General features: G+C 69.7%; 53 protein-coding genes (2 of these 53 only partly in view). 22 read left to right on the forward strand and 31 right to left on the reverse strand.

The features are described 5' to 3' along the window. Together UA75_RS28375 and UA75_RS28380 are read right to left on the reverse strand one after the other, a co-directional pair. On the reverse strand, positions 1-67 hold the beginning of the coding sequence (locus UA75_RS28375; RefSeq protein WP_157434476.1) for a DUF6350 family protein. Its footprint begins 1754 nt before the window's first position; the window shows 67 of its 1821 coding nt (coding positions 1-67); the start codon lies at positions 65-67; the stop codon falls past the left edge of the window. Between the two features lie 462 nt (positions 68-529). After that, positions 530-1246, reverse strand: coding sequence for a DUF5336 domain-containing protein (locus UA75_RS28380; RefSeq protein ID WP_075742843.1), 717 nt, complete (start codon positions 1244-1246; stop codon positions 530-532). 167 nt (positions 1247-1413) lie between these two features. On the opposite strand from UA75_RS28380, the gene UA75_RS33525 reads away from it, so the two are divergent. Continuing rightward, positions 1414-1590: a hypothetical protein gene (locus UA75_RS33525; RefSeq protein ID WP_157434477.1), complete on the forward strand. Its 177-nt coding sequence runs from the start codon at positions 1414-1416 to the stop codon at positions 1588-1590. On the opposite strand, the gene sucD is transcribed toward UA75_RS33525, so the two are convergent. The 4 genes from sucD to UA75_RS28405 form a co-directional block, all read right to left on the reverse strand. Then, complete coding sequence (gene sucD / locus UA75_RS28385; protein WP_075742844.1) at positions 1572-2465, reverse strand: succinate--CoA ligase subunit alpha; 894 nt, start codon at positions 2463-2465, stop codon at positions 1572-1574. The genes UA75_RS33525 and sucD overlap by 19 nt on opposite strands. A gap of 6 nt (positions 2466-2471) precedes the next feature. Further along, entirely contained in the window at positions 2472-3650 is a 1179-nt protein-coding gene (gene sucC / locus UA75_RS28390) for an ADP-forming succinate--CoA ligase subunit beta (RefSeq protein WP_075742845.1), read from the reverse strand. A 299-nt stretch (positions 3651-3949) separates the two neighbouring features. Continuing rightward, a complete protein-coding gene (locus UA75_RS28400; RefSeq protein WP_075742847.1) occupies positions 3950-4357 on the reverse strand; it encodes a cobalamin B12-binding domain-containing protein in 408 nt (135 codons plus the stop codon). 161 nt (positions 4358-4518) lie between these two features. Further along, positions 4519-6474, reverse strand: coding sequence for a hypothetical protein (locus tag UA75_RS28405; protein ID WP_075742848.1), 1956 nt, complete (start codon positions 6472-6474; stop codon positions 4519-4521). A gap of 544 nt (positions 6475-7018) precedes the next feature. Between UA75_RS28405 and UA75_RS28410 the strand changes: the two genes are divergently transcribed. Together UA75_RS28410 and UA75_RS28415 are read left to right on the forward strand one after the other, a co-directional pair. Continuing rightward, on the forward strand, positions 7019-7834 hold the full coding sequence (locus UA75_RS28410) for a M23 family metallopeptidase (protein ID WP_075742849.1): 816 nt from the start codon (positions 7019-7021) through the stop codon (positions 7832-7834). Between the two features lie 176 nt (positions 7835-8010). Then, positions 8011-8820: a M23 family metallopeptidase gene (locus tag UA75_RS28415; protein ID WP_232237522.1), complete on the forward strand. Its 810-nt coding sequence runs from the start codon at positions 8011-8013 to the stop codon at positions 8818-8820. A 546-nt stretch (positions 8821-9366) separates the two neighbouring features. On the opposite strand, the gene UA75_RS28420 is transcribed toward UA75_RS28415, so the two are convergent. The 5 genes from UA75_RS28420 to tgmA all read right to left on the reverse strand — a co-directional run bounded on the left by UA75_RS28420 (position 9367) and on the right by tgmA (position 13545). Then, the gene (locus UA75_RS28420) at positions 9367-10812 is read right to left on the reverse strand and encodes an MFS transporter (protein WP_075742851.1); all 1446 of its coding nucleotides are present in this window, start codon (positions 10810-10812) and stop codon (positions 9367-9369) included. Positions 10813-11115: 303 nt separating this feature from the next. After that, the gene (locus tag UA75_RS28425) at positions 11116-12249 is read right to left on the reverse strand and encodes a methyltransferase domain-containing protein (protein WP_075742852.1); all 1134 of its coding nucleotides are present in this window, start codon (positions 12247-12249) and stop codon (positions 11116-11118) included. Next, the gene (locus UA75_RS32270; RefSeq protein WP_083683716.1) at positions 12246-12650 is read right to left on the reverse strand and encodes a hypothetical protein; all 405 of its coding nucleotides are present in this window, start codon (positions 12648-12650) and stop codon (positions 12246-12248) included. Before UA75_RS32270 ends, UA75_RS28425 begins: the two co-directional genes overlap by 4 nt. Next, positions 12647-13213 carry an MvdC/MvdD family ATP grasp protein gene (locus UA75_RS33530; protein WP_157434478.1) on the reverse strand — a complete coding sequence of 189 codons (567 nt, stop codon included), beginning with the start codon at positions 13211-13213 and terminating at the stop codon, positions 12647-12649. Before UA75_RS33530 ends, UA75_RS32270 begins: the two co-directional genes overlap by 4 nt. Before the next feature lie 14 nt (positions 13214-13227). Further along, a complete protein-coding gene (gene tgmA, locus UA75_RS28435) occupies positions 13228-13545 on the reverse strand; it encodes a putative ATP-grasp-modified RiPP (RefSeq protein WP_157434479.1) in 318 nt (105 codons plus the stop codon). A 170-nt stretch (positions 13546-13715) separates the two neighbouring features. On the opposite strand from tgmA, the gene UA75_RS28440 reads away from it, so the two are divergent. After that, positions 13716-14981, forward strand: a complete 1266-nt coding sequence (locus UA75_RS28440) for a helix-turn-helix domain-containing protein (protein WP_075742854.1) — start codon at positions 13716-13718, stop codon at positions 14979-14981. Between the two features lie 224 nt (positions 14982-15205). Here UA75_RS28440 and UA75_RS28445 read toward each other — a convergent pair whose 3' ends face one another. The 5 genes from UA75_RS28445 to pcrA all read right to left on the reverse strand — a co-directional run bounded on the left by UA75_RS28445 (position 15206) and on the right by pcrA (position 21923). Then, entirely contained in the window at positions 15206-16612 is a 1407-nt protein-coding gene (locus UA75_RS28445) for an MFS transporter (RefSeq protein WP_075742855.1), read from the reverse strand. Then, positions 16609-17310: a winged helix-turn-helix domain-containing protein gene (locus UA75_RS28450; RefSeq protein ID WP_083683723.1), complete on the reverse strand. Its 702-nt coding sequence runs from the start codon at positions 17308-17310 to the stop codon at positions 16609-16611. The genes UA75_RS28445 and UA75_RS28450 overlap by 4 nt, the downstream gene beginning before the upstream one ends. A gap of 88 nt (positions 17311-17398) precedes the next feature. Continuing rightward, on the reverse strand, positions 17399-18019 hold the full coding sequence (locus UA75_RS28455; protein WP_075742856.1) for an RloB family protein: 621 nt from the start codon (positions 18017-18019) through the stop codon (positions 17399-17401). Between the two features lie 4 nt (positions 18020-18023). Further along, positions 18024-19331: an AAA family ATPase gene (locus UA75_RS28460; protein ID WP_075742857.1), complete on the reverse strand. Its 1308-nt coding sequence runs from the start codon at positions 19329-19331 to the stop codon at positions 18024-18026. Positions 19332-19433: 102 nt separating this feature from the next. Continuing rightward, the gene (pcrA, locus tag UA75_RS28465) at positions 19434-21923 is read right to left on the reverse strand and encodes a DNA helicase PcrA (RefSeq protein ID WP_075742858.1); all 2490 of its coding nucleotides are present in this window, start codon (positions 21921-21923) and stop codon (positions 19434-19436) included. Positions 21924-22328: 405 nt separating this feature from the next. On the opposite strand from pcrA, the gene UA75_RS28470 reads away from it, so the two are divergent. From UA75_RS28470 to UA75_RS28505, 7 genes are all read left to right on the forward strand, one after another. Then, complete coding sequence (locus UA75_RS28470) at positions 22329-22976, forward strand: DedA family protein (RefSeq protein ID WP_075742859.1); 648 nt, start codon at positions 22329-22331, stop codon at positions 22974-22976. 192 nt (positions 22977-23168) lie between these two features. Continuing rightward, positions 23169-23474 carry a chorismate mutase gene (locus UA75_RS28475; protein ID WP_075742860.1) on the forward strand — a complete coding sequence of 102 codons (306 nt, stop codon included), beginning with the start codon at positions 23169-23171 and terminating at the stop codon, positions 23472-23474. Positions 23475-23911: 437 nt separating this feature from the next. Continuing rightward, positions 23912-24220, forward strand: coding sequence for a hypothetical protein (locus tag UA75_RS28485; RefSeq protein ID WP_075742862.1), 309 nt, complete (start codon positions 23912-23914; stop codon positions 24218-24220). A 121-nt stretch (positions 24221-24341) separates the two neighbouring features. Further along, positions 24342-25091, forward strand: a complete 750-nt coding sequence (locus UA75_RS28490; protein WP_232237524.1) for a PIG-L deacetylase family protein — start codon at positions 24342-24344, stop codon at positions 25089-25091. Next, on the forward strand, positions 25088-26185 hold the full coding sequence (locus tag UA75_RS28495) for a hypothetical protein (RefSeq protein ID WP_157434480.1): 1098 nt from the start codon (positions 25088-25090) through the stop codon (positions 26183-26185). The genes UA75_RS28490 and UA75_RS28495 overlap by 4 nt, the downstream gene beginning before the upstream one ends. 165 nt (positions 26186-26350) lie before the next feature. Continuing rightward, positions 26351-27175: a hypothetical protein gene (locus tag UA75_RS28500; RefSeq protein WP_075742864.1), complete on the forward strand. Its 825-nt coding sequence runs from the start codon at positions 26351-26353 to the stop codon at positions 27173-27175. A gap of 265 nt (positions 27176-27440) precedes the next feature. Then, entirely contained in the window at positions 27441-29084 is a 1644-nt protein-coding gene (locus UA75_RS28505; RefSeq protein WP_075742865.1) for a serine/threonine-protein kinase, read from the forward strand. A gap of 491 nt (positions 29085-29575) precedes the next feature. Here UA75_RS28505 and UA75_RS28515 read toward each other — a convergent pair whose 3' ends face one another. Next, positions 29576-30478 carry a LysR family transcriptional regulator gene (locus UA75_RS28515; RefSeq protein ID WP_075742867.1) on the reverse strand — a complete coding sequence of 301 codons (903 nt, stop codon included), beginning with the start codon at positions 30476-30478 and terminating at the stop codon, positions 29576-29578. Between the two features lie 124 nt (positions 30479-30602). Between UA75_RS28515 and UA75_RS28520 the strand changes: the two genes are divergently transcribed. Further along, positions 30603-31751 (forward strand): DMT family transporter, encoded by a 1149-nt coding sequence (locus tag UA75_RS28520; protein WP_083683728.1) that lies wholly within the window; start codon positions 30603-30605, stop codon positions 31749-31751. 130 nt (positions 31752-31881) lie between these two features. Here UA75_RS28520 and UA75_RS28525 read toward each other — a convergent pair whose 3' ends face one another. Together UA75_RS28525 and UA75_RS28530 are read right to left on the reverse strand one after the other, a co-directional pair. Continuing rightward, positions 31882-32565, reverse strand: a complete 684-nt coding sequence (locus UA75_RS28525; RefSeq protein ID WP_075742869.1) for a response regulator — start codon at positions 32563-32565, stop codon at positions 31882-31884. Positions 32566-32599: 34 nt separating this feature from the next. Then, on the reverse strand, positions 32600-34003 hold the full coding sequence (locus UA75_RS28530) for a PspC domain-containing protein (protein ID WP_075742870.1): 1404 nt from the start codon (positions 34001-34003) through the stop codon (positions 32600-32602). 303 nt (positions 34004-34306) lie between these two features. Here UA75_RS28530 and UA75_RS28535 point away from each other — a divergent pair, with 303 nt between their 5' ends. Genes UA75_RS28535 through UA75_RS28545 form a run of 3 tightly spaced genes read left to right on the forward strand, consistent with a single transcriptional unit; the run spans position 34307 to position 37131 of the window. Continuing rightward, the gene (locus UA75_RS28535; RefSeq protein ID WP_075742871.1) at positions 34307-35764 is read left to right on the forward strand and encodes a PspC domain-containing protein; all 1458 of its coding nucleotides are present in this window, start codon (positions 34307-34309) and stop codon (positions 35762-35764) included. Next, a complete protein-coding gene (locus UA75_RS28540; RefSeq protein WP_075742872.1) occupies positions 35757-35981 on the forward strand; it encodes a hypothetical protein in 225 nt (74 codons plus the stop codon). Before UA75_RS28535 ends, UA75_RS28540 begins: the two co-directional genes overlap by 8 nt. A 28-nt stretch (positions 35982-36009) precedes the next feature. Next, a complete protein-coding gene (locus UA75_RS28545) occupies positions 36010-37131 on the forward strand; it encodes a LacI family DNA-binding transcriptional regulator (RefSeq protein WP_083683732.1) in 1122 nt (373 codons plus the stop codon). A gap of 123 nt (positions 37132-37254) precedes the next feature. Here UA75_RS28545 and guaA read toward each other — a convergent pair whose 3' ends face one another. Further along, on the reverse strand, positions 37255-38829 hold the full coding sequence (guaA, locus tag UA75_RS28550; RefSeq protein WP_075742873.1) for a glutamine-hydrolyzing GMP synthase: 1575 nt from the start codon (positions 38827-38829) through the stop codon (positions 37255-37257). 166 nt (positions 38830-38995) lie between these two features. Between guaA and UA75_RS28555 the strand changes: the two genes are divergently transcribed. Further along, the gene (locus UA75_RS28555; RefSeq protein ID WP_157434481.1) at positions 38996-40453 is read left to right on the forward strand and encodes an aldehyde dehydrogenase family protein; all 1458 of its coding nucleotides are present in this window, start codon (positions 38996-38998) and stop codon (positions 40451-40453) included. Positions 40454-40652: 199 nt separating this feature from the next. On the opposite strand, the gene UA75_RS28560 is transcribed toward UA75_RS28555, so the two are convergent. Next, the gene (locus tag UA75_RS28560; protein ID WP_075742874.1) at positions 40653-41294 is read right to left on the reverse strand and encodes a DUF6518 family protein; all 642 of its coding nucleotides are present in this window, start codon (positions 41292-41294) and stop codon (positions 40653-40655) included. Here UA75_RS28560 and UA75_RS33535 point away from each other — a divergent pair. Together UA75_RS33535 and UA75_RS28565 are read left to right on the forward strand one after the other, a co-directional pair. Continuing rightward, on the forward strand, positions 41271-41690 hold the full coding sequence (locus UA75_RS33535) for a hypothetical protein (RefSeq protein WP_157434482.1): 420 nt from the start codon (positions 41271-41273) through the stop codon (positions 41688-41690). The two genes, UA75_RS28560 and UA75_RS33535, sit on opposite strands and share 24 nt — an antisense overlap. Positions 41691-41732: 42 nt before the next feature. Beyond that, positions 41733-43139 (forward strand): hypothetical protein, encoded by a 1407-nt coding sequence (locus tag UA75_RS28565; protein ID WP_075742875.1) that lies wholly within the window; start codon positions 41733-41735, stop codon positions 43137-43139. Between the two features lie 582 nt (positions 43140-43721). Here the strand turns inward: UA75_RS28565 and UA75_RS28575 are convergent. Further along, the gene (locus UA75_RS28575) at positions 43722-44726 is read right to left on the reverse strand and encodes a helix-turn-helix transcriptional regulator (RefSeq protein WP_075744322.1); all 1005 of its coding nucleotides are present in this window, start codon (positions 44724-44726) and stop codon (positions 43722-43724) included. A 114-nt stretch (positions 44727-44840) separates the two neighbouring features. Here UA75_RS28575 and UA75_RS28580 point away from each other — a divergent pair, with 114 nt between their 5' ends. Beyond that, on the forward strand, positions 44841-45308 hold the full coding sequence (locus UA75_RS28580) for a VOC family protein (RefSeq protein ID WP_075744323.1): 468 nt from the start codon (positions 44841-44843) through the stop codon (positions 45306-45308). 93 nt (positions 45309-45401) lie between these two features. Further along, complete coding sequence (locus UA75_RS28585; protein ID WP_083684176.1) at positions 45402-45965, forward strand: YdeI/OmpD-associated family protein; 564 nt, start codon at positions 45402-45404, stop codon at positions 45963-45965. A 531-nt stretch (positions 45966-46496) separates the two neighbouring features. On the opposite strand, the gene UA75_RS28590 is transcribed toward UA75_RS28585, so the two are convergent. Further along, positions 46497-47627 carry a GuaB3 family IMP dehydrogenase-related protein gene (locus tag UA75_RS28590; protein ID WP_075742877.1) on the reverse strand — a complete coding sequence of 377 codons (1131 nt, stop codon included), beginning with the start codon at positions 47625-47627 and terminating at the stop codon, positions 46497-46499. Positions 47628-47923: 296 nt separating this feature from the next. After that, positions 47924-49432: an IMP dehydrogenase gene (gene guaB, locus UA75_RS28595; RefSeq protein ID WP_075742878.1), complete on the reverse strand. Its 1509-nt coding sequence runs from the start codon at positions 49430-49432 to the stop codon at positions 47924-47926. Between the two features lie 219 nt (positions 49433-49651). Between guaB and UA75_RS28600 the strand changes: the two genes are divergently transcribed. Continuing rightward, complete coding sequence (locus tag UA75_RS28600; RefSeq protein WP_075742879.1) at positions 49652-50050, forward strand: DUF5319 domain-containing protein; 399 nt, start codon at positions 49652-49654, stop codon at positions 50048-50050. Positions 50051-50168: 118 nt separating this feature from the next. Here the strand turns inward: UA75_RS28600 and UA75_RS28605 are convergent, their stop codons facing one another. From UA75_RS28605 to UA75_RS34810, 4 genes are all read right to left on the reverse strand, one after another. Beyond that, the gene (locus tag UA75_RS28605; RefSeq protein ID WP_075742880.1) at positions 50169-51173 is read right to left on the reverse strand and encodes an anti-sigma-D factor RsdA; all 1005 of its coding nucleotides are present in this window, start codon (positions 51171-51173) and stop codon (positions 50169-50171) included. 1 nt (position 51174) lies between these two features. Continuing rightward, complete coding sequence (locus UA75_RS28610; protein ID WP_075742881.1) at positions 51175-51747, reverse strand: sigma-70 family RNA polymerase sigma factor; 573 nt, start codon at positions 51745-51747, stop codon at positions 51175-51177. Between the two features lie 353 nt (positions 51748-52100). Further along, a complete protein-coding gene (locus UA75_RS28615) occupies positions 52101-52697 on the reverse strand; it encodes a response regulator transcription factor (protein ID WP_069852471.1) in 597 nt (198 codons plus the stop codon). 224 nt (positions 52698-52921) lie between these two features. Then, complete coding sequence (locus UA75_RS34810) at positions 52922-54115, reverse strand: MerR family transcriptional regulator (protein WP_232237883.1); 1194 nt, start codon at positions 54113-54115, stop codon at positions 52922-52924. 303 nt (positions 54116-54418) lie between these two features. Here UA75_RS34810 and UA75_RS28625 point away from each other — a divergent pair, with 303 nt between their 5' ends. Continuing rightward, positions 54419-54721 (forward strand): WhiB family transcriptional regulator, encoded by a 303-nt coding sequence (locus tag UA75_RS28625; RefSeq protein ID WP_069852475.1) that lies wholly within the window; start codon positions 54419-54421, stop codon positions 54719-54721. Between the two features lie 106 nt (positions 54722-54827). On the opposite strand, the gene groL is transcribed toward UA75_RS28625, so the two are convergent. From groL to UA75_RS28640, 3 genes are all read right to left on the reverse strand, one after another. Further along, on the reverse strand, positions 54828-56444 hold the full coding sequence (groL, locus tag UA75_RS28630; protein ID WP_075742882.1) for a chaperonin GroEL: 1617 nt from the start codon (positions 56442-56444) through the stop codon (positions 54828-54830). 238 nt (positions 56445-56682) lie between these two features. After that, positions 56683-56979: a co-chaperone GroES gene (gene groES / locus UA75_RS28635; RefSeq protein WP_075742883.1), complete on the reverse strand. Its 297-nt coding sequence runs from the start codon at positions 56977-56979 to the stop codon at positions 56683-56685. A gap of 499 nt (positions 56980-57478) precedes the next feature. Continuing rightward, positions 57479-57671, reverse strand: partial view of a methyltransferase domain-containing protein gene (locus tag UA75_RS28640; RefSeq protein ID WP_075742884.1) — the final stretch only. 971 nt of this gene lie beyond the right edge of the window; only the last 193 of its 1164 coding nucleotides appear in the window; its start codon lies off the right edge, out of view — the gene reads right to left on this strand; its stop codon occupies positions 57479-57481.

The following is a 57671-nucleotide window of genomic DNA, read 5'->3' on the forward strand; positions in this document are numbered from 1 at the left end:
GTTGGCCTGCCTCCGGGATCGCAGCGCGATCCGCGCCCTCGTCGACGGCCGCTCGGAGCGTGATCACGCGGGCAGGGTCGCACCGCCACCACGCCGTTCCGGCTTGCCGCGCCGTTCCCGAACGGGTGAGGGCGACGGGAGACGGGCGGGGCTCGAACCGCCTGCCGTCACCCGCGCAGCCTGCCGCCGAATCGTCCTGCCGGTCGACGTCGGAGGGGCGACTCGGACCGATGTCGGTCGCATCGGCGACTACGCACGTCACGGCCGCGCACAAGACGGCCGCGCACCGCGCGGCGAGACAACCGCGCGACAGCGGCGCCGAACAGGTGAGCGCCAGGCAGGTGCGCTCGGCACCCGCGAGCGCACCCGGGCAGAACCGAAGCACCTCGGAGATCGCCGAGCAGAGACGACGATGCCGTGACTCGACGGGTCGAGTCACGGCATCGTCAGAACCTGTACTGCGCTCGGTGTCGGCTGCTCAAGCGCCGACGGGCTCCACCGCGCAGGGGGCGGGAAGCCCGGCGAACGCTCAGCTCTGGCCGTAGCCGCCGGGCGGCGGCGTGGTGCCGGGCTGCTGGCCGTACTGGCCGGGCTGCTGCGTGCCGCCGAACACCTCGGTGCCCTGGGCATACGGCGTCGGCTGGGCGGGCTGTCCCCCGGTACCGGGGTTCTGCTGTCCGTACTGCTGCTCGGCCTGGCCGAACTGGGCCTGCTGGCCGAACTGTCCCTGCGGGGCCTGGCCGTACTGGCCGGGCTGTCCCGCCTGCGGGATGCCGCCGCTCTGCGGGTTCCAGTTGCCCTGCGGGTAGGCCGGCTTGGGGGTGACCTTGAGGATCTCCGCGTTGAACAGCCACGCCGTGACCAGCACGCCTGCCTCGACCAGCCCGACGATCAGGGCCACGATCGTCATGGGGGGCAGGTCACCCGACCAGTGGACCACCACCTGGAGGAGCCCGAGCACACCCAGCACCGCGAGCACCGCGAACAGCAGGTGCAGTTGCGGTCCCTTGGGCAGCAGCGAGATGCCCGCGAGCAGGCCTGCGATCAGCAACAGTGAGGTGGCGGTGCCGGGGCCGCCGCCGATGCCGAGGGACGGGGCGATGCCCGCCTCGCCGAAGGCGAGCAGATAGACGATGAGGCCGAGCCCGGCTCCGACGAGGGCAAGGATGGACGGAAGGCTGAAACCTCCCGCAGGCTGCGCTGGACTGCCAGCCTGCTGTTGAGGTGCGCCGTAGGGCACGGACATGGCGGGGTCTCCTCCTCCACCGGATGCAACATTGCCGTTATCGGGCAGTCGGAACGCTAGCCGATCGCCCGGATAGGACGAATCTCGGTCTCACGAGGTTCCGTCGATCACCCTCGGTTTCCTTTTCCCCGGACCACAGTGCACCACCCTCACCCGATCAAGTAGGGATGGCCGCACTTTTCGTGACGACGAACTCATCAGGTGGACGTGTCGGCGTCGGTCCGCCCGCCGAGCAGTGCGCAGCACCCGTCGCCCAGGCCCGAGACGACAGCAGGCCGGACATCCGCAAGGAATGTCCGGCCCTGCTGTACGGAGTGGCCTGGTATCAGCCGACGAGTGCCTGAACGGCCTCGCGGGCCAGTGCCGCCGTCTCGCTGGGGGTCTTGCCGACCTTGACGCCGACTGCCTCCAACGCCTCTTTCTTGGCCGCTGCGGTACCCGACGAGCCCGACACGATGGCGCCTGCGTGGCCCATCGTCTTGCCCTCGGGAGCGGTGAAGCCCGCGACGTAGCCCACCACCGGCTTGGTGACGTTCTCCGCGATGTAGGCCGCCGCGCGCTCCTCGGCGTCGCCGCCGATCTCGCCGATCAGGACGATGACCTCGGTGTCCGGGTCGTCCTGGAAGGCCTGCAGCGCATCGATGTGCGTGGTGCCGATCACCGGGTCGCCGCCGATGCCGACTGCGCTGGAGAAGCCGATGTCCCGCAGCTCGTACATGAGCTGGTAGGTCAACGTGCCCGACTTCGAGACCAGGCCGATCCGACCGGCCCCGGTGATGTCCGCCGGGATGATGCCTGCGTTGGACTTGCCGGGAGAGATCACGCCGGGGCAGTTCGGCCCGATGATCCGGGTCTTGTTGCCCGTGGCGCCCGCGTGCGCCCAGAAGGCCGCGGTGTCGTGCACCGGGATGCCCTCGGTGATCACCACCGCGAGGCCGATGCCCGCGTCGATCGCCTCGAAGACGGCCGCCTTGGCGAACTTCGGGGGAACGAAGATCACCGACACGTCCGCGCCGGTCGCCTCCATGGCCTCGGCGACGGTGGCGAACACCGGAAGCACGGTGCCGTCGAAGTCGACCTTCTGGCCCGCCTTGCGCGGGTTGACCCCGCCCACGACCTGCGTCCCGGCCTTGAGCATCCGGCGCGTGTGCTTAGTGCCCTCCGCGCCGGTGATGCCCTGGACGATGACCTTGCTGTTCTCGGTGAGGAAGATAGCCATCTGGTGTCACGCCCCCTGCGCGGCGAGTTCGGCGGCCTTGGTGGCCGCGTCGTCCATGGTGTCGACCTGGACCAGCCCCGGCAGGGCCGCCTCGGTGAGGATGCGCCGCCCCTCCTGGGCGTTGTTCCCGTCGAGCCGCACGACGATCGGCCTGGTCACGGCCTCGCCCCGACTGTCGAGGAGCGCGAAGGCCGCGACGATGCCGTTGGCGACCGCGTCACAGGCGGTGATGCCGCCGAAGACGTTGACGAAGACGGACGTGACGTCGGGGTCGGAGAGGATGATCTCCAACCCGTTGGCCATGACCTCCGCGGAGGCGCCGCCGCCGATGTCGAGGAAGTTGGCAGGCTTGACGCCCCCGTGCTGCTCCCCCGCGTAGGCGACCACGTCCAGCGTCGACATCACCAGGCCCGCACCGTTGCCGATGATGCCGACCTGGCCGTCGAGCTTCACGTAGTTGAGGTCCTTGGCCTTGGCCGCAGCCTCCAACGGGTCCTCGGCGCCCTTGTCGACCAGCTCGGCGTGGTCGGCGTGCCGGAACGCGGCGTTCTCGTCCAGCGTGACCTTGCCGTCGAGAGCGATGATCTTGCCCTCGGGGTCGCGGACCAGCGGGTTCACCTCGACGAGCGTGGCGTCCTCGCCGACGAACGAGGCCCAGAGCTTGACGATCGCGTCGGCCACCTGATCGGCGACCTCGGCCGGGAACTTCGCGGCCTCGACGATCTCGCGAGCCTTGGCGGAGTCGACGCCTGCGATCGGGTCCACCGGAACCTTGGCGAGCGCCTCAGGCTTGGTGGCCGCGACCTCCTCGATGTCCATGCCGCCCTCGACCGAGGCCATCGCCAGGAACGTGCGATTGGTGCGGTCGAGAAGGAAGGAGAAGTAGTACTCCTCGGCGATGTCCGAGGCGGGGGTCACCAGCACGCGATGCACCGTGTGGCCCTTGATGTCCAGGCCCAGGATGGCTTCCGCCTTCTCCTGGGTCTCTGCGGGGTTCTCGGCGAGTTTCACGCCGCCCGCCTTGCCTCGCCCGCCGGTCTTCACCTGGGCTTTGACCACGACCGGGACGCCGAGTTCCTCGGCGGCACCGCGAGCCTGGTCTGGGGTAGTGGCGACCGTGCCCGGGAGCACCGGAACGCCGTATTTGGCGAAGAGGTCCTTCGCTTGGTATTCGTACAGGTCCACTCGAGTCTCCTGCGACGTCGGTGTCGGACTCCGCAGACCTTAACGACCTGCGATGACGGCAGGCACGTCGCATCCGGTGAGGTCAATCACCGCGTGACCTGCGTCGCAGAGATTCGGCATCGCGACTCGGGCCGTCTTCGGCGCCGACTCGCCGCGCGTCGCAGCCGACTCGCCGTCGGACCTCGTCGATTCAGCGGCGAGCGGCCGGACTCTTCGATCGGTGAGCGGCGACGCGACGGACCAGGCGGACGACTGTGACGACCGACTCATCGGCGTGGGCCGCTCACGTCAGGAGCGGTTCAGGTACCGGCAGTCTGGGCCACGTTGCTGCGGACCCAGTCGACGATCTCGTGTGTCGGCGCACCAGGAGTGAAGACCTTGGCCACGCCGAGTTCGGCGAGTCTGGGGAGGTCTTCCTCGGGGATGATGCCGCCGCCGAAGACGACGACGTCGTCGGCATCCCGCTCCTTGAGCAGGGCGACGACCTTCGCGAACAACGTCATGTGGGCGCCGGAGAGCACGGACAGCCCGACGGCGTCGGCGTCCTCCTGAAGGACGGTCTCGACCACCTGCTCCGGGGTCTGGTGCAGGCCCGTGTAGATGACCTCCATGCCGGCGTCGCGCAGTGCCCTGGCGACGACCTTGGCCCCTCGGTCATGACCATCGAGTCCCGGTTTCGCCACGACCACCCGGATACGACCGCTCACGGCTTCCTCCCACCTGGGCGTCGCGGCCCTTCGAGACCTGGATCGACAGGCTCGCGCGGCACCTATGACGACCCGTCAGACGACCACGTTGTCGATGTCCCGCCTTCACACGGAACACGAAGGCCGCTCGCGGGTTCGCGGGCGGACTCGCTGATCGCAGACTAGCGCCTCGGAGTCGGGTCAGCGGTGCGCCGGGTGACGCGGAACACCACACCCGCGCCCGCCACCAACACGATCACTCCGCAGAGTCCCAGCCACAGGCCGGGACCGGGTTGCGCGTCGGCGGCGCGGGCCGCGGTCAAGGGGTACTCCAGCACGCGTAGCAGGAGCAGGCCGGCTGCGCCGAGGAACAGTCCGACAGCCTGCGCGGGTCGGGAGCGGGGAGCCAGCGCTGCGGCGACGACCACGCCGAGGACGCCGAGCACCTGGCTCCAGGACGCGATCTGGAAGTTCGAGAAGATGCCCGCCGAGGCGGACCCGGTGAGCGCCGTGAGTTCTTCGGACTCCAGCACCGGCAGGGTGAACGCACCGAGCGCCCACAGCGCGCCCATCGCCGAGGGGACCACGGCGGGCCAGTCGGTCGGCCATTCGGAGAGGTCCACCTCCTCGCGCTCGACCGCGCCCGCCGTCCAGGCGAGGAAGCCGCCCGTCGCGGCCAGCGGCACGGCGGCCATCACCAGCCAGGCACCGGCGCCGAGGCCCGCCCCGACGAGTTGGTTGGCGGCGAAGACGACGTCGAGGGAGACGGCGGCGACCATCGGAGCGGCCAGCCACCCCACGACGAGCGCCGGGCGGGCGACGGTGGAGCTGACGGGCAGCAGCAGCCCGAGGCCGAGCAGGACCAGCAGCAGCCCGGCAGGCACGAGCAGGCCCGCCTGGTGATTGACCGGCTCGGAGATCAGCTGATCGGTCGGGGCCAGGCTTGGCAGGACGACACCGGCCGACAGGGCGATTCCGGCGAGCAACGCGGGCACGCCCGCCGCACGTCGCAACCGCGCAGCACCGGGCAGCCGGACCTCGTCGGTGCCCTCCGCAGCGGCTCGGCCTGCCGAGCGCGGCGCGGTCCGCAGCGCGAGCAGCACGAGGACGAGGGCAGCGATGAGCGCGAACACCGGTCCGGCCGTCAGACCGAGGTCGTCGGCGAACAGCCCGGCGGCCGAGAACGGCGCGGCGAGCGCGATCACCATCAGCGCGGTGCCCAGCAGCCCGCCCAGCGCACGATCGGCGTCGCGAGCAGCCGTGGCCAGCAGCGTCGAGGCGACGAGGCCGAGGAAGGTCACCACCCAGCCCACAAGCACGAGCCCGTCGGCGTCCAGCACCGCACGCGGCAGCAGGTAGGGATCGTCGGAGGAGAAGGGGGCGCCTGCCAGGCCGAGACAGGCGGCCACGACCACGAACAACGCCGCGATCGCCAGACCTTGTCGCCTGCCGCTCTGCGCGGGCCGGGCTCGCCCGGCCGGAATACCGGACAGTCGTTCCAGGGGGTCCGAGGCGACGGACCGATCCCTCTCGGCCGGTTCCGTGCCGAAGCCTGCGCCGAGCCCCTGATCCGGCGTCGCACCGAAGGCGGCGCCCTGGTCCCGGCCGAAGTCCTCCCCGCCGCTGCGGTAGGCGAGGACGCCTGCGATCACTGCGGCGAGGTGCGCGGCGACGAGCAGGAAGGCGCCGAGTCCTGCCCCGGCCGATGCGAGGCTGTCGAAACGGACCAGCTCCGGGCGCACCACCGAGGCGGCGTCGACGAGCAGCACGCCGTCGAGCAGCGCCCGACCCGGCGCGACCAGAGCCGAGGCGATCAGGATGCCGACGGCGGCGCCGGACCTGCCCCGTGCGGCGAACAACCCGGCGAGCGCCACGGGCAGGAGGTGGATCAGTGCCAGCAGCGGCCAGGACCCGTACCCGGGCGCCGTGGTCGGCTCGGTGAAGCCCACGAGCGGGGCGAGCACCGCGAGCAGCGCGCCACCGCCCGCCACCGCGATCGCGATCCACAGCCCGGCGGCGTCGGAGTCGAGGGGAGGAGTCGTCGAACTCGATCCGCCGTCTCGCGGCGTCCGCCTGCCGACAGGCCGAGCCCGTTCACCGGGGGAACGGCCCGCGATCGATCCAGTCCGCGCATTCACCGCGCCGACGCTAGCAAGGGGTGGGTCATCCCCGAGGGATGTCATCGGGATCGCGGGTCGAGGGGCGGGCGGGCGTCCCAGGCCCGCAGGCCGTCGTGATCAGCACAACGCCCCCTACCGATGAGTACGACATTCGTGGCGGCGACCATTCCCGAGGTTGCGGTGACATATATCACACCAAATCACCGTTTAATCGGCCTCGGACTGAGGACGGAGTAGATCGGTTGAGCCAGCCGGCCCAATGATCATTGCAACCCGACTGCCGCACTGACCAGGAAGCCCGCTTCTCAAACCTCTTCGGCCGAAAAAGTCAACAACACAGACGGTCACACTTCTCCGACCAGGCCCGGAAGCCACCCCCCATTCGGCAGAGCGTGATCTCAGGGAGTTGCCCTTAAGGGTCTCGCCCCGTTACTGTCCCCCGGTCCGTTGTCACGGTCTGATCACGAACACATCGCTGCCGGCGAAGGCCGGTCAGCGGCACCGGGATCCCCCGCCCGGACGTTCGTTTCAGACTCCCCGAGGCTGAACGGAAGGGCAGGCTTTGTCTCAACACCGCTCACCCGGCGGCCAGAGCTCCCCCGAGGCACGTGATGCTGCGCGCAAGCGCGCGGCGACGCGGAATCGTGGCGCTCACAGGCTCAGTACGCCTTCTCCTGCACTACGTGGTCGCTTCGTCATCGCAGCCGTCGCGGCAGGCGCCTTCGTCGCTGCCGGCCAGTCTACCCAGTTCGGTCTTGACTCCGACGGCGGACAGGCGTATGGCGCCGAGACGACCAATCTCGCCGCAGGCTCCGACGCGGCCCCCTCCGCATCCGCAGGCGGCTATTCCGGCGTCGGCGGAACGATGATCGCCCCCGAGGTGCTGCCGATCGCGCAGGCCGCCGAGCCCGGCGCCGCCGTCGGTCAGATCGTCAAGGGCCAGCAGATGGAGGTCGAGACCGCCGCCGCCGAGGCGGAGGCCGCTCGACCCAAGTTCTGGGCACCGGCCCAGGGCACCTACACCTCCGGCTACGGCGCCCGGTGGGGCACGACCCACTACGGCATGGACATCGCCAACGCCATCGGCACGCCGATTCTCGCCGCACACGACGGAGTCGTCATCGAGACCGGTCCCGCCAGCGGCTTCGGCCTCTGGGTCCGGGTGCAGGCCGCGGACGGCACAGTCACCGTCTACGGCCACATCGACTCCTACTCGGTCCGCCCCGGCCAGCAGGTCCAGGCAGGCGAGCAGATCGCCCAGATGGGCAATCGAGGCTTCTCCACCGGACCGCACCTCCACTTCGAGGTGTGGGCGCCGGGCGACGGTAAGAAGATCAACCCCGCAGCCTGGTTGCAGGAGCGCGGCGTCCAGACGTGATCGATCGTGAGCGGCCCGGTGCCCTCGGCGTCCTGCCGAGCGTCGACGAGCCGCGAGCAGCAGCAGGAGAGAAGGCCCGGGAGGGCCGAGACCGCAGTGCAGACAGGACATCTCGTCGGCACCCCCGACCGGCGAGCCGGAACCCCCGTCCGGAGTCCTCGAAGAAAGGTCAGGCGTTGTCTCGACATCGCACCGCAGGCGGCGCCAACCCGTCGTCTCCCGTCATCGACAAGGCACTGGAAGAACGCTCCCCGCGCCCCCGAGGTTCGCACCGTCTGCCACCGCCGCCCTCGATGCGAGGCAAGCTGGTCGTGGCCGCCGTCGCCGCCGGAGCCTTCGTCACGGCAGGCCAGTCCGCGATGCTCGGCAGCGAGCGCTCCGAGCATCAGACGGTCGACGAGGTGGCCCCGCTCGCCGCAGGCGGCGCGAGCGCGTCGTTCACCGGTGTCGGTGGCACGATGCCCGCTCCCGAGGTGCTTCCCATCGTCCAGGACGTCGCCCCCGACGCGGCCGTCGGACAGATGGTCAAGAGCACCCAGATGGAGGTGGAGGTCGTCGCCGCCGAGGAGGAGGCGGCCCGCCCCAAGTTCTGGGTTCCCTCGGTCGGCAGCTTCACCTCCGGTTACGGCCTCCGCTCCTTCGGGAGCCGCTTCAACGAGAACCACCTCGGCATCGACATCGCCAACGCGATCGGCACGCCCATCTACGCCGCCCACGACGGAGTCGTCACCACGGCGGGCTCCGCGAGCGGCTTCGGTCTGTGGGTCAAGGTGCAGGCTGCGGACGGCACGACGACCGTCTACGGCCACATCGACTCCTTCTCCGTGCGTCCGGGCCAGATCGTCCAGGCAGGCGAGCAGATCGCCCAGATGGGCAATCGAGGCGACTCCACGGGGCCGCACCTGCACTTCGAGGTGTGGGCGCCGGGCAGCAACCAGAAGATCGACCCCCAGGCTTGGCTGGCCGAGCGCGGCGTCTACCTCTGATCGCGAGCGGACCGAGCGAGGGCGCAACCGCCCCGCGACTCCCGTGGCCTCGGTCTCGTCGATCATGTGGCCCAGTCAACACCAGCCCACCGACAGATTCGAACATCGGTTCGAGGGACGATGGTGGTCTGCCGGTTTACCAGCGCAGGCCGCCACACCGCGATCTCCCGTGTCCGACGGTGCAGGCGTGCGTCGGGTGTCGGGCAACACGACGTGGTGCCGAGCATCGAGTCTCGAGAAGAGCCGAGTCCTACGCGGGGGACGTCGGGACGCAGGCAGGCCTAGGACCGCCGAGCCGTTCCGGCCGCAGGCGAGGGCCGCCTCCCGCCGCGGCCGGGACTGCCGGGCTGAGATCAACGACTCCGATCCGCGATGTCGAGCACCCACCCTCCGGTTAGGACGGTCGCGGCCGCGCCCCATCGGCGCGGGAGAGGCTGTGGTGTCCAGAATCGAGGGTCGAGGTGGTGCCGTCCGAACTCGGCCCGTCGCCGCATCGGGACGGCGGGCAGGGCGATCCCCTCGCGACTCGCGGGGCGGCTCGTCCCGTCATGATCTCCGCTCTGCCGGCTGCCCTCCCGAGTCCGCCCCGTCGCCCGCGACGCCCTCCGCTGTCTCGTCCTGTCCGCCGCCGGTTCGAACGCTCGCAGGCCCCGGCTCCGTCGGCGAGTGCAGGTTCTCCAGATCGATGTCGGGCCTGCGGACCAGGACCCAGAACGCCGCCGCGATCAGCAGCTGGGCGATGCCGCTCACCAGGTACACCGCCCGGAGCCCGGCCATCGCGGCCACCAGACCACCCAGCAGCCCGCCGAAGGGCATCAGCCCCCAGACCACGGTCCGCCAGGCGCCCTGGACGCGGCCGAACAGGTGCGCGGGAATGATCGCCTGTCGCAGCGACATCGTGATCACGTTGAACAGCACGATGGACAGCGCGCTGACCGCCAGCATGACGGCGGCCCAGACCGGCACGGGGAACACACCGACCAACAGCAGACTCAGACCCGTCACGGCCACGCTGGCCACCAGGATGACGGCCCTAGGCAGTCGACTGGTGACCGCCCCGGCCAGCAGACCTGCCAGCAGGCCGCCGAGGCCCATCGCCAGCGCGAAGAGTCCGAAGACGGCCTCGCTCAGATTCAGCTCGTCGACGACGAGCAGCACCACCATCGCCATCGACGCCTCCAGGGCGACGGTGACCAGCCCCGTCAACAGCATCAGGGTGCGGAGCAGGCGATGGCTCCAGAGCCACCGCAGACCCTCGCCGATCTCCTTGCGCAGACTCCTGGTCGCGCCCTGGACCTGCCCGTCCGTCTGAGCGGGCTGTTCCCGCGCAGCAGCGGTCTCCGAGGCAGGACCGGTCCCGGCGGCGGCCTCGATGCCGGCCACGGGTTGGGGCTTCGAGACGGGCTCGGGCTTGGCCCGATAGGAACCCGGCAGCGCGACGAGCAGCAGCGCGGCGAGGAGGAAGCCCGCCGAGTTGGCCAAGAACGGCCCGGCGGCGACCAGCACGAACAGCACGCTGCCCAGCGGCGCGCCGACGAACTCCTGGCTGACGACTTCGGAGGCCTCCATCCGGCCGTTCCCGGTCTCCAGCTGATCGCGATCGATGACGGCCGGGAGCATGGCTCTGGCCGCGCTGTCGTAGAGGGTCTCGGCGGCACCGAGCAGGAAGGCGGCGATGTACAGCATCCAGATGGCCGCCGAGCCGGTGAGCACCACCAGGCCGAGCCCGCCGACGATCAGCGCGCGGACCAGGTTGGCACCGATCATCGCCTTCCGGCGATCCATCCGGTCGACCAGAGCGCCGCTGAGCAGCGCGAACAACAGCCACGGGACGAAGCTGAACGACACGAGGCTGCCGACCAGCACCGGATCGCGGGTCAAGGTGGCCGCCAACAACGGCAGTGCCACCCGCCCGATGCCGTCACCGAGATTGGAGATCGTGGTCGCGCTGAACAGTGTCCAGAACCGCGACCCGAGCCGAGCCGCGCTCACCGACGATCTCCGCCACATCGGTGCGGGCTCGATCGGGGCGACGGGAAGGCAGACACCATGCGGGACAAGTTACCGTGCGCTATCTGGCGATTACAGGGGCCGGAGTGAATCGGCGGCGCGACGACACGGTGTCGAGGATCTCGGCATCCATGCGGCCGAGGGCAGGCCCTCGGTGGGCCTGCGGTCCGACGGGGCTGGTTCCCGGAACATTCGGCCGACGACCAGCGCACACCATGAGACGCCCGCCGACGCCGGAGGCATGGCCGTCGTCGATCGCATCGCCGGTCGGAGACTCACCTCCGGTCAGTCCAGCTCGCAGAACAGCTCATCCGGTCGATCAAGCCACAACGTGTGGCTGCCGTCGGCGGCGACGGTCAACCCGAACCGCGTCGGCTCGGGCCGGCCGGCCCCCTCCCACAGTTCGGCGACGGCGAGCAGCTCGCGCCACAGACTCCTCGGGCCGTGTTCGAGTATCTCGGCGCGCCCCGCGTCGGTCGACCCTGCACGCACCCAGGAACCACTGCCCGGCTCGACGAAGACGTGAACCCGCGGGTCGAGAATGGTCACCCACTCGACGGTGGGCAGTACCCAGCACACGATCACCTGGAACGATCGGTCGGCCAACGCGGCAGGGAGGTCCGTCACCCTCGAATCGCCTTGCCCGGTGGTGGTCATCGAGAGAATCTCGCGAGTGGTGACGGCCGGTGCGGAGACGTCGTGACGGAGGCGCATGAAGGCTGCTTCACTGATGAACGGTCCGGTGACGCTGCCATCGGATCGGAGGACCAGCCTCGCGAGGCCGAGCCCGACGTTCACCAGGATCGCCCCGTGCGGGGCGAGCTGCCGCTGCCAGGCCTGCGGAACACGGAGGACACCACACGTGGCGATTATTCGGTCGAACGGCGCCCGCTCAGGAACACCTCCCGCGCCGTCACCGCACACGACGACCGGATGGTGCCCCGCTTCGGCGAGCGCCGGGACGGCCTTGTCGACCAGCTCGGGGTGGATATCGATGCTGGTCACCGACTCGTCGCCGAGTGCGTGGCAGAGCAGCGCCGTGTTGTAGCCGGTCCCGGTGCCGATCTCCAGGACCCGATGGCCTGGGCTGATGTCCAGCCGATCGAGCATGAGGGCCATCAGCGTGACCTCGGTCGATGAGCTGGTGGGGGTGCCGCCAGCATCCTGTTGAGTCAACAATGTCTCGTTGGAATAGCAGGCGTCGAGCGCGGCGCGGCGCTGGTCTGAACGTGCGATGTCGAACACCGTCTGGGTGCCGTACGCGGTGAATCGGGCGACGAACCGATGGCGCGGTATCGCCCGAAACGCATCCTGCCAGCGCGGATCGGGAATCGCCCCGGCGTCGATGAGGCTCGCGATGAAGCGGTTGCGCAGGCAGGCGGCCAGACTCTCGGTGTCGACGTCGTCAGCTGTGTTCATCTGGTGCGAGTCCCTTCTTCAAGCACGTCCGCGACGGCCTCGGCGATGGCGTCACGTTGCGGATGCGGCCATGCCCACTGTCCATTGGGGTTGATCTCCAAGAACACCCACTCGTCGGCGGGAGTGACCACGAAGTCGAGCGCACCGAACACCAGATCCAGCCGACTCATCAATCGCTGCACGCCGACCGCGACACACTCGGGAACCTTGATCACGCTGTAGTTCAGACGTCGGTGGTCGGACCGCCAATCCTGCTTGCCACGCTCGGTCTCAGCGTCGATTCGCAAGCCGAACATCCGGTCTCCCACAACGGTGACCCGCACCTCGAAAGCCTTCGGCACGCGGGCTTGGAACAGGTGGGCCGTGTGCCGAACGGCGTCGGTGATCTCGTCGGCACTCACCGACGTCGTGTACAGCGCCACCGGCCTGCCCCCTCAGACCGCGGCCCGCCGCGCAGTGACTTGTAGACGGCGCCTGTCGCTTGCCCTGCAACGAAGGAACGAGCCTGGACCGGGTCGTTCGTGATGATCGTCTCCGGAATCGCCAACCCGACCTCGTCTGCGGTGACCAGTTGAAGCGGTTTCTGATCGGCGATCACATTTCGATGCGGATGGTTGATCCAGGTGCAGCGCAGGGTGGCCAGTATGCCTCCCATCCCCGCTCTGGCCTCCCGGATCGACCACGTCTCTTCAGTACGGCTCATCGCATCCAGCACATGAAACTGCGATGGCTTGCGATACCAGACAGCACCCACCTCGGTCAGGCTGACCCCACGCCGGGTCCCGCTGACTCTGCCTGACCACCCGGAACATCCCGAAGCGATACGTCCGGACAACCGGAACTCCCTTGGGAAATCGGCAAGGTCGAGACGAAGAATGGGAACGTCTCGAGCGGACAGGCGGACGATCACGTCGTCCGCCGTCGGGTCGAACCTCCTGGTGATCACCAGGACGGAACCGCTCACGTCATACTCCTGACTCAGTCGTCGGGGTCATAGTCAGGCCATTCCTGCATGTCCTGAATCGTCTGACGGGCACTGGTGGTCACGGCGGCAAGCGGATGATCACACAATGGTGTGCCGTCGGCGGTGACGCTCACCTGACGCTGCTCGTCGTAGGCGACGGTGGCGAGTCGCGTCAGATCATCACCAGCCAAAGGTGTGGTCATCGTCAGACCGAACGGGCGGGCTGCCGACGGCATGTCGGATGAAATTCCTACTCGGAAGGGTCCGGCAGGAAACAAGGTCGGAACCAGGACATCAGTAGGCATGTCTTTCTTCTCTCTTTCTGTGGTCACTCGCTCCCGACTGTCTGAGCTGCGGCAGATGGGCCGCAGCCACCCACTAAGAATCAGCCACCACGCGAAGCGTGGGAACACCCTCTCGTTGACAGCCGTTGGCAGCGCTGGTCAACGAGAATTACTTCCTGTGATCGATTCACTACGATTGGACGCCGGGGGGTGATCACGTGGCACACCACATCGCAGCAGACCCGTTCGGCGTGGTCCTGCGTCAAACAAGGCAGTCCGCCAAGATCTCGGTCACCGCATTGGCCAAGCGGACGGGCTATCACCCGTCCACCCTCTCCAAGGTCGAGACCGGGCATCGACGGGCCAGCCGCGAACTGGCCGAGGACCTGGACACCGCCCTGGACGCACGGGGCACATTGATCGAGCTCTGGCACACGGCCCGGCAGACGACGGATACTGACGTCAGCCTCGTCTGGGTGCTGGTCCCTACCACTGAGGGGGTAACCCCGATGGCCCTGTCTCGCCGCGACCTCATCACCGCGATACTTGCGGCCGCAGGCGGCGCCACCGCCGGCTCGACCACACCGGCTCACGCCGCCACGGGAAACCCGTCGCCGGAGACGATCACCGGGTTGCGGAGCGTCCTCGAAGAATTCTGGCGCCTGGGTCGGATCACCGACCCCGCCGTACTCATCTCCGGACTGTCCGGTCAGGTGTCGACGATCGGCACGCTCACCCCGATTGCCAGCGGCTCGGTCCGATCCGACCTTCTCGCTCTCGGCGCGCGTTACGCCGAGTATCTGGCCTACATGCTCGAGGAGGTCGACGACCACGCATCGGCCGAACACTGGATCAGCCAGGGGGAACGGATGGCCGAAGCAGGCGGTGACGTTGAGATGGCGGCATACATGTGGGTGCGCAGATCAAGGGTGTTCGCCTCGACCGGTGACCCCGCAGGAGCGGTCGAAGCGGCTGTGAAGGCTCGACACTCTCGAGTCGGACCGTCACTCCGAACCGCCTCCTACCTGCGCGAAGCCGAAGGGCACGCCCGGCGAGGCGAGCGCACACAGGCACACCGTTCGCTCGAAGCCGCCGATGAATGGCATGCCAGAGACGACGACGCCCCGGGAAACTGGTGCAGTCGCACCGTCCCTGGTGTCGTCGAGGTGGTGCGGGCTCGGGTGCTCTTCGACCTCGACGAACCACGATCTGCCGCCGAGATCCTCGCCGTGGAACTCCCGGCGATCCCGGCCTCGTCGAAGCGGCAGCGGCTGCGGTACGGGCTGCTTCTCGCGTTGGCCCGTTCTCGACACGGCGAGCAGGGTGAAGCCGTCGCCGTCGCTCGGCAGTCGCTTGGTGAGGCGGCAGGCTGTCGATCGGCGGAGGCCCGAGGACTGGCCGTCGAACTCAGGCGATCGCTGGCCTGGTCCGACGCACCCGGCGCCCGGACACTGCGACGGGATCTCACCGCGTTCTGCGTCTGATGAATCGCGGACGATGCCAGGTCAACGCGATGTCTCGCAGCAGGGATGTTCCCGACGCGACGTTCATCAGGCTTCGCCGACGAAGAGCCCGCTCAACCCGGAATCCTTCTCCCGAGAACACCCAGGAACCACGACGTGTCGAGCCGGTGCGGCCCCGACAGGAGGGGGCCGGGGCCGCACCGCTCACCGCCGACGCGGTCGGCGGCGATCATGGGGCGAGCGGGCTAAGGGGTGGGGACCTGAGCGCCGGCGGCCTCACCGATGGGGCGCTTCTCGCCCTGGGCCGCCGCAGGAGCCTCCTCCGACGGATCGCCGCCGATCTCGGCGAGTCCAGCGCCGGGGGCCGGAAGGTCGTCTGCGACGGCCTGGGCGCTGGTCGCGCCGCGAAGCTCGGCCCAGTCGGAGTCGTCCAGCTCGTCGATCTCCTGCCCTCGTGCCTTGAGCAGCAGAGCCAGGATCACTGCCACGACCAGCCCGACGCCGCCGCTGACGAGGAACACCGTCGGCACGTCGGTGACGCGGGCGAGCAGCCCGCCCAGCAGGCCGCCCAGCGGGAGCATTCCCCAGGCGAGGGTGCGCCAGGCGCCCTGCACCCGGCCGAAGAGATGCGAGGGAATGATCGCCTGCCGCATCGACATCGACACCACGTTGAACATCAGGACGCTCACCCCCGCGAGGAAGAAGGTCACGGCCGCCAGAACGGGTACCGGCGCGAGTCCGACGAGCAGGTACGACAGGCCCATGGCCGCCTGCGACACGACGAGCAGCGTCCGGCGCCGGAATCGACGCAGGAGAACGGGCGTGGTCAGGCCGCCGATGAGGCCGCCGACACCGAGTACCAGGGCGAAGAAGCCGTAGGAGGCCTCCGGCAGGGCCATCACGTCGATGATCAACAGGACGATCAACGCCGTCGCGCCTTCCACCGCCGCAGCGCCGAAGGCGGCGACCAGAACGAACGGCCTGAAGAGGCGATGGCCCCACAGCCAGCCGAACCCCTCGGCGATCTCCCGGCGCAGGTTCGGCCGCGCGACCGGTGCGTCGGCGGCGGGCTTCGCCCGATGGCTCCCCGGCAGTAGAAGAAGCAGCAGCGCGGCCAGGAGGAAGCCTGCCGAGTTCGCCAGGAACGGCCCGGCGGCCACGAGCACGAACAGCGAGCTCGCCAACGGGGCCCCGAGGAAGTTCTGCGCCACGACCTCGCCGCTCTCCAGCCGCCCGTTGCCCGCCGCGAGCTGATCACGCCGCACGACTCCCGGCAGGATGGCCCGCGCCGCGCTGTCGTAGAGCGTCTCGGCGGCCCCGAGGATGAAGGCGGCGACGAAGAGCATCCAGACGGCCGCCTGCTCGGTGAACACGGCGACCGCGAGCCCGCCGACCACGACCGACCGGAAGAGGTTGGCCGCGATCATCACCTTCCTACGGTCCATTCGATCGACCAGGGCACCACTGAGCAGAGCGAACATCAGCCAGGGCACGAAGACGAAGGAGGAGAGGGAGCCGATCAGCAGCGGATCGCGTGTCAGGGTCGCCGCCAGCAGCGGCAGGGCGACGCGGCCGATGCCGTCGCCGAGGTTGGACACCGTGCTGGAGACGAACAGCGTCCAGAAGGGCCTGCCTAAACCTGGGGCGCTCATCTGTTCTCGTCCTTCGGCTCGGTGGAGTCGCGCCGAGGAGCCTCGGCCTGCGTCTTGGGCTCGGCGTCGCCGACGGGTGGGTTGGGGAAGGCGTTGAGCTGGATCTCGACGGACTCGGTGCCGGGGCGCGCGGGCCGGTGTCGATAACGGTCGATCACGGCGCCGAGTTCGGCCACCAGCTCACCGAGTTCGGCGGCATCGAGTCGCATCATCATCACGCCGTCGATCGAGGCGTCGATCCACTCCTCGCCCCACTGCTGGTGCGTCTCCATCCAGCGCTGCAGCCGTTCGTCCTTACCCCGCTGGAACTCCCGGATGACGAGCTGCGCGGCGGCCCTGGTGTCCTCGCGCCGCAGGAACTCGTGGCCGTGCAGCATGAGGCCGCCCTCCCGGTGTCGCCACCACCGCTCCCGCCCCGCTCGATGTTGATCGTCGTCCTCGATGAGTCCGTGTCGGGCGAGCTGCCGCAGGTGGTAGCTGGTCGACCCGCTGTTCTCGCCCAGCCGACGGCCGAGCTGCGACGCCGTCGCAGGCCCGTACAGCGAGAGCTGATCCAGCAGTTCGACCCGCAGCGGGTGGGCGAGGGCGCGCAAGCCGGAGACATCGATCGTCTTGCGGGCGGGCGGAGCGGGTGGCTCAGGCAGGGCGGGCAGCTCGGGCGGAGCGGGGGGCACTGGCGGCCGGGGCGGCTCGATCATGGGTGCAAAGTATCCTTTGCACACTTCTGTTTGCAAGCTTTTCTTTGCACTCGCGGTAGCCGTAGCGACGACGACGTCGGGTCCGGCCCTAGCGGCGGGCCTGCCTACGGGTCTCGGTGATCACGTCGAGCAGCCGCCAGACCGAGGTCGACGGATTGCCCCCGAAAGCTCCCGTCGACAGCGTGCTCCGCGCACGGTCGGCGGCGGCCGGATGCGCATCGAGCGGAAAATCCGGTTCCACCTTCTTGGCATAACGTGGCAGGTGTCGACGGACCGCACGCTCGGCCTGCTTCGCCGTCAGATACGCACGTTGGTCACCGAAATGCAGGAGCAGCCATAACTCGAAGCACGGCGTAGAGACGGCAATGTCGATCTCCTTGCGGCCGGCGTATCGGAGGGCGTCCTCGAACGTATGGTGTTCATCCCGATCGACGAGACACCAGACGTGATCGTGCGGCATGATGCTGCCTCGCCCGACTCCGTTGTCCCGTGCCTCGACCGCCGTCTGCACGATGCTCAACGGGTCCCGCCCCAGGACTCGGCATTCGATCGGGGTCGCCTTGATCCCGTTGTCACGAAAGAAGCGAGCGAGCGCCTCGAAGTACGTCCGCTCCGTGAACCCCTCACAGAAGACCCAGATACAGGACCGTGACGACCGAGAGGAGGGACGCCGTGCTATCGATCGAGAACCTGGTTTCGATCGAGCCATCGTGTCACTCCCCCTTGGCCGCGAACACCAGCCGTAGCGCCTGCACGTCGATGAAGGGAACCGCCCCGTAACGCCCTTGCAGATACCCCCGTTCGAGATTCTCCCCCTGCCGAGGGTGAAAGTCGCTCAGCGGGTACAGGCTTGTCGCTCCGGCCCGATCCTTCTCGGTGAACCAGACCTCGTCCCGCGCCAACAGGCCACCGTCGAGCAGCCCGCTCAACAGCGAGACGTCGTGGGTGCTGAAGACGAGCTGGGCTCCGGATCGGTTGATCTCCGGGTCCTTGAACGCCGTGACGATCGCGCCGCTCAACGCCGGATGCATGCTGCTGTCGATCTCATCGAGCACCAGGGTGAGACCGTGCCGGAGAGTCTTGATCAGAAGCGGGAGAACGGCCAACCAGATCCGGGTCCCCGAACTCTCCTGGTGGAACCCCAGCACCGAGATGTCCGCCGAGTCGGCATGGTGCCGAAACTGCAACTCCGGGATCCGGATCTCGCTTGACTCGCCCGGTACATCATCCAAGGAGTCGTCATCGCTGATCTTCCGAAATGCCTCGATCAGCACCTGGGTCTGCTGCTTGATGTCATCCGCGAGGATCATCTCGGAGACCGAGACGCTGTCGATTCCGACATCGGCGACCCGCAGCCAGGAATTGACAGTGGAGATCAGGTCCTCGTCCGTCCCAAGCCAGTCCGCCGTCGGCACAGGTGATGTTCCGAGTCCCTCGTGGAAGACGGGAGAGATGCCGACCACCGCCCGAAAGACTCGCAGCAGGATCTCATGTTGATTGCTCGCCGCAGCCGAGAGGAACAGCGCATTGGGCCGAGTCATCCCGGCGATCGCCGCGTTACGTCCCGGCAGGCTGCGGCCGAACTTGAAATCGGCTTCCTCGCGTTCGAAGAGCATCCGCCGACGGGCGCCGTGTGGGAAGGAGTACAGCCACTCCGCGAGCACGGCCTTGTCATCGATCTCGAAACCGTAGGAGTACCGGACTCCCTCTACCAGCAGGTCGATCTCGTAGCCGCTCGGCTCCTCCGCCGACCGGGCGTCCAGCAGGAACCGGTCTCGATAGGTTCCCCCCAGGGCCGGCCACCTGGTGTGCGAGTGCTCCACGGCGTCCCGAAGGTAGCCCAACGCGTGCAGCACGTTGGACTTGCCCGATGCGTTCGCGCCGTAGATGCCCGCCACGCGGACCGTGGGCGGCACCGGGCCGGTCGGCTTCGGCTGCCCACGGCCGGGCACCCCGACGAGTGACAGCTCCTGCTCGTCGCGCAGCGAGCGGTGGTTCGCCACCCGGAAGCGAAGCAGCATCACGATCTCCTCAGGTCACCGACGACCCAAGTATGCAGTTTCGACGCATGTTAGGACAGAAACTTCCGTAACACGTTAGTTGGATACAGCCCGCATGCAGCCCTACAACTTCGTCATCGGAACGCTGCCGATGAGCATGAGCTTCACCCGGCCCGCCGTGCCGAAGTCGATGGTGGCGGTGGTCCTCGGGCCGCTGCCGTCGGTGGCGACCACTTTGCCGAGCCCGTACTTGTCGTGGCTGACCCGATCGCCGACGTCGAGCTTCATCGGCACCGCGTTGGCCGCGCCGCCCCGCCCGAAGCCGCCGAATCCGGTGGTCTTCATCCCGCCCTGGGCCACGGCGGCCTGCGCGGAGTCGGAGCCGAATCCCGAGCCGGACCGGCCGCCCCAGCGGGTCGCCACGCTCGGTGCGGAGCGGTCCGGGGCAAGGCGGCGCCAGTCGATCAGGTCCGTCGGGATCTCCTCCAGGAACCGGGACGCCGGGTTGGTCATCGGCTGTCCCCAGGCCGAGCGCACCAGCGCCCGCGACAGGTACAACCGCTCCCGCGCCCTGGTGATGCCGACGTACGCGAGCCTGCGCTCCTCCGCTGCCTCGGCCGGATCACCCAGCGCCCGCAGGTGCGGGAAGATCCCGTCCTCCCAGCCGGTGCAGAACACCACCGGGAACTCCAGGCCCTTGGCCGTGTGCAGGGTCATCAACGTGACCACGCCGTCCTCGGACTCCGGCACGGAATCGGAGTCGGCCACCAGCGCGACCCGTTCCAGGAAGGCGGCCAGCGAGCCTGCGGGCGGTCCGTCCTCGGCGTCCGCGTCGGCATCGGTCGACGTGCTCAGCGGCTCGGCCGTCTCCTGGGACACCGGTGCGGCCTCGTTCTCGACCGCCAGTGCCTGCGCGACGAACTCCCGCGCCACCGTGACCAGTTCGGTCAGGTTCTCCAACCGCGAGGCGTCCTGCGGATCGTCGCTGTCCTCCAGCGTGGCGCGGTAGCCGGTGCGCTCCAACACGGCTTCGAGGATCTCGGCGACGTCGTGGCCCGCGTCGAGTTCGGCTCGCAACTCGTCCATCAACGCCACGAAGCCGGCGACGGCCTTCTGCGACCGCGAGTTGAGCAGGGCGACCCGCCCCTCGGCTGCGGCTCGCAGCGCCGGAGCGAAGCCGATCTCCTGCTGCTCGGCGTACACCGAGATGACCGCCTCCGCCCGGTCCCCGATGCCGCGCTTGGGGGTGTTGAGGATGCGCCGGAGCCCCACGGCGTCGTCCGGGTTCGCCAGCGCGCGCAGGTAGGCCAGCGCATCGCGGACCTCACGACGCTCGTAGAACCGGACGCCGCCGACCACGCGATACGGCAGGCCGAGCCGGATGAAGATCTCCTCGAAGACCCGGGACTGGTTGTTGGTCCGGTAGAAGACCGCGATGTCGCCGTTGACGACCTCGCCCGCGTCGACCAGCCGATCGATCTCCCTGGCGACGAACGCCGCCTCGTCATGTTCGTTGTCCGCGACGTAGCCGACGATCTTCTCGCCCTCGCCGGAGTCGGTCCACAGCCGCTTGTCCCGCCGATCCGGGTTGCGGGAGATCACGGCGTTGGCCGCGGAGAGGATCGTCTGCGTCGAGCGGTAGTTCTGCTCCAGCATGATCGTCCGCGCGTCCGGGTAGTCGCGCTCGAACTCGACGATGTTGCGAATCGTGGCGCCTCGGAAGGCGTAGATCGACTGGTCCGCGTCGCCGACCACGCACAGTTCCGCGGGCGGCACCGCAGGGCCCTGATCCCCGGTGGCCGCGCCGACCAGCTCGCGCACCAACACGTACTGGGCGTGGTTGGTGTCCTGATACTCGTCGACCATGACGTGCCGGAAGCGACGCCGGTAGTAGCCCGCGACGTCGGGGAACCGCTGCAACAGCTCGACCGAGCGCAGGATCAGGTCGTCGAAGTCCAGGGCGTTGCTGGAGTGCAGTCGGCGCTGATAGGCGGCATAGACCTGCGCCACCCGCCGTTGCAGCTCGTCGGCGGCCTGTTCTGCGGCCTCCACAGGCCCGATCAGCTCGTTCTTCAGATTGGAGATGTGCACGGCCAGCGTCCGAGCCGGGAACCGCTTGGGGTCCAGTTCCAGATCACGGGCGACCTGGGTGATCAGCCGCTTGGCGTCGTCGCCGTCGTAGATGGAGAAGTTCGAGTTCGCGGTGCCTGCCGAGTCGTCGCCTGCCAGCAGCTCCCGCAGGGTCCTCGCCTCGCGCCGCAGCAGTCGCGCGCACATCGAGTGGAAGGTGGAGACCCACATCAGATTGGCTCGGGGGCCGACCAGATCTGCGACGCGTTCCTTCATCTCCGCGGCGGCCTTGTTGGTGAAGGTGATCGCCAGGATCTGACCAGGGTGGACGTCACGCTCAGCAAGCAGATAACCGATGCGGCTGGTCAGCACCCGCGTCTTTCCCGATCCGGCGCCCGCCACCACCAGCAGCGGGCTGCCCTGATGGGTCACGGCCTGGTGCTGCTGCGGATTGAGTCCCGCCAGCAGGGCCGCCGAGTCGACGGCGCGCCGCGCCGGAGCCGAGGTGGACGCGTCTGGGGAAAGCTCGAACAGGGTGTTCATCGACACTCCACGGTACAGGCCGGAGTGGGTCCATCCCTCCAGCGCTTGAGGCAGGCGGCGGTTCTGCCTACCGCATCGCCCCGACACGCGAATCGCCGCCCCGGCCCGTGATCGCAACGGTCGCCGCATCTGACTACTTTCGGCAACATTCACATACGCTCCGCACCCGGCGTGCGGCGCCGGGGGTCGGACACCACGATGACGCTCGGTCATCATCGGCGACCGTCACGGCCGTGGGGCACGCTCAGGGACATCCCGGACATCCCCACCACGCCCCGATCACGGTTCCAGGGTCCTTCCCGATGTCACGGCAGTCGTCGCGGCACAGAGTGGGTAGACCGAATCGGAAGGAGCCGACGTGCGGCTGGACCACCTGGATCCCAAGACGAAGGAATACGGTGCGCGATGCCCGACTTCGTGAACGGAATCGTCTCGTACCTGGCTTCGCTTGATCCTCTCGTCTTCCTGCTCGGCCTGCTGGTCATCATGATCCTGGAGACGTCGTTGCTGGTGGGGCTGGTGGTGCCCGGCGACGTCGCCGTACTCGTCGCCGCCGCGACACTGGGCTGGGAGTACGGCCTGGCGATCGTGCTGATCAGCTTCCTCGGCACGCTCGTCGGACAGTCCGGCGGCTATCTCATCGGCAGGCTGATCGGCGACCGCATCCGACGAGGCTGGATCGGCCGCAAGATGGGCGACCAGCGCTGGGCCGAGGCGGAGTCGATCGCCAAGGGTGACGGCGCCCGCGCCATGATCACCACCCGATTCGTGGCCGTCGTCCACTCGATGGTGCCGGTCGTCGTCGGCTCGCTGGGCATGAGCTACCTGCGCTTCATTCGCCTGGCCACCCTCGGGGCCGCGCTCTGGGCGGTCACCTGGACCGGTTTCGGACTGTTCATCGGTGGTGCGGGCCGCGCGATCGGTCACCAGTGGGGCACGCTCGGGTTCGGCGTCCTGGGCATCCTGGTGTCGGGTGTGGTGCTGTGGCGCTCGATCAGCAGGCGCCGTCGGGAACACGCCCGAGCTCAGGAGTCGGAGCAGCGAACCGCCTGACGAGCGTTGTGGCAGACTGGACGGGTGTTCACACAGCGCTACTTTGCTCACGGGTACCGGACTCCGGCGTCCGTGGTCTGAACACGATCAGCCACCACGCAAGCCCCGGAGTCCTCTCGGACCCGGGGCTTTCTCGGTTCCGGGGCCCGGACCCCGACGTCGTGTCGAATGTCTTCTCGAAGGAGAGCCGAGATGAACGTGGCCAGTTCCGACTCAGCGACCGCGGGGGCAGGCGAGCCCGCTCCGGAGGAGATCGCCGAGCTCCGCAAGGAGATCGACTACCTGGACAGTGAGATCCTGCGGCTGGTCCGCAGGCGTATCGAGGTCTCTCAGCAGGTCGGCAAGGCGCGCATGGCCGCAGGAGGTCCCCGCATCGTCACCAATCGTGAGATGGCGGTGCTGGCCCGATACCGGGAGCTGGGGCCGGACGGACGCGAGCTGGCCATGGCGCTGCTGCGACTCGGGCGCGGCAGACTGGGCGGCGAACGCTCCGAGTGAGCGCCTTCGCCCCGCCGGCGATGGTGCCCGAGCACCGCCATCGTCACTCCGACGCCACAGACGAGCACCGGCAGTAGCGACAATGCGGCGATCCCGCAGCAGCGGCCGCCCGGTCGAACGGGCACGACCCGGTCGACTCGGGCAATCCGGCGGGCTGGCGCATCCCGGTGTCCCAGGGGTCGTCCCCCTCGGCGACGACGCATCGGCCGGAGGCCGACGTCGACTCCGGAAGCTCGACGCCGGGAGATCCGGCCGAGGGCGGCGAGGCGCCCGCAGCGGCAGGCTCAGCCGTCCCGAGGGCGGCCCGGCGCGAGACCGCCGACGCAGGCGATGACGGCGTCTGCTCAGTCCTCGTCGCGAAAGGCCTGGAAGCTCCCTAGGTCACATCCGGGAAACCACTGATGTCTCGGGCCTGGAAAACGGGCAGACTGGACCGCATGGACTCGGTGATCCACTTTCTGGCCGTCATCGTCACGCTGGTCGGCCTGGTGGCCGCCGTCGGCAACGGCGGGTACCTCGCGATGCTCAACGCTGCGGCGAAGAAGCGAGCGGGCGGCGGCCCGGTCACGGACTACGTCAAGGGCAAACTCCCGCAGGCGGGCGGCATCGCAGCCGCCGCGCTGCTGGCGCTGCTGTTCACCAACGGCAGCGTGCCGCTGGACATCCTGGCGATCGTCGTCGGCGCGGGCAGCGGCGTGGCCGCGACCAACGCGCTGAACGCCACTCGAAAGCGCTACCAGTCCTGACCCGATAAGCCGCCGCAGGCGATCACGCTCTGCGGTGGCGTTCACTCCTTTCGAGTGGCAGTGCTGCCCGGCATGGCTAACCAAGGTCATTTCCGCCGTCGGGCGCCCTACCCTTGCTCTCGTGGCCATCGCATCCGGTCCTCCTGCCGACACAGTGGAACGAGTGCTGGTGGTCACGGCACATCCCGATGACGTCGACTTCGCCGCCTCGGCCACCATCGCGAGCTGGACGGCCCAGGGCATCCAGGTCTCCTACTGCGTCTGCACCGCAGGGGACGCGGGCGGCTTCGACGACACCCCGCGCGGCGAGATGGCCGCGGTCCGGCAGGCCGAGCAGCAGGCCGCCGCAGCAGCGGTCGGCGTCGAGGACGTGCGCTTCCTCGGCTATCCGGACGGTCGCGTCGTCGAGTCGCTGGAACTCCGGCGCGACATCACCCGCGTGATCCGCACACTGCGGCCGGACCGGGTCGTGACGCACTCCCCCGAGATCGACTGGCGGCGCATCGCCGTCGCCCATCCCGATCATCGTGCCGTCGGCGCGGCCGCGATGGCTGCGGTGTATCCGGATGCCCGCAATCCCTTCGCGCATCCCGAACTCGGCCGTGACGGTCTGGACGCATGGACGGTGCGCGAGCTGTGGCTGGTGGGCAGCCCGGCAGAACGGATCAATCACGCGGTCGACGTCACCGACACCTTCGATCGCAAGGCGGCCGCCCTCGCCGCGCATCGTTCGCAGACCGCGCATCTCCCGGAGCTGATCGAGGAGCTGCGCGCCGTCATGGCCGAGGCGTCCGCCGCGCTGCTCCCCGAGGCGGGCGGGTCGGGCGAGGCCAGGCTGGCCGAGACGTTCCAGGTGGTCGACACCGCATGAACCATCTCGGCGGCGTCGGCGAAGACCCGCGAACCCCTGGCAGGCCCGCCTCCTGGCGTAGAGAGGTCGACGAGCCGATGGACGGCGAACCACAGCGAGAACCGGGGCGGCACCGGCGCGGGAGACCACCCGGTGGGACCCGATTCGAAGAGGCTGCGGTGCCGTTCTCCTCGGCGCCGCCGCCCATCGAGTCGCTGTCCTCGGCCTCGTTCTCCCCGGCCGAACCCGTTCCCGTCGGGGCTAGGCCGTTCCCCGAGCCCGATCCCGTCATCGACAGCGACGCCGTCGGGCTGCGCAAGTTCGATCTCGGGATGGTGCCTGCCTCGGTGACGCCGCCGAGGAGCTGGCGGAACGCGGCCTGGTTCACCGTGACGACCTCCATGACGGCCCTGGCCGCCCTGCTGGTGACGACCGCGTTGTTCCTGGGGCCGGACCCCCATCGCAGGCCGCCGGACTCGCTCCCGGTGTTCCCCAGCGGCACCCGGCTGCCCGCGCCGCAGGCGACCACCACGACGGTCCCCACGATCGGCGCCCCGCACCTGCTGGCCGCCCAGGATTCGACGACGGCGACGAACCCGGCCGAGCCGACCTCGGCCGGGTCGGGCACCTCGGCAGGCCGCGCCCGACAGGCGGGCGCCGACCCCGAGGGTCCGCCGCCCGGCGGATCGGCGGGCGGGTCCGGCGCCCCGCAGCCAGCTGAGACGGATTCGACGACGGACCTTGCCGCCACGCCGACGGCGGTGCCCTTCGTCACGGTCGGCGAAGGCACCCCCGTGGTGAGCGGGACGGAGATCAGAGAACAGACGATCGCCTTCTTCAACGCCATCGGCCCGGATGTCGATGCGGCGTTCAAGCTGGTCACCGGAGAACTCGCCGAGGCGGGACTCCCGGTGTTCACCCGACTGCACGACGACGTCGCCACCGTCGAACTCCGACACATCACCGTCGATCCGGTCGAGGGGATCACGATCTCCACCGTCGTGGTCACGCACGACGACGGCTCGCAGTCGACGGAGTATCGCGAGCTGCGGTTCGCGCCGTCGGCCGATCCGCTCATCACCGTCGACCGAGTGATCCCCCGTGCACAGTGGTAGACACGGACCGTAGCGATGGCGCCGCACCCGGCACCGGCATGCCTCTCATCTTGTGGGAACGACCGCTTGACGCCACGTAAGAACGAACTTCCGTCAAGCTCTGGCGCGACCGCCTCCACTCACGATACGAGTTCTGACGAGCACCGAGGGTACGGAGGCAGGGACGTGGGGCGTTCCACAGACGGTCGACGACGCAACCGAGCCGGGTCGATCACCGTCGCCGAGCTGGTCAGGCGTCAACCGAAGGCGGCGAGAGCGCGGCTGCGCATCGAATCGCCATGGGAGCATGCCCCGGCACACTCCGACCCGCCGGAGGCAGTCGCCTCGGACCAGGAGGAACCCGGAGCGTTGTTCCGCACCACGCCGCTGCGAACGCTCGCCTTCGTGGCAGGTCTGCTGGTGTTGTCCAGCTCGATCCTGGCGACGGGAATGATCACCAATGCACCGAGGGTGGACCTCCCCGGCGGTGCCGACCTGTCGCCGATCACGCTCGCCGGTCCCCTGGTGATGCGTCCGGACGTGCTGACCGCATATCTGGCCCGACCCGAGATCTCGCCACAGCCGCTCGCTGTGATCGAGGACTCCGACGACGCCGCTGACGCCACCCAGCCGCTCGGCGATCGGGTGCCGCCAGGACAGCAGCGGGTCGTGGCAGGCGGACCGGCCACGGTGTACACCGACCGCGAACTGGTCGAACAGTTCTTCACGCTGCTGGACGACAATCCGACGGCTGCGGCGAGTCTGCTCGCTCCCGAACTGCGCGGCGGCGACCGCTCGGACTTCATCGAAGCCTGGGACGACGTCCACGGTGTCGAGGTGGTGACCATCGACGAACGGCAGGCCGGTAGTGTGGTGGCGACCGTGGCCATCGATGGGGCCAACGGCGGGCGGCTGTATCTCACCCATCAGCTCGTAGTCGGCGACACTCCCAAGCGCATCACCGAGGCCAGGCTGTTGGGCGCGCAGCAGAGCGAGACACACCAGGGCTGAGGCCGGCGTCATGCTCGTCAGGAGCGTGTTCGTGGTCGGGCCGCGTCGAGGGGTCCGACTCGCGATCGTCGTCTGGACTTCGTTCGTGACCGGGCCGAGGTCGTCGTCAAGGTCGACGGCGTGTCTCGATCCGCCGTGACACCGCCTCGGTGGCCGATGAGCAGAAGTACCGCGCAGGAGCGAGGCCGCTCGGAGGACGACACGGATTTCGCCGTGCTGGAACCGGGTCCTACCCTGGAGCCGTGAGCAGAACCGGGAGCCGCCAGTGAGCGACGAGGGTCGCTTGGTCGCAGGACGCTATCGACTCGATCGGCGCATCGGCAGCGGCGCGATGGGCGTGGTGTGGCAGGGAACCGACGATCGGCTCGGCCGAGTGGTGGCGATCAAGCAGCTGCTGCTCCAGCCCGGTCTCAGTCCCGCGGAGACCGAGGAGGCTCGGCAGCGGGCGATGCGGGAAGGCCGGATCGCCGCCCGTCTCCAGCATCAGAACGCCATCGCCGTCTACGACGTGGCCGAGGACGACGGTCAGCCGTGCCTGATCATGGAGTACCTGCCGTCGGACAGCCTGGCCACGGCGTTGACCGAGCGTGGTCCGCTGCCGCCCACCGAGGTCGCCAGGATCGGCGCGAGTGTCGCGGGTGCCCTGGCCGCCGCGCACGCGGCGGGCATCGTGCACCGCGACATCAAGCCGGGCAACATCCTGCTGGGGCACAACGGCGAGGTCAAGATCACCGACTTCGGGATCTCGCGCGCGACCGGCGACGTGACGGTCACCAAGACGGGGATGCTCGCGGGCACCCCGGCCTATCTGGCGCCCGAGGTCGCGAAGGGCTACGACCCCGGCTTCGGCGCCGACGTCTTCTCGCTCGGCGCGACCCTGTACGCGGCCGTCGAGGGCGAGCCGCCCTTCGGCACTCATGAGAACACCCTCGCACTGCTGCACCTGGTGGCGGCGGGCCGGATCAATCCGCCTAGGCAGGCGGGGCCGCTCACCGCACTGTTGATGCGTCTCCTGCGTGCCGAACCGATCGAACGGCCGACGATGGCGCAGGCCAGGGAAGGCATGCAGGCCGTCGCCGCGGGCAGACCGGCCCCTGGGCCGCCCATGCCCGCCGGGCCGCCCCGGCCTGCCGCCGCACACGGCGCGGCAGCACCGAAGCCCGCAGGCGGGCCGACGCCGACGCGCTTGGACGCCCGGCCGGTCACCGACCGGCCCGAGCAGGCCAGGACGGTCTCCACGGCGGCGCAGGCGCCCCAGGGCGCACATCAGCCCAAGCCGGAACCCCGCCCCACTCGGAACGAACCGGAAGAAGGCTTCCGAGGACGCGCCGTGCTGTTGACGGCCGTCGCGGTGATCGCCGCTGCGCTGATCGGCGTGTTGATCGCGGGAGTGTTCTTCACCGAGAACAACGGCGCGGCGGGCGGAGCCGGTGCTGCCGGCCCCAGCACATCCGAGTCGGCGGAGACCACCACGGAGGCGCCGCCCTCGGAGGAGGCCCCGCCGGTGGTCGACACCCCGGAGCGCTCGATTCCCCGGGAAGAGGCACCGTCCGTCACGGAAGAGGATGAGGACGAGCAGGGCGAAGACGAGGACGAAGACTCAGAGCAGAGCCGTCCGGAACGCAGTGAGGCGCTGGTCGCCCAGTACTTCGACCTGCTGCCCGACAACTACCAGCAGGCGTTCAACCTGCTTGACTCGGACTTCCAGGGCGACTTCGGCGGCTACGAGAGCTGGTGGGGTGACTCGGTCGAGTCGGTGACGATCACGCGAGGCCCGGATTTCCGTCGAGGCCGGGTACGGGTCGACCTGCACTTCGTGCGCACGGACGGTGTTGAGGTCGACGAGCGATGGGACATCCACATCGAGGGTGAGGGCGACGACCTGCGTATCGGCAAGGTCGACAAGTGACGCGACGAGACCTGCGGCCACGCTGACGCCGTCGGCGAAGCCGAGCCGCAGGGCCGCGGCGGGACACGGAGTCCGGGTCGCTGCCGCGCATTGGTGTCATCGCCGATCGCCCGGGCGACACCGGCCTCCCGACAACGCAGCCTGTTCGAGCCCGCTGGTTCCCTCGGCTGGACGAGGAGCCGTGCCGGAGACGGTGGGTGGCACAGCTCCGCGTGCTCGACGCCGACGCGCTGACCGCGACCGATCGGGACATCCATTGGCCGGTGCCCGCGCCCTCGGGACCGGCTCTGCCTCCGTGTTCTTCACCTCCGGCACCACGGGAGCAGGCTCATTCCGATCGCGGCCGTCCGATCGACGAGCACCTCGCTTCTGCGATCCGCACCGCCGCATTGGTCGACACCGCTGAGGTGTGCTGTCGGACGTCGACGGCCGTGCTGATCGGCAGGCGCAGGCTGCCGCCGGCGATCAGAACGTAGCCGGGCACCTCCTGATCAGGTCACCACCGAGGCCGCGACGGCCTGGAACGCCGTGGCCAGCCGCCGCACGGCGACCTGCTCTTCGACCGCCTGACGAATCACCAGCGCGATGCGCCGCATCGGCTCCGGCTGCCGCAGTCGCCGAACCACCACCCCGGGGTGGACGGCGCCGAGGCCGAGCATCGGCATGATCGCGACGCCCATGCCCGCAGCGACGAACCCCTGCGCGGTGGCGTAGTCCTCGGTCTGCACCGCGAAGTCCGGTTGGAAGCCCGCCGCCGCGCAGGCCCGCAGCACCGGCTCGCGGCAGGGCCCGTGCGAGCGGTCCGAGTCGACCCACTGCTCCTCGGCCAACTCGGTCACCTCGACCGACCGTCGGCTCGACAGTCGGTGACCGCGCGGCAGCACGACACGATACGGATCGACGAGCAGCGGCAGATGACGCAGCCCCGGCAACTCGGCTGTCTCCGAGGTCTGCACGATCAGTGCGACGTCGGCCCGGCCGCTGCACAGCTCGGCGAGCGGCTCCACGTCGTCGAGCAGGAGTTCCAGCCGGACGCGCGGGTACTCGCGACGGAACTCCGCCACCGCCTGCGGCACCAGGACGGCGCCCGCCGTGGCGAAGTAGCGGATGCGCACCCGTCCGGTGCTGCCCGCACGCAGGTCGGCCACCGTCTGCTCGATGTCGGCGAGATCGGCCAGCACTCCCCCGGCCCGATCGGACAGCGTCTGGCCAACGTGAGTCGGCCGCAGTCCCCGGCCCGCCTTCTCCAGCAGCGGCATCCCCACCTCCCGTTCCAGGGTGGCGAGCTGCTGGCTGATCGCAGACGGCGTGAATCCGAGGTCAGTCGCGGCCGAGGACACGGAACCGCTGGTCACCACGGCATGGAGCACCTGAAGCCTGCGCACGTCGAGCATGATTCAACGATACAGCAGTACTTCATCGTCCTTAAGGACATTTCAGTTGTGCTGACCTGTTGTTCTCCGGAGAGTGGCGGTGTCGACATGTCGTCGACGAGGACCGAGAGCGAGGCCGACGATCATGGTGAGTAGCGGGGCAAGTCTGGTCCGCATGGCGGCGCTGGCGAGTCTGTTCGGGTCAAGCTTCCTCTTCATGAAGATCGCGCTCGGCTCGTTCTCCCCCGCGCAGATCACGCTGCTGCGGCTGGTCCTCGGCGCGGCGGTGCTGGTGGGGGTGTGCGCGGTACGCCGCATCACCCTGCCGCGCGAGCCTCGCCTCTGGCTCGTCGTCGCGGGCGCCGCACTCTTCGCGAACACGCTGCCGTTCACGCTGTTCGCCGTCGCAGGCCAGACGGTGGACGTCGGGCTGAGCGGCGTGCTCAACGCGACCACCCCGCTGTGGGCGCTGGCCCTCGCGGTGGCCGTCGGACGCAGGCGGCGCGTGACCGGCTGGAACGTCCTCGGTGTGCTGCTGGGCTTCGTCGGCGTCGTCCTGTTGCTGGCGCCGTGGCAGCAGGGCGAAGTGCATCTGCTCGGCGCCGCACTGTGCCTGGCCGCCGCCGTGAGCTACGCCGTCGGCTACATCTATGTCGAGCGTTTCCTCAGCGGGCGCGGGCTCGCTCCCGCAGGTCTCGCCTGCATGCAGCTCATCGCGGGCAGCGGCCTGGCGATCGTCGCGATGCCCTTCTTCGGCACCCAGCCGATCGAGCCTGCGCTCGGCCCGGTACTGGCGATCCTCGTCCTCGGCGTGCTGGGCACCGGGGTGGCCTTCGTGCTGAACCATCGACTGATCGCCGACGAAGGCGGCGCGGCCGCGTCCACCGTCGGCTACCTGCTGCCGCTGGTGTCCGTGCTGCTCGGCGTCGTCCTCCTCGACGAGCGCCTTGCCGCCTTCCAGTGGGCAGGCATGGCGGTGATCTTGCTGGGGGTCGCGCTGACCCGGCATCGCGGTCGGCAGGAGCAGGGGACGGTCCGGCAGGCCGCGGCGGTCGCGGCAGGCACCGCCCTCACAGCAGGCACCGCGGTCGCGGCAGGCGCCGCCCTGGATGCCTCGCCCGAGTACGACGCCACGCCGGGGGCAGCACCGACGCAGGCGGCCCGCCCCACCTCGGCGGACGCCGCGACGGGAACGGCCACCGCAGTCCAGCCGGACACCGCAGCTCAACCGCTTCGCGCCGAGCCTGCGCAGCCCGAGTCGCGCGTGGCAGATCGACAGCACACACCCTGCTGATCAGACCGGATCGACGCCGCCCACCAGATCGGGCGGCGTCGAGGGGTTCCGCCACCGCACGTTCCGGTCTGGCCTCGGCTCGGCTCCGCGCCGGTTCGGCCGGGCCCGACCGGGATACGCCGACCGCCGCTCAGATCAGTCTGCGGTCCGTCGCCCAGCGAGACAGCTCGTAGCGGTTGGAGAGCTGGGTCTTGCGCAACACGCTGGAGACGTGGGTCTCCACCGTCTTCACCGAGATGAACAGCTCGGCAGCGATCTCCTTGTAGGCATAGCCCCTGGCCAGCAGGCGCAGGACGTCCCGTTCCCTCGGAGTGAGCAGATCGAGTTCCGGGTCGTTGATCGGCGCGGCCCCCGGCCGGTCGGCGAAGGCGTCGAGCACGAAGCCCGCCAGCCGGGGCGAGAAGACCGCGTCGCCGTGATGCACCCGCACGACCGCGTCCACCAGCTCGCGGGCCGAGATCGTCTTGGTGACATAGCCCCGCGCACCCGCCCGGATCACGGCGATGACGTCTTCTGCGGCATCCGAGACCGACAGCGCCAGGAACACCACGTCCGGGTGGGACTTGCGAACCCGGCGCAACACCTCGGCGCCGCCGCCGTCGGGCATGTGGACGTCGAGCAGGACCACGTCGGGCTGGAAGTGCCCGATGCCCGCCACCGCCTCGCCCACCGAACCCGCCTCGCCGATCACCTCGATCACGCCCGTGGCGTTCGTCAGTTCGGCCTTGGCTCCGGTGCGGAACAGCGCGTGGTCGTCGACCAGGAAGACCCGGACCGGCCGGGCCTGCGCCGCAGTGTCCTCGGTGTTGTTCACTCGATGTCCCTCACCCGTCACGTCCTCTTTCGCATCAGCGCTTGTCTGCGGTGCGTGGCAGCCGCAATGCGACCTCGGTGCCCTCGCCGGGAGCCGTGCGCAGTCGCACCGTTCCCCCGTGACGCTCCATCCTGCCGTGAATCGAGTCCGCCAGGCCATGCCGGTCCCCGGGAACGGTGGAGGTGTCGAAACCCTTGCCTCGATCTCGGACGAACAACTCGACCTGAGCGGGCTCCACCTCGACGAACACGCTCACCTCGCCGACCTCGGCGTGTTTCGCGGCGTTGACCATCGCCTCCCTGGCCGCCCAGACGGCGGCCAGCACCCGGTCGTCCACCTCGCAGTCACCGACCACGACCTGCTGCACCTTGATGGCGAAGGTGTCCTCGACCTCGCCGCACACCTCGCTGATCAGCGCCGCCAACGTGCGGGCCGAGGCGGGCTCGCCTGCCGAGGGCGACGCCTCCGCGTCCGGCTCCGCACTCGCCCTGCTCGATCCGCCGTAGCCGGTCGCGCCGTACAACCAGGTACGGAGCTGTCGTTCCTGACTCCGGGCGAGCCTGCGCACCTCTTTGTCGTTCTCCGCCTGCTTCTGGATCAAGGCCAGGGTCTGGAGCACCGAGTCGTGCAGGTGGGCGGCGATCTCGGCACGCTCCTCCGTGCGGATGCGCACCCGGCGCTCCTCATCCAGATCCCGGACCAGCCGCAGCCACCAGGGCAGGGTGAGCACGGCCGCGCCCACCAGCGTGACGATCACCGACAGCAGGGCGAACTGGAGTCGCGCCAACGACAGGCTGTTGGCCAGCAGCACGATGATGCCGGTGAGCACCAGTCCGGCCCCGGTCAGGCTGCGGACGACCGCACCGCGACCGCCGTTGCCGATGAAGACCTCGGCGACGCCCGTCCTGGCGCCCTGCGCCCAGCGCCGACGCTGAGTCTCGTCGGCCTCCCGCCACACCAGGAAGGCGCCGATCAGACCCACCGAGGCGGGGAAGAACAGCCGTCCGCTCCAGCCGCTGCCGAACGACGTGGTCGCCACGACCAGACCGAAGCCGAGCACCACCAGACCAAGCGCCTGGGTGCGCTGCCGGGAGTTCACCGCTTCCGGGACGTCGACCGGACGCTGCGGCACCAGGGCCCAGAGTGCGGCGTAGAGCACGACACCCAGCCCGTCCACCCCGGCCAACAGGGTGATGACGACCCGGACCCAGAGCACGTCGACCTTCAGATGGTCGGCCAGCCCGCCCGCGACCCCGGCGACCACCCGCGAGGATCGACGCCGACGCAGGGTGGGTCTCGGCGTGTTCTCGCCTCCCGCGCCCCCGACGCGCGGGTCTCTCCGGGCCGGAGCCACCCGCTGCGTGATGCGATGTGCGTCGTCCACCGGAGCGTCGTCCGGCACGGGCTGCCTCCCCTCGCGATCAGCCTGTACTGCCACGATGACATCGTCACACGCCTGCGCGGCGGACGTCATCAGGGAGCGACCCGGACGCGGGCACGCCGTGGCGAGGGCAGGGCTCAGGGGTAACCCCGATGGCGTGGGTCGCGGATCAGGTCATGCTGGGACAGGCGAGCCGCCGGGCTGTTCCGTTCTGACGTGGCGGACTGGCGGCAGTCCTGACGGAGGGACGACGGCCTGACACCGGCGGCGGCGTTGATCGACCGGACGTCGAGGAACAGTCTCCGTCGGTGGAGAACACGAACGACAGGCAACTCGAGACGGTGCGAACGGTGGGATGGGATGGACGCAGCAGGCCAGGGGCAACCGAACGGGGCGACCTCGACCACCGGACCGCGCTTCGAGGAGACGATCAAGGACATCTGGCGGACTCGCCCCGTCCGGCTCGGCGAGGGACGCAAGATCGCGGGCGTGGCCGTCGGGATCGCCCGCCGGTACGACCTCGACCCCACGCTGGTCCGGGTCGTCCTCGTGGTGACCTCGTTCTGGGGTGGCTGCGGTGTGCTGATCTACCTGCTCGGCTGGCTGCTGCTGCGTCAGGAGAACGAGCTGTCCTCCCCGGCTGAGGCGCTGGCGGGTCGAGGCCGCGACCAGTCGGCGGGACAGCTGTCGACGGTGGTGCTGCCCGCACTGCTGGGCATCGCGATGGTCCCCGTCGTCCAATGGGTGCTGAACGGCACGTTCAACAGCGCGGTCTGCCTCGGCGGCTCGGGTGTGGCGCTCTATCTGCTGCACCTGAACCGAGGACACACCACGCCGCGCACGATCAACTGGCCGGAGACCGAGAATCCCGCCGCCTTCGGGCTGCCCGACGAGCCGCAGACCCGAGGCGACGGTGCGCCCACCGAGGCACGCACCATGGCGTTCGGCCGCGCAGGCGGCACGACGACGGCGCCCAGGACGAACCCCGGCTCGAACACGGACATCGACTCGACCACGGACCTGTCGACCGCCGCTGCGGGCAGGCCGAGTCCGGATTCGACCGCCGAGGAAGACGCCGAGTACGGACCCTACGAGGAGCCGACACCCCCCGCCTGGGATCCGCTGGGCGTCGCACCGTTCGCCTGGGACCTGCCCGATCCGGTCGGCCACCAGCCGGCGGAACAGCCGGAGCCGGAACCCCGGCGCCGGGTCCGGTCCCGGATCACCCCGGTGACCGTGGCGCTGGCGCTGCTGACCTTCGCGGCGGGCCTGCCGCTCATGGAGCCGGGAAGCTGGCTGACACCACCTCGGCTGCTGGCACTGGTCCTCGCCGTGCTCGGCACCGGCATGGTGCTCGGCGCCGTCCGCAGCGGCGGCCGAGGACTGATCTGGCTCACGACCCCGGTCGCCGCGCTCACGTTCATGCTCGGGCTGGTGCCGCTGCACGAGACCGGCGGCTGGCACGGCGCGGGCGCCCAGGAGCTTCGCGTGACCGATCCGGGTCAGCTCCAGGAGTCCTACCGGCTCTCGGCAGGCGTGATCCTGCTCGACCTCACCGAGCTGGAGATCCCCGAAGGGGAGACCCTGCACAGCAGCGTCGTCGTCAACCTCGGCGGCGACATCGAGGTGATCGTGCCGCCGGACCTGCCGGTTCGAGCGAACTGCGAGACGCGGCTCGGCAGATCGTCCTGCCTGGATCAGGATCACTACGACCGGGCGACGACGAGCGTCACGAGCATCCCGGAGAACTCCGACAGCGGAGTGTTGGAACTCGACATGTACATGGGTGCGGGACAGTTGGAGGTCAGGCGTGGCTGAGCGTGCCGACAAGCAGAAGGCAGTGCGGCGTCGCGGCCCGATGGATCTGCTGACGTTGATCGGCGGCGTGATCGCGCTGCTGATCGCCGCGTACACGTTCTCCGACGGCAACGACTGGCTCCCGCTGCTGAACCTGCGGTGGGTCCTGGCCGCCGGGGCGGTCACCATCGGCCTGGCGCTGTTGGCAGGCTCGCTCCGGTCACGTCGGGAGGACTGATCACGCGGCCCGGCCGCCGGAAGGAGCGATGACCCGCATCGAGGCGCACCGCCGTCTTCAGCGGGAACTCGGCGAGCGGATCGGCACTAGTAGTCTTCCCGGGGAGGTGCGGGGAGCGGTGTCGACACAGACGCAGGGGGAGCATCGACCCACGCTGGAGGATGTCGCCGCGCTGGCGGGCGTCTCACGGGCGACCGTGTCCAGGGTGGTCAACGACTCGCCGAGGGTGAGCCCGGAGGCCAAGGAGTCGGTGTACTCCGCCATCAGGGAGCTGGGCTATGTGCCCAATCGCGCGGCCAGGACGCTCGTGACCCGGCGGACCGGCGCGGTCGCCGTGGTGATCTCGGAGCCGGAGTCGAAGATCTTCGACGATCCTCGGTTCGCCACCGTCGTGCGCGCCGCAGCAGGCAGGCTGGGCGAACTCGACGCGGCCATGGTGTTGATGCTGGTCCACTCGCCGGAGGACGAGGCACGCACCGAGCGGTTCCTGTTGGGCGGGCACGTCGACGGCGCGCTGCTGTTCACGCCGCATCGCGGTGATCCGCTGCCCTCGGCCATGTCAGCCCTGCCGATTCCGACCGTCTTCGGCGGCAGGCCGTGGGCGGGCGGCCACCGGTTGCACCTGGTGGACACCGACAACCGGGAGGGCGGCAGGCTCGCAGGCCGACACCTCATGGATCTCGGACGGCGACGGATCGTCAGCGTCACCGGGCCGCTGGACGAGCATGCCGCCATCGACCGGCTCGACGGCTGGCGGCTGGCGACCGGGGCGGACGAGGCGACGACGGACCTGCGCACGGAGTCAGGTCACTTCGCCCGGGAGGGCGGCGAGCAGGCCATGCGCACGCTGCTGAACCGGGTTCCCGATCTCGACGGCGTGTTCGCCGCCAGCGACCTGATGGCAGCGGGTGCGATCGATGCGCTGCGCAAGGCAGGCCGACGGGTGCCGGAGGACGTCGCCGTCGTCGGATTCGACGATCAGCCCGCCGTCGCCCCGCACACCAGTCCGCCGCTGACCACCGTCGCGCAGGACGCCCAGGAGCAGGTCCGCCGGATGGTGCACCTGCTCACCCGGCTGATCGCGGGCGAGGACGTCCCGCCCGGCCGCGAGGTCCTGCCGGTGCACCTGGTGCGGCGAGGATCGGCGTGACACGGCCGGACGGCGCGGGTCGAGGCCCGCGCACACCCGAGCCCGCCGCGCACCCCGAGTCCTCGGTCATACACGCCGATCGCTGATCGACCTGCCCGGCGGGCTCGTCGCCACGAGCGACGGTCACTCCCACTCGATGGTGCCCGGCGGCTTGCTGGTGACGTCCAGCGTGACCCGGTTCACCTCGGCAACCTCGTTGGTGATGCGGGTGGAGATTCGTTCCAGGACCTCGTAGGGCAGCCGGGTCCAGTCGGCCGTCATGGCGTCCTCGCTCGACACCGGGCGCAGCACGATCGGGTGACCGTAGGTGCGACCGTCGCCCTGCACCCCGACCGAGCGGACGTCGGCCAGCAGCACCACCGGGCACTGCCAGATCTCCCGATCCAGGCCTGCGGCGGTCAGCTCCTCGCGGGCGATGGCGTCTGCGGCACGCAGGGTCTCCAGCCGCTCGGCCGTCACCTCGCCGATGATCCGAATACCGAGGCCGGGGCCGGGGAACGGCTGACGCTGCACGATGGTCTCCGGCAGCCCCAGCTCGAGTCCGACCCGACGGACCTCGTCCTTGAACAGGGCTCGCAGGGGCTCGACCAGGCCGAACCGCAGATCGTCCGGCAGCCCGCCCACGTTGTGGTGGCTCTTGATGTTGGCGGTGCCGGTGCCGCCGCCGGACTCCACCACATCCGGGTACAGCGTGCCCTGCACGAGGAACTCGACCTCTTCGCCGTGCTCCCCGGCCTCGGCCTGGAGATCACGGGCCGCCTGCTCGAACACCCGGATGAACTCCCGGCCGATGATCTTGCGCTTCTGCTCGGGGTCGGTCACGCCTGCCAGGGCGGCGAGGAAACGCTCTTTCGCGTCGACGGTGACCAGCCGGACGCCGGTCGCGCCGACGAAGTCCCGCTCCACCTGGGCCCGCTCACCCGCCCGCAACAGGCCGTGATCGACGAACACACAGGTGAGCTGGTCGCCGACGGCCCGCTGCACCAGCGCCGCGGCGACGGCGGAGTCCACGCCGCCAGACAGGGCGCAGATGACCCGGCCGGAGCCGACCTGGTCGCGGATCAAGGCGACCTGGTCGTCGACGATCGACGCGGTGGTCCACGCCGGGCCGAGGCCCGCGATGTCGCGCAGGAACCGCCGCAGCACCTCTTGTCCGTGCGGGGAGTGCGCCACCTCGGGGTGGTACTGCACGCCCGCGAGCCTGCGCTCGACGTCCTCGAAGGCCGCGACGGGGGCCCCCGCGCTGGTCGCGGTGACCGCGAAGCCCTCCGGCGCCTTCGTCACCGCGTCGCCGTGGCTCATCCACACCGGGTGGTGGCCGGGCAGGTCGGTGTGCAGGACGCCCTTGGTCGACTCCAGATCAAGATCGGTCCGCCCGTACTCGCGGGTGCCGGTCTGTTCCACCGTGCCGCCGAGGGCCTGGGCCATGACCTGGAAGCCGTAACAGATGCCGAACACCGGCACGCCGGACGACAACAGCTCCGGGTCGAACCCGGGCGCGCCGTCGGCGTAGACGCTGGACGGTCCGCCGGAGAGCACCACGGCGGCCGGGTCGCGGGCGAGCAGCTCCGCCGTCGACGACGAGTGCGGCACCACCTCGGAGTACACCTGCGCCTCTCGGACGCGGCGTGCGATGAGCTGGGCGTACTGCGCGCCGAAGTCGACGACGAGTACCGGCCCCTTCGCACTGCTGGGCACTGGCGAACCTCCTGAAGACGGACGAGACCTCGGGTGACCCGCACATCGTCCCAGGTGAGACAGCTCGGCCGACCAGCGGCGTCGGCTTCCCTCAGCCGGGTGAGTCTCAGGCCACACCGACCCGAGGTCCGCCCGCGCCGCAAGATCGTCCGCATACGGTGTCGCAGTGGACATCACGAACAGCCAAGACGGCGGAGTGGACGCCTTCACCCCTACCCCGCGCCCCTGCTGGATCGCGGGGAGACCGGAGTCGGGCGACGGCAGGCAGGAGGTCCGCCACCCCTACGACGAGACGGAGGTGGCGACCGTCTGCGTACCGGACTCCGACCAGGTCTGGCGCGCGGTGCGGGGGGCAGCTGCCGTGCGCGGCGAGATCGCGACGCGCTCCCGCCGGGCGGTGTCCACGACGCTGGCGGCACTGGCGCACGGCCTGACCGACCGCGCCGAGGAGTTCGCCGAGATCATCACGGCCGAGAACGGCAAGCCGCTGCGGTGGGCCGAGCTGGAGGCCGCCAGGGCCGCCTCGGTGTTCCGGCTGGCCGCCTCCTCGGTCGACGCGGGCGGCGGCGAGGCGGACCGGTGGGCGACGGGCGCGTCGAGCAGGCGGGTCCCGCGCGGCCCGGTCCTGGCGCTCACCTCGGTCGACTATCCGTTGTACACGGCGACGCGACAGGTGGCCGCTGCCCTCGCCGTCGGCGCTCCCGTGCTGGTCAAGCCCCCGCTGCGCACTCCGCTGTCGGCCCTGATGCTCGGGGAGCTGCTGGCCGAGGCGGACCTCCCGGAGGGCGCGTTCTCCGTGCTGCCGCTGGACGACGAGGCCGCGCAGGCGCTCGCGGGTGACGAGCGGGCCGCCGTGGTCTCGCTGACCGGCTCCCGCCACACCGCCGCGATCCTGCGCCGGGTCGTGGCCGATCGACATCTCGTGCTCGAACTCGGCGGCGTCACGACGGCCCTGGTGTGTGCCGACTGGTCGGCGCCTGCCGATCTCGACCTGGCAGCCCGCCGCATCGCGGAGTTCGGCAATCACCAGGCAGGCCAGTCCGCCGAGGCGGTGCAGCGGGTGGTGGTCGACGAGTCGGTGCTGGCGGACTTCCTGCCGCGGCTGACGGCGGCCGTGGGCGAACTGCGCACCGGCGACCCGCACGATCCCGAGGTTCAGGTGGGTCCGCTGATCGACCAGGCCGCCTCGATCCGGGTCGGCAACTGGATCACGGAGGCCGTCGAGACCGGCGCCGAGGTGCTCGTCGGCGGGAACCGTTCCGGCACCACCGTCGAACCGACGGTGCTGGTGGGGGCGTCGACGACGGCCAGGCTGTGGCGGGAGGAGGCGTTCGGGCCGGTGCTCGTCGTCTCGGCGGCGGCCGGGCTGGACGCGGCGCTCGGCCAGATCGAGGACTCGCTGCCCGGCGGCCGGGCATCGGTGTTCACCCGTGATCGCCACGCCGTCCTGCGGGCAGGCACGGCGTTGGCCGCCGACGAACTGGTGATCGGGGACGTGCCCGCCGTGGAGGCCAGACACGAGCGGGGCGCCGACGTCGAGGCGCCGGATCGCGCGGCGCTGCACCGGTTGATGCGCGAGTTCACCGTGGAACGACGCACGGTCTTCGCCGACGATCTGAGCTGATCGGGCCGAGCCGGGCCGGCCCCGCCTGGTCGGGTTTCGGCTGGTCGGTGCGGCATCGATCGGGCCGATCACTCGCTGACTCCGGTCGGAATCCCTCGGCGACACCCTGGCTTGAAGCGCCGCCCGACCGAGTCCGCAGCACCGCCCACGGTGCCGTGGTTCCACCGGCACAGCGGGCGAGGGACCAGCCGCAGCCGACTCAGCCGATCGAGCCGACGGAGCCCACGGCGAGGTAGGCGACGTTGAAGGCGGCCGCGACGACCGCGGTGCCGACCACCGCGACGGCGAGTGCGCGCAGCTCGCGCAGTCGCCGGAAGGTCATCCCGGCCAGCAGGGCCGCCCCCGCCACCGTGATCACGATCCAGTAGACCGGACTCGTGGTCTCGGCGACCTGGGTCAGGCCGTAGACACCCTCACCGATCCCGATACCCGACAGCAGAGCGGCGCCGGCGGCGGCCCGCAACTGCGATGACGAACGCAGCCAGGCGGTGGCGATGCCGACGAAGGGGCCGGCCACGATGCCGATGACGCCGAACAGGACGGGGCTGTAGAACAGGCCTTGGAGCTGCGCCGCCAGCGAGTAACCGAGCACGAGCAGCACGAAGCTGATCGCGCCGACGATGCTCGCGGTCACCCCGGTCAACCGCGCACCGAAGACCATCAGTGCGGTCAGCAGCGCCCACCCGCTGGCCGAGTTGGCCAAGGAGGAGAATGACTCCGGTAACCATCCCTGGGCGAAGAAGGTCAAGCCTCCCAGCAGGAGGCTGGCCACGGCGACCGCGCCGATTCGCAGCAGGCGGCGGGTTCGCTCGGGAGCTTGCTGACCCTCGATTCCGCGCATCAGCGCACGTTACAGGTCCGCCGCATCGACGTCGGAGAGTGCTCGCCGTCCATCGTCGACGAGGAACGAGGAACGCTGTTCGACGCTGATTCGAAACGTCAATGCCGGCAGGTCGAGATCGGCAGGAATCACCAGTCAGTCGGTGCACGAGAAACATCCCGAATTCGTTCTCCGGTGTCGGTGACGCGCTCGGCCGGGATTATCGCCGGAACCGTCGTCGGTCCGGACGGCCGGGTGATGCGGAATTCGGGAATCTCGGCAGCGATACGGCGTGCGCCCTATCCGCACGTCACGATGCTGACCGGCCGGCTGTTCAGCGGCTGCCAGAACTGCCATGAGCAGCGGGAATCCCCTCATGGTCTAGACCCTTGTGCCCTGTCGTCCCTGCTGCCATGATTGATTGCGCTCGGACATTCGGCCCGCGATTGGAGTGCCCGTATGCCCGCACTTCCCCCGTTCTCCCGCCGCCGATTCCTCGGCACCGCCGGTCTACTCGGTGCCGTGACCGCGCTCGGTGCGCCCGCTGTCGCCGAGGCCGCCGAGAATGACGTCATCCCGATCGACTGGCCGAACCTGGGGTCGTATCCGGGGGCCGATACCGCCGGGCAGCGGGTGACGACGATTCTCGCAGGCAGCACCCGCTATCTGATCGGACCCTGGTACGCCGGAATGTACCCGCGCTATCTCCCGGACGGCTATATCGATCTCCGGGGCACCGACGAGCGGGCCGTCCGGCTGCCCGCCATGACCGCCGTGTCCGCCGCCACCGCGCTGACCACCGGTACCTACGACCCGCAGACGCTGTCCGCCGCCAACGCCGCCATCCGAACGCGAAACCTCATCCGCACTCTGGCCGCGCGGCACCGGGCGAACAACGCCGACCCCGCGACGCGGTGGGGCAGTGGCTGGCAGACCGCGCTATGGGCCTACTACACCGCGCTGGCAGGCTGGCTGTTCTGGGCGGAGCTGGACACCGCCGAGCGCGAGCATCTGGTCGCGATGCTGGTCTGGGAGGCACAGCGGCTGACCACCGGAGACGACGTCTACCTCGTCGGCGGCAGCGGTGACCAGCTCTACATGACGCGCCGCGACGGCACCGTCGTCACCCCCGGCGACAGCAAGGCGGAGGAGAACAGTTGGAGCGCAGCCGCGCTCTCTCTGGCGGCGGTGATGATGCCGAACCACCCCGACGCCGCGAGCTGGCGGCGCCGAAACGTCGAACTCCTGGTGGCGGGAGCCGCCTGCCCTGCGGACCTCACGAGTGGCGAGACGATCAACGGCATCCGGCTGTCGAGCTGGCTGCAGGGCACGAACATCGCCGACGACGGCACCCTGCAGAACCATGATCGCCTGCATCCGCTGTACATGGTCTCCTTCGATCAGAGCCTCTACCAGGGCTTCGTCTTCGGCCTGGCCGACCGTGCGGCGCCGAGAGCCGCGCTGCACAACATCACGCGGACGTACGCCGCGCTGGTGGAGAAGCCGTTCCCGCTGCCGGACGGGGGCACCAGCACGATCTACCGACCGGGATCGGCGGAGATCTACTACCCCGAGGGCAACGACTGGGGCACACACTTCCCGTTCTACTTCGGCAACTTCGATCTGCTGGTCGACCTCACCGCCCAGGACACCGGCATCGACCCGGCCGCGGCGACCTGGGAGCGGCTGCACAACGAGGACCAGCTGAACCTGATGTCCCGCTTCCCCGACGGCCGCACCTACGGCGCCAACGGAGAGAACACGTACTACGGCCGCGAGCACCGCATCGGGGTCATGGCCGCCCAGGCGTATCTGACGCTGTTCCTGGCCAGGAACACGAGGGGGAACCGGCTGCGGTGGCGGTGAGAGTGGGGTGACGGTACCGAGGTGCGGCCGGGCAGTGCGGCTGCCCGGCACGCCGCCCCGATGGAAGGCGGCGATCCATGCCGACGGGGTCCGTCTCGAACCAGTGTCGACGCGCGGATTCGCCTACCGCCGCCTCGCCCCACGGCAGCGCGCTCGCGGACCTGTTCTACCTGTTCGATGAGCCCACGGTGGGACGGGGCCCACGCGACGTGACGGCGGCGCCGATGAAGCGAATCGCGTCCTTGGTTCGTGACGCCGCTTCCGGCCCGACGTGCCCGGCACCTTCGACGAGTCGGAACGAATGCGCGATGCCAAGCTCAGTCACGACTTCGTGCAGGTGGACTGCGCCGTCATGAAGCAGGAACTCATCGGCGGCACCGCAGTCCACGAGAATCGGCAGTCCGTCGGCACGAAGCTCTCCGGCACGACGAGCCTGCCCCTGGACAGAATTCCGGACATACGTGTTGATGCCGGCACCCGCACCCATGGCCAGGTGAAGATCGCCGAGGACCGAGGGCGGTTCGCCTCTGGAACTGAATCGGGGGGTCTCGCCACGCCGACGCCCGGTGATCGGAGCGGGCCTTATGGCACCGGGAGGCCTGCGGTGCGGCCGGCGCGGCGGGACAGCTCGGCGAAGGCGTCTCGCAGCGCGGGCGGACCGACGACTTCGATCTCCGTAGCGAACCGTGCCAGCGTGGCGGCCAGGGCGGCCCAGGTCCAGGAGCCGATCAGCAGCCTGGTTCGGGCGGGGCCGAGTTCTTCGACGAGTCCGTCGGCGGCGAACGGAACCACCTGCGCGGCGGGCAGGTCGAGGATCACCTCGCCCTGACACGGCCATTCGTTCGCGCCCTCGGAGCCTGTGAAGCGGGCGGAGAGGAAGGCGGCCACGTTGCCGCCCGGCACCTCTCGCGGGGTGAACCGGGGCCCGTTCGGCACGCGAAGTGTCAGCCGGTCAGCGCGGTAGATCCGCCATTCCAAGCGTTCCGCGGCCCAGCCGACGAGGTACCAGCGCCCGTGGTGGACCACGAGGTGGTGGGGCTCCAACCGCCGAGGCGGCTGCGCTTCGGCACCGTCCGACCGTCCCGGCGAACGGTAGTCGAACCGCACCTCCTCCCCGGCTCGGATGGCGGCGCTCAGCGCGACCAGGACGTCGGTGCCGACCTGGGGGTCCTCCCCCCGCCCTGCCAACGCGATCGCCGTGACCTCCAGGGCGTCGACGCGCTGCCGCAGACGGGCGGGCAGGACCTGGCGCACCGTCGCGAGGGCGCGCGCGGCGGCCTCCTCGATGCCCGCTCCCGTCACGGTCGCGATGCGCAACGCCACGGCGAGCGCGACCACCTGCTCGTCGTCGAACAGCAGGGGTGGCAGTTCACTGCCTGCCTCGAGCCGGTAACCGCCCTCGGGCCCCCGGACCGCTTGGACGGGATATCCGAGCTCGCGCAGACGGTCGACGTCGCGGCGCACCGTGCGGTCGCTGACACCGAGCCGGTGGGCCAGCTGTTCCCCCGGCCAGTCCCGGCGGACCTGCAGCAACGACAGCAGGGCGAGCAGGCGAGACGAGGTCGTCGTCGACGAGGCGGTGGGCATGTCTTCGACACTGTCACGAGTAGCGGACGTTCCCTGACCGGAACGGGTGACAGATTGGGTCTCGTCGCCGGAGATCTCCAGCGACGACATCCACGTGTGAAGGACCGGATCACCATGTCGATCAATGCTGTCGCCCACCTGAACTTCCGCGGGCAGGCCCGCGCGGCCCTGGGGTTCTACCAGTCGGTGTTCGGCGGGCAGGTCATCGCCGCCACCTACGGCGACTTCGGCATGCCAGCCGAGCTGCCCGGTGCGGACAAGGTGGTGTTCGGCCAGGTCATCGCGGACAACGGCTTCCGGATCATGGCCTACGACGTCCCCGGTCAAGACGCACCTGTCGCCGAGGGCGCGCCGACCACACGCCGCGAGAACGGTGTCACCCTCACCGAGGAGCCGTTCTTCCTCTCCGTCCGAGGTGAGACGGTCGAGGAGGTCGGCGCGCTGTGGGAGCGGCTGGCGGACGGCGCCACCGTCATCGAGGCCTACGCCCCGGCTCAGTGGGCGCCCGCCTTCGGGATGCTGACCGATCGCTTCGGTATCACCTGGGTCCTCGACGTCGCGGCTGAGCACGCCCAGGCCTGACGTCGTCTCGCCGGCACCGCCCGGGGGTGCGGCTCGCCGACCCGTCGGACCGGGTTGGATCACCTGACCATCGTCTGCGAGAAGGATGAACGCGTGAACGAACAACCGCTGGTGATCCCGGACGCGGCCGACTGGCGGGCCTGGCTCGAGGTGAACGAGAACGTCTCGGACGGGGTGTGGCTGGTGCTGGCGAAGAAGGGGACGGTCGCACCGACGACACTGACCTACTCCCAGGCGCTGGATGAAGCACTCTGCAGCGGGTGGATCGACGGGCAGCGAAAGGGGCGCGACGACGCGACGTTCCTGCAACGCTTCACACCCCGACGGCGCAGGTCGATCTGGTCGCAACGGAATGTCGGGCTCGTCGGCTCTCTGATCGAACAAGGTCGCATGCGCCTTCGCGGACACGCGGAGATCGAGCGGGCACGACTCGACGGTCGGTGGGAGCGGGCATACCCGGGTTCGGCCACCGTCGAGGTGCCTGCAGACGTCCTCGCTGCGCTGACGGCGTCGCCTGCCGCAGCAGCCCGATTCGCAGCTCTGACCGCAGGTGAGCGATATCCCCTGCTGCTGCCGATCATCACGGCCGTGCCCGCGCTGCGCGGAGCGCGGATCGCCGCCATGATCCGGCGTCTCGGCGAGGACGACGGGGTGTGAGTCTCGACCACCGGCCCCGACTGGCGCGGATTTACTCTCGGGTCCTCATCGTCCCTATGAGGGGTTCCAACAGCGTGTGCTCTAGCCCGGCCTCGTAGCCGAACAGGTCCTCATCGTCCCTACGAGGGGTTCCAACGTGGTCGACGGCTTCCACGCGGGCTTGCCGTCGGTGTCCTCATGGCCCCCATGGGGGGTTCCAGCTGTTCCCACCAGCCGACGCCTCGGCCCGCAAGAACAGCCTGAGGAACAGTCCTGGCCCGAGCATGGACCTCTGAGCAGATGAGGCACACGCAGCCCCGCAGCGAGGCTCATCGCAGCCGAGATGAGCCTCGCCGGAACGAATTTCAACCGTGGCATCGCGCACCGAGCGGTTGATCGGAAACATCCGCGTCGTCTACTGACGAGGCGCGGGACCCGGCCGCGCCGTCGGGCGACCGCAGGCCCGCAGGTTCGGCCGCAGCGGTCCGGGCGACGCCGATCCTGGAGAGGAGCCGACGGACGCCGGCGACCGCAGCAGGCCGAACGTGGTCGTCACCGACGGACGGTGAGGCCCACCTTCTGGAACTCCTTCAGATCGGAGTAGCCGGTCTTGGCCATCGCCCGACGCAGCGCGCCGAACAGGTTCACCGTACCCAGCGGGTCGGAGGACGGGCCGAAGAGCAGGGTCTCCAGGTCGTAGTCGGTGCTGGGCACCGGGAAGATCTCGCTGCGCGGCAGCGAGGGGTGCGCGGCGGCGGACGTCCAGTAGTAGCCCTGCGCGGGCGCCTCGCTGGCCAGGGCGAGCGGCTCGCCGAGCATCACCGCGTCCGCACCGCAGGCGATGGCCTTCGCGATGTCGCCGGAGGTGCTGATCCCGCCGTCGGCGAGGACGTGCACGTACCGGCCACCGGTCTCGTCCAGGTAGTCCCGGCGCGCGGAGGCCGCGTCGGCGATCGCCGTGGCCATCGGGACGCCGATGCCGAGGACCTCCGTCGTCGTGGTGCTGGTGGCGTGGCCGAATCCGACGATCACGCCTGCGGCGCCGGTGCGCATCAGGTGCATGGCGGTGCGGTAGTCGCCGACGCCGCCCGCGATCACCGGCACGTCCAACTCGGCGATGAAGCGCTTGAGGTTCAGCGGCTCACCGTCCCTGGCGACGTGCTCGGCGGAGATGATCGTTCCCTGGAGCACCAGGATCTCGACCCCGGCCGCGAGCAGATCCGGCGTCAGCTCCTCGGCGTGCTGCGGGCTGACCCGCACCGCGACGTGCGCCCCGGACTCGCGAATCTCCTTGATCGACTGCGAGAGCAGGTCCAGCCGGATCGGCGCCGCATGAAGCTCCTGGAGCAGTCGCACTGCAGCGGCGGGGTCGTCGTCGTCCTCGGCGGCGGTGACCAGCCGGAACATGACATCCTCGACGTCGGAGTGCCGAGCCCAGAGCCCTTCGGCGTTGAGGACGGCCAGGCCGCCGAGCTCGCCGACGCGCACGGCGGTGGCGGGCGAGACGATGGCGTCCGTCGGATGGGTCACCAGCGGGATGCCGAAGCGGTAGGCGTCGATCTGCCAGCCCAGCGACACGTCCTTGGAGGAGCGCGTTCGACGAGACGGCACGATCTCCACGTCGTCGAGGTCGTAGGCACGCATCGCGGTACGTCCTCTACCGATCTCCACCTGATCCCGCACGTCTGTCTCCCTACGCCGTTCCAGCAGAGGAAGCCATTGTGAAGCGCCGGGCAGACGGCGCCGACCCCGGGGGGTCGGGCCGCCCGGCTCGGGCGGCGGACAGGGAAGGCCGTCACGGCCGGAAGCGGGCTCTCACCAGCGCACATCCGCCGCTTCGGCGACACCGGCCTGCCGCTTCGGAGCTCCGCAGATCCGGACCGGCTCGGCTCGAGCCTGCCTGCCCCGACGCCTCGCACCGCTGCCGACGGACGGCGGCCGAGAAGCAGACGACGTCCTCGCCATGATCACAGGAGGCGTCAGTGCGTGGTGTAGTTCGGCGCCTCCACCGTCATGGTGATGTCGTGGGGGTGGCTCTCCTTAAGCCCGGCGGCGGTGATCCGGACGAGCTGAGCGTCCTGGAGCTCCGCGACGGTGCGGGCACCCGCGAAGCCCATGCCTGCGGAGAGTCCGCCGACGAGCTGATGGATGACCTGCGCAAGCGGGCCCCGGAACGGCACCCGGCCCTCGATGCCCTGCGGAACCAGCTTCTCGTCCGAGAGGACGTCGTCCTGGAAGTAGCGGTCCTTGGAGTAGGACTTCGACGGACCACGCGAGCTCATCGCCGCCAGGGAGCCCATGCCCCGGTAGGTCTTGTACTGCTTGCCGTTGACCAGCACGAGCTCGCCGGGCGCCTCGGCGGTGCCGCCGAGCAGGCTGCCCAGCATCACGGAGCTGGCACCTGCGGCGATCGCCTTGGCGATGTCGCCGGAGTACTGGATGCCGCCGTCGCCGATCACCGGGACGCCTGCGGGGCGACACGCGAGGTCGGCCTCGTAGATCGCGCTGATCTGCGGGACTCCGACGCCGGCCACCACGCGCGTGGTGCAGATGGAGCCGGGGCCGACGCCCACCTTCACGCCGTCGGCGCCCGCGTCGACCAGGGCCTGTGCCCCGGCGCGGGTGGCGACGTTGCCGCCGATGACGTCGACCGTGTCGCCGAGCTCCCGCTTGAGCAGCGCCACCATGTCGACCACGGCCCGCGAGTGCCCGTGCGCGGTGTCGACGATGATCACGTCCACGCCCGCGTCGGCCAGTGCCATCGAGCGTTCCCGCGCCTCCGCGCCGACGCCGACCGCCGCGCCGCAGAGCAGCCTGCCGTCGGTGTCCTTCGTCGCGTTCGGGTACTTCTCGGTCTTGACGAAGTCCTTCACGGTGATCAGTCCGCGCAGCTTGTTCGCGCCGTCGACGATCGGCAGTTTCTCGATCTTGTGCCTGCGCAGCAGGCCGAGCGCGGCCTCGGCCGTGACGCCCACCTGGGCGCTGACCAGCGGCGCGGGGGTCATCACCTCACGCACTCGGCGGGTGAAGTCGACCTCGAAGCGCATGTCGCGATTCGTGATGATGCCGACGAGCGTGCCGTCCGGGTCGGTCACGGGGACGCCGGAGATGCGGAATCGAGCACACAGCGCGTCGACCTCGGCGAGGGAGTCCTCCGGAGAGCAGGTCACGGGGTCGGTGACCATCCCCGCCTCGGACCGCTTGACGACCTCGACCTGGGCAGCCTGCTCTTCGACCGGCAGATTGCGGTGCAGCACACCCATGCCGCCCTGCCTGGCCATCGCGATCGCCATCCGCGACTCGGTGACGGTGTCCATCGCCGAGGACAGTAGGGGGATGCGCAGCCGGACGTTGCGGGAGAGCGGTGTGCTCGTGTCGACTCCGCTGGGAATCACGTCGGACTCCGCGGGCAGCAGGAGCACGTCGTCGAAGGTGAGCCCGAGCGAGGCGAACTTCGCGGGCAGTCCGCTCTCGATGTCGCGAAGCACCGAAGAGGTTCGCTCGTCAACCGAATCGCTGGTGGTCACTGGGAATTGCCTTCCTGAAGCACCTGCCGCGTCCGCGTCGGCCGCGAAGCCTCACGCGTGTGCGACTGCCTGATGTCCCGCTCGTCCTCCGTGTGAGGGTTAACCGTATGAGGGTGAACATCCTCGCGGGGCGGGTTCTTCCATGGTATCGACGACAACAGCGAGGTCTCGCCCGGTACCGTGCGCTTCGTGCCGCACGATGCCCTGCCCCCAGATCCGTTCGCGAGCGACCCGGAGGACCCGGCGCGCGCCCTAGGCGAGCCTGCGGACGACGACGACCGAGCACTCGACGAAGACGAACGGGCCGAACTGCTGGCCGACCTCGCTGACCTGGCGGTCTACCAGGCCTTGCTGGAACAGCGCGGCCTGCGCGGCATCGTCGTCGACTGCGCGGACTGTGCCGAACCGCACTATCACGACTGGGAGCTGCTCCGATCGAGCCTGACGCAGCTCCTGGCCGATGGTCACATGCGACCGCACGAACCCGCATACAACCCCGACCCCAATCACTACGTGACCTGGGAGTACTGCCGAGGCTACTCGGACGCGGCAGGCGCGACCGAGGCCACCGAGGCCTGAGCCACGCCCGGCTGCCGGGCTGCCCGGCGAGCCGGGCGATCCGGCGGGCAGGTGCCGTCGGAGAGCACTTCCAGGCTTCGCTCCCGGGAATCACTCCCCGGGGATCACTCGCCGGGGATCACTCGCCGCCGGATGGCACCGTCGAGAAGTCCTCCGAGAAGTCCTCCGTCCGGGACCCGGTGCTGGTGTCCGGCTCGCTGCCCGACGGCGTACTGGGCGACGGCGGAGTGCTCGGCGTCGGCGGTGTGCTCGGCGTCGTCTCCTCCGGCGGCGGGGTCGTCGTCTCGTCCGGCGGAGTCGGCTCGGAGTCTTCGGTCGGCTGAGTCGGCGGGGGCTGCTCAGTGGTGGTGTCGACCAGCACCGGCGGTTCGCCGCCACCCGTCGTGTTCTCGGAGTCCTCGGCCTCGTCGTCATCCTCGACGGGCGGCGGAGCGGCCGGATCGAGCCTGTCCCGCAGCCGATCGTGTGTGGCGCGAAGGTCGGCATGCCCGTCGTCGTCGGACACCGAGTCGAGCGAGGCACCCGCGCGCTCGAGCGCCGCCTCGGCCTGATCGAGCCTGCCCGCGAACAACGCGGCCTCGGCCGCGGCCAGTTCGTCCTGGACCGTGACGGCCGCCTCCACCGAGTTCGCGTGCTCGGTGAACAACACGCGGGACAGTCCCCACAGGGTGTCGCCGGGGCGTGCCTCGCGCGCGGCGACGCTCACCCCGGTGAAGGCGATGGCGAGCACGGCGGCAGCAGTGGCGAGCGGAACCAGGAATCGAGTCCTGCGCCGCACCGGAGGCCGGGCGGCGGCGATGGTCGCCACGGCGGTGTCGATGTCGATGAGTTCGCCGAACGGCTCGGCGTCGGCCTCTCGCCGCCACGCGACCAGCATGGCGCTGAGGTCCTGGTCGGCGGACTGCTCCTCGCCGACCGTCGGGTCCGTTCCGCCGAGCGCGTCGAGAAGCGCGTCATCGGCCTGTACTGCGGAGAGGTCGATGTGCTCCGCCGGAGACTCCGGCTCCGCCTGGGATGCGAAGCCGTCGAGGTGCCCCGTCTCGTCAGATGACGACGGCGAGGGGTTCCCGTTCTCGATTCGATCACCCGACGTGGGCTCGTCATCATCGTGTCTGTCGGCCACTTCAGACCACCTCCTCCGTGGCGAGCGTCTTCCTCAGCCTGGTCAGGGCCCGGTGCTGGGCGACTCGCACCGCGCCGGGCGTCGAGTCCACGGCTTCAGCCGTCTCCTCGGCGGAGAGCCCGACGACCACCCGAAGCAGCAGGATCTCTCGCTGTTTCGGCGGCAGCACCTGAAGCAGTTTTCCCATCCGACCGGACAGCTCGTCCTGCATGGCCCGCTGCTCCGGACCAGCCTCGTTACCCGGTGCGTCAGGAACCTCGGGCACCGGCTCGGACTTGTTCCGCGCCGCAGCCCGGTGTGCATCCGCAACCTTGTGCGAGGCGATGCCGTACACGAACGCCAAGAACGGACGTCCCTGGTCGCGGTAGCCCGGCAGCGCCGTGAGCACGGCGAGACACACCTCCTGGGCGACGTCGTCAGCTGAGGCTGACGACCGTTCCTGTCTACCGACCCTGGCACGGCAGTACCGCACCACAAGGGGACGAATGGCCGCCAACAACCGTTCGATCGCCCGACGATTACCGCCGACGGCCTCGCCGACGACGGCGTCCAGTCCGTCCCCCAAATTAGTCATCGCAGTAGGCAGCCCTGGTGTTACCGGCGAGCGTCCGTGAGGTGGTCAGCTTGATGTACGTCACTCAACGCACCGGCCGATTCAACCGTACCGGTGAAGCTGGTGTCGTCCGAGAGTTGGGCATCACATCACCTGACCTAACCAGAACGACGCGTCGTGACCGACCTCGACTCAGCCACACCGACGGCAGGACAACCGCATGGCCCAGTGTCTCAACACGATGATGAACCGTACGGCAGACCCCCCGCACACACGGCACCCAGCGCATGCCTCCGCGCCACGACCAGCGTGAGAGCGCAGCACAAGGCGCCGACCAGCATCATGTGCCGGTCGGCGCCAGTGGTGCCGCGAAGTCAGGAGACGAGTCCCCTGCGGAAGCCGTGGGCAACTGCCTGCGCGCGATCGCGCACGCCCAACTTGCGGAACAGACGTCGCGCGTGTGTCTTGACGGTGTCCTCGGACAGATAGAGCTCGCGCCCGATCTGACCATTGCTCTTTCCCTGGCTCATGCCCCGCAGCACCTGGAGCTCACGCTCGGTGAGCTGGACTCCCGGATCAGAGGGCTGACGCGGAGCGGGCACCGCAGTGCTCGCCAGCGTGTGCGCCAAGGCGGCGACCAGCTCGGGACGCGAGGCGTCCCATCGCAGGTAACCGCGCGCTCCACCCGCGATCGCGGCAGCGATGCTGCCCGCGTCGTCCGGGGCGCCGAAGACGATGACGTTAGCCTGTGGGTGAGCCGAGACGAGCCGCCTGGTGGCCTCCACGCCCGTTGGCACGGCGCGCTGCGTTCCCACCAGCACGACATCGACAGCCTGCCTGGAGAAACGAGCGAGCAGCTCGTCACCATGGGCTACACAATCGATCCGGCTCACACCCGGGACCGCCGACATCACGCGAGTGAGCCCCTCCCGGACGCTCCGCCGGTCATCGCAGATCAAGACCGTCGTCACGGGAACTCCTTCCTGCAGCCGAGTGACGTTCCACTTCCCTATCGGACGCCGGTCGCCAAACCTTGACCCGATCTGGTGCTTAATCCGTCAAGTACTTGCTCCATCGGGTAGCCACCTGAGGTTCACCGGAATGGAGCACACCCGACCCTACCCAGAAGACCGACGAAAACGCGGGGTTTTCCCGGCCGGGCCTGCGCGATCACCCCTGGTAAGGACGAGGACGACTACCCGCGCCCGCCCCGGACCACGACGGTTCGCTCGATGAGGTCCACCGCGGATGCGAGCTCCGTCACAGCCTCCACCCGGCTCGGGAGGGTGCTCTGGTCCCAACCAGGCCCGCCCGCGAACAGCCGCACCCGCTGCCGGGTCCTCGGCAGGGCCTCGAACACCCCGGGATCGCCGCAGCGCGGTCGCTGCGCCCACAGGACCATCGCGGCGGGGGCTACCCGCCGCACTGCCGCGACCACCCCGTCCATCGGCAGCCCGACACCCAGCAGCCTCGCCCCGAGTCGCCGCTGGGACAGCTCGGCCGCCAACACGTACATCGGGAGGCCGTGCGACTCGCCGGGAGCACCGACGAGCAGCACCGACCTCGCCGTCCTCGGCTCGGCCGCCCCGGCCGTCACGGTGCTCATCACGGTGACCAGGCACTCGCTCAACAGCCGGGTCATCTCCCGGCCCTCGCCGGAGTGCTCCCACCGTTCGTTCAACGCGGCGAGCACCGGCTCGGCCAGCTCCTGCCACACCGTCAGCACGCCGTCCTCGTGCAGTGCCTCCAGCAGCAGCCGGTTCACCGACCAGGAGTCCATCGCCGTCACCGCGCGGCCGAGCCCCCTGGCTCGGCTGCTCGCACCCGGCAGCCGCAGCCCGCGACCGCCGGACCGGGCCCGGTGTTCGAAGGAGGGCAGATCCAGGCCGCCGGAGAGCAGTCCGGAGGTCAGCCCCGGCAGCGGACCGTCGGCGGCCGTCGAGGCCGCGTCGGTCGCCGAGGAGCCGCCCTGAGGCGACGAGGCGGTCGCGGCTGCGGACCCCCCCGGCTCCGCACCGAGGCGTCCCGCATCGTGGACCAGCCGGGGCCGAGGAGGCTGCGGCAGCGTCTCGTCGGTCTCCACGACCCGTCCGGTCACCCGAACCGAGGTCGACTCCGCCTCAGGCGCGACCCTCGGCGCAGGCGAGGAGGTGCTCAGGGCATACCGCGCCGCCTCGGCGGGCGAGGCGCCCCGCAACAGCGCGTGCTGCATCAGCTCGAGCCGCGCGACGTCCAGCGGGCCGTACCGACGGTGTCTTCCGCTGGTGTGCCCGCTCGGGCCCAGGCCGTAGCGCCGGTCCCAGGTGCGCAGAGTGGCGGGCGCGACGCCGAGCCGACGGGCGACCGCGGCGACGGTGAGAGTCGGCTCGTCACTGGTCGTGGCGGGCAGCGGCTCGATCTCGCCAAGCGGAGCCACGCAGCCCTCGTCGGTCTCACCACCGTCGTCGGGTCCTGGCTGCGTGCTCACGAGGCCATGTCCGTTCCGGTCGTCTGGGCGGTGATCTGATCACCTGTTCTCGGCTGTCACAGGGGCACGAAGTGCTCCGCGCCACAGGATAACGCCCATTAGTGTGAACAACTTATGGAGCGAAGGGTCTTGAACAAGTTATGGCGCGGTTCTAGCGTAGATCCCCATACGGGGGTGCGGTCGCACTCGCGACAAGTGCACCACTTGCGGGGAGGTGGTCGACAAATGGCCGACACTCGGCGGCTGCCAGGGCCGAACGCGGACCTGTGGGATTGGCAGCTTCAGGGCTCATGCAGAGGCATGGACAGCGCCTTCTTCTTCCATCCGGACGGCGAGAGAGGTCCGGCGAGGTCACGGCGGGAGGCAAGGGCGAAAGAGGTGTGCCAGCAGTGCCCGGTGCTCGAACAGTGCAGGCAGCACGCGTTGGCGGTTCAAGAGCCGTACGGCATCTGGGGCGGCCTGTCCGAGGCCGAGCGAACGCTGCTGATCAAGTCCAAGAGCCGCAGGATGGCGGGGCTCGCCTCCTGATCCGGCCGTCTCGGGGCCCTTCCGGTCCGGAGTTCACACATGACGGGGCGGCACCGCGCAGAGTCGGTGCCGCCCCGTGTGTGAGCTCGTGAAGTGATCGACCAGGTCAGTGGCCGTGCCCGTGGCCGTGTCCGGCCGCGGCGTCCTCTTCCGACAGCTCGACGACGGCGCTCTCCGTCGTGAGGATCATGCGCGCGATCGAAGCGGCGTTGACCACGGCGGACCTGGTGACCTTCACCGGGTCGACGATGCCCGCATCGAACAGGTCGCGGTAGGTGAGGCTCGCGGCGTCGAAGCCGCCGCCCCAGCTCTGCTCGGCGACCTTGGAGACCACCACGGCGCCCTCCTCGCCCGCGTTGGAGGCGATCCAGAACAGCGGGGCACTCAGCGCGGCCCGCACGAGCGCAACGCCGGTCGCCTCGTCGCCGGTGAGGCCGAGGCCGCCTTCGAGCTCCTTGGCCGCGTGCACCAGGCTGGACCCGCCGCCGGGGATGATTCCCTCTTCGACGGCCGCCTTCGTGGCCGCGATCGCGTCCTCGATCCGGTGCTTGCGCTCCTTGACCTCGATCTCGGTGGCCGCGCCGACCTTGATCACCGCGATGCCGCCGGAGAGCTTGGCCAGCCGCTCCTGAAGCTTCTCGCGGTCCCACTCGGAGTCGGTCGCCGCGATCTCACGACGCAGCTGCTCCACGCGCGAGTCGATGTCGGCGCGGGTGCCTGCGCCGTCCACCAGGGTGGTGTCGTCCTTGGTGACCACCACGCGGCGAACGGTGCCCAGCACGTCGAGCCCGGAGTCGGCCAGCTTCATCCCGACCTCGGACGCGACGACCTGCGCGCCGGTGACCACGCCGAGGTCGTCCAGGAACGCCTTGCGGCGGTCGCCGAAGTACGGCGCCTTGACCGCGACGACGCGCACGGTCTTGCGGATCGAGTTGACCACCAGGGTGGACAGGGCCTCGCCCTCAATGTCCTCGGCGATGATCAGCAGCGGCTTGCCCGCCTCGACGACCTTCTCCAGCAGAGGCAGGAAGTCGGCCAGCGCGGAGATCTTCTCCCGGTACAACAGCACCAGGGCGTTCTCCAGCACCGCCTCCTGGCGGTCGGCGTCGGTGACGAAGTGCGGCGAGAGGAAGCCCTTGTCGAACTGGACGCCCTCGGTCACCTCCAGCCAGGTGGACATCGTCGAGGCTTCCTCGATGGTGACGACGCCGTCCTCGCCGACCCGCTCGATGGCCTCGCCGAGCAGGGCGCCGATCGTCTCGTCCCGCGAGACAACCTGACCGACCTGCGCGATGTTGTCGCGGCCCTTGACCGGGGTGGCCTTGGCCTTCAGGGTCTCGACCACGGCGTCGGCGGCGGCCTGGATGCCCTTGCCGAGCACCATCGGGTTCGCACCTGCCGCCACGTTGCGCAGGCCCTCCCGGACCAGCGCCTGGGCCAGCACGGTGGCCGTGGTGGTGCCGTCACCCGCCGCGTCGTTGGTCTTGGTCGCGACGCTCTTGGCGAGCTGAGCGCCCAGGTTCTCGTAGGGGTCTTCGAGCTCCACCTCGCGAGCGACGGTCACACCGTCGAGGGTGATCGTCGGCGCGCCGAACTTCTTGTCCAGCACGACGTGCCTGCCGCGCGGGCCGAGCGTGACCTTGACTGTGTCGGCGAGCTTGTTGACACCGCTCTCCAGCGAGCGTCGAGCCTGCTCGTCGAACCGGATCTGCTTTGCAGCCATTCTCTGGTCCCTCTCAAGGGGTGTTGAAGCGTGCCTGGAGGACCACGGGGGTGACCAGCAGGGCGCGGACCACCTGCGCGGGTCCAGATACAACCAGGGGGGAAGACGCGACCGCCCCGGAGATCCCGAGGGTCCGGGACCGCCGGGGCGGTGCGTAGTCGACCTGAGAGCCTGTCTCTGATCCCTGCGCTCCTGTCACGACAGGAGGAGGCCGGAGACGGGCTCTGTCATGAACTCGTCAGTTCACGACGGCCAGCACGTCGCGCGCGGAGAGGATCAGGTACTCCTCGCCGTTGTACTTGACCTCAGTGCCGCCGTACTTCGAGTAGATGACGACGTCACCGACGGCGACGTCCAGCGGGACGCGGTTGCCGTTGTCGTCGACACGACCCGGTCCGACGGCCAGGACCTTGCCCTCCTGGGGCTTCTCCTTGGCCGTGTCCGGGATGACGAGCCCGGACGCGGTCGTCGTCTCGGCCTCACTCGCCTGGACGACGATCTTGTCCTCAAGTGGCTTGATGTTCACGCTCGCCACGATGTGACCTCCACCTTCTGGGGCCTCGGAAGCGTTGGCAGGATTTGACGGCTCCTGCCACCCCGCCGTCGCGGGTGCCGGGGCGGTTCAGCGCCGTATGACTGGCACTCTACCGAGGGGAGTGCCAATCATCAACGCCGGGGGGCACTCACCCGGCCCGTCATCGCTCGAGCAGAGGGAGACCCGCCGGACGGCAGAGCCTGATCCGCCGCAGGCAGGCCCAGATGCACCACCCTACGGTCACCGAGTCGTGAGAGGCAGATCACCTGTCGCCGACGGCACCTCGGGCAGAGACGCGCGGGTACGGCAGCCCTCCACAGTGGCCGGTCGGTCCCGCTCACGAGGCGCGGCGGAGCAGACGGACCCGCCCGGAGCCGAGACCCGCGCCTACCCGGACGTCGCCGAGAGTTGGGGTCGGTTCCCCGGGATTCCCGCCACCACCCGCAGCACATCGAAGCCGAACTCCGGTGATCGGCCACCCGGCACCGAGGCCACGGCGTCACTCAGTGGGCGGCAGCACCCGGCGATGTGGGCTCGCGGGATCGTCGAGCCACACGATGTGCGAGCCGTCGGGCCGAACCGTCAGCCCGAACCGCCCCCATCCTGGGCGACCGAGGTTCTCCCACTCGCAGACGACTCGCTCGAAGCGATCCCAGATCCGCACCGGCCCGCCCTGCCTGGTGACTCGACTC

The organism is Actinoalloteichus sp. GBA129-24 (assembly GCF_001941645.1).
Taxonomy (GTDB): domain Bacteria; phylum Actinomycetota; class Actinomycetes; order Mycobacteriales; family Pseudonocardiaceae; genus Actinoalloteichus_A; species Actinoalloteichus_A fjordicus.

Excerpts from the sequence above, each read along its gene's own strand:
- UA75_RS28515 (WP_075742867.1), bottom strand. The coding sequence starts at position 30,478 with ATGCTCGACGTGCGCAGGCTTCAGGTGCTCCATGCCGTGGTGACCAGC.
- UA75_RS28545 (WP_083683732.1), top strand. The coding sequence starts at position 36,010 with ATGACCCGCATCGAGGCGCACCGCCGTCTTCAGCGGGAACTCGGCGAG.
- UA75_RS28575 (WP_075744322.1), bottom strand. The coding sequence starts at position 44,726 with ATGCCCACCGCCTCGTCGACGACGACCTCGTCTCGCCTGCTCGCCCTG.
- UA75_RS28535 (WP_075742871.1), top strand. The coding sequence starts at position 34,307 with ATGGACGCAGCAGGCCAGGGGCAACCGAACGGGGCGACCTCGACCACC.
- UA75_RS28625 (WP_069852475.1), top strand. The coding sequence starts at position 54,419 with ATGGCCGACACTCGGCGGCTGCCAGGGCCGAACGCGGACCTGTGGGAT.
- pcrA (WP_075742858.1), bottom strand. The coding sequence starts at position 21,923 with ATGAACACCCTGTTCGAGCTTTCCCCAGACGCGTCCACCTCGGCTCCG.
- UA75_RS28610 (WP_075742881.1), bottom strand. The coding sequence starts at position 51,747 with ATGACTAATTTGGGGGACGGACTGGACGCCGTCGTCGGCGAGGCCGTC.
- UA75_RS28495 (WP_157434480.1), top strand. The coding sequence starts at position 25,088 with ATGAACCATCTCGGCGGCGTCGGCGAAGACCCGCGAACCCCTGGCAGG.
- UA75_RS28485 (WP_075742862.1), top strand. The coding sequence starts at position 23,912 with ATGGACTCGGTGATCCACTTTCTGGCCGTCATCGTCACGCTGGTCGGC.
- UA75_RS33525 (WP_157434477.1), top strand. The coding sequence starts at position 1,414 with ATGGCCGCACTTTTCGTGACGACGAACTCATCAGGTGGACGTGTCGGC.
- UA75_RS28565 (WP_075742875.1), top strand. The coding sequence starts at position 41,733 with ATGCCCGCACTTCCCCCGTTCTCCCGCCGCCGATTCCTCGGCACCGCC.
- UA75_RS28425 (WP_075742852.1), bottom strand. The coding sequence starts at position 12,249 with ATGAACACAGCTGACGACGTCGACACCGAGAGTCTGGCCGCCTGCCTG.
- sucD (WP_075742844.1), bottom strand. The coding sequence starts at position 2,465 with ATGGCTATCTTCCTCACCGAGAACAGCAAGGTCATCGTCCAGGGCATC.
- UA75_RS28455 (WP_075742856.1), bottom strand. The coding sequence starts at position 18,019 with ATGGCTCGATCGAAACCAGGTTCTCGATCGATAGCACGGCGTCCCTCC.
- UA75_RS28460 (WP_075742857.1), bottom strand. The coding sequence starts at position 19,331 with ATGCTGCTTCGCTTCCGGGTGGCGAACCACCGCTCGCTGCGCGACGAG.
- UA75_RS28445 (WP_075742855.1), bottom strand. The coding sequence starts at position 16,612 with ATGAGCGCCCCAGGTTTAGGCAGGCCCTTCTGGACGCTGTTCGTCTCC.
- groL (WP_075742882.1), bottom strand. The coding sequence starts at position 56,444 with ATGGCTGCAAAGCAGATCCGGTTCGACGAGCAGGCTCGACGCTCGCTG.
- UA75_RS28580 (WP_075744323.1), top strand. The coding sequence starts at position 44,841 with ATGTCGATCAATGCTGTCGCCCACCTGAACTTCCGCGGGCAGGCCCGC.
- UA75_RS28380 (WP_075742843.1), bottom strand. The coding sequence starts at position 1,246 with ATGTCCGTGCCCTACGGCGCACCTCAACAGCAGGCTGGCAGTCCAGCG.
- UA75_RS28470 (WP_075742859.1), top strand. The coding sequence starts at position 22,329 with ATGCCCGACTTCGTGAACGGAATCGTCTCGTACCTGGCTTCGCTTGAT.
- UA75_RS28520 (WP_083683728.1), top strand. The coding sequence starts at position 30,603 with ATGGTGAGTAGCGGGGCAAGTCTGGTCCGCATGGCGGCGCTGGCGAGT.
- UA75_RS28560 (WP_075742874.1), bottom strand. The coding sequence starts at position 41,294 with ATGCGCGGAATCGAGGGTCAGCAAGCTCCCGAGCGAACCCGCCGCCTG.
- UA75_RS28450 (WP_083683723.1), bottom strand. The coding sequence starts at position 17,310 with ATGATCGAGCCGCCCCGGCCGCCAGTGCCCCCCGCTCCGCCCGAGCTG.
- UA75_RS28475 (WP_075742860.1), top strand. The coding sequence starts at position 23,169 with ATGAACGTGGCCAGTTCCGACTCAGCGACCGCGGGGGCAGGCGAGCCC.